Genomic DNA, 57,355 nt, shown 5'->3' with positions numbered 1-57,355 from the left:
GCGCGTGCCGCGCCGCCGTCAGCGACGCAGCAGGACGACCACCAGCGCGACCACACCGAGCAGGGTGAACAGCATGGCGGTGAGGCCCGCTGTGGAGATGGCGGGGGCGTCGCCGTACTCGGCGCGCATGGCGGCCAGACTCTGCCGGTGCTGGACGGCGGCCATCACCAGCGTCATCAGTCCGATGGCAATCATCAGCAGGGCGAATGTCCGTGGGCTGAAGGCGCCGCGGACCGGCTGCATCGTGCCGCCGGTCCGCTCGAACTCGAAGAACTTGTAGATCGTGAATCCGAAGGTGATGAGCGAGGCCGAGGTCCGCACCCAGGCCATGAGCGTCCGCTCGTAGGCCAGACGCGTCCGCTCGACGGCCAGCCGGGTCGCGGCATCCGGAGAGCGTTGCCCCTGTGCCGCCTGCGTTCGCCCCATGCCCCGCATGGTACTGCCCCTGCCTCGCTCACACGCCCTCAGCCGCGGGTTGCGCGGCTACCTGATGCCGAACCCGAAGGAAATCGACGAGCCATCCGCCAGCTGAATCAGGAAACGGTAGCGCGTCCGTCGTTCGAGCTTCTGCGTGTCGATGCCGAAGGTCCACGCCTGCGTCAGATTGTCCCAGTGGAACATCGGCGGCGACTGCAGCGACGGCACCGGTTCACTCACCGTCTGCTGACCCCTGCTGTTGATGCGTTCGACCAGCGTGAACGCCGAGACCACGCCGGGCGTCCGGACAAGTCGGCCGTTGGCGTCGCACACCCGGAAGCGGGCTACCGCCGGCAGGCCCCGCGGCAACACGGTCGAGCCGTCCGGGTGGATCGGGGCCAGAATCTCGTGCCCGTCGTCCAGCCCGCAGCGCCCGGCGTCTGCATACCGCACCGAGTAGGTCCGTGTGATCTGGGCCCGATTGCCGGCCTGGTCCGTCGCGGTCACCGTGAAGGTCTTGGTGCCGACCGTCTTCGTATCGAGGAAAGCGCCGTTCCGCCTCGTGCCGGTACAACTGGCCAGACCCGAGCCGCCGTCGGCGCAGGTGAAGTCGGCGGCGACCTTGCGTCTCAGGACGAAGACCGCGCCATCTGCCGGAGCGGTGACGACGACGGTCGGTGTCAGGCGGTCGATGCGGAACGGCCCGACCGGGCCGGCCTGCGCGCAGTTGCCGGCGAGGTCGCAGACCTGCCGGGACGTGGTCATGGCCGTCGCTGACTCCTCGCCGTCACCCACGCTGGTGCCGAGGGTGAACGTCGCATCGGCCGGTGCCACACCCGACGCCTGGTCGGTCGCGCTGCACGTCACCACGGCGTTGTCACGCCGCCAGGCGACGTCGGGTGCGCTGCAGGAGACGGCAGGCGCTGTGGTGTCGCGCACGGTGACCTGCACCTCGTCGCTCGCCGACAGGCCGCTCGCGTCGGTGACGGTCAGCGTGACGACACTGGTGCCCATCGGGCACTGCAGCATGACCGAGGCGCCGGTGCCGACACCGCAGGCGCCGCTCCAGGCGAACACGAGCGCATCGTCGTTGCCGTTGCCGTCGGTGCCCACGCCGGTCATCCTGACGGCGGCGCCCGTCGCCGAGGTCGCCTCGACGACCTGATCCTCCCCGGCATGTGCCGTCGGCGGCGTGTCGAGCAGGCTCGCGACCACGAACGGCGAGAACGAGGTCGTCTGGGCGCAGATCGTGGTGAACGGCCCAGGGCCCGCAGGCAGTCGCTGCTGGTTCGGCAACTGCACCCACGCGCCGTTCTCGAAGTGCAGCACTGCATCGGCCGGCGTGAAGGTGCCACTGAAGCACACCGTGATCGGCGGCACGACGGTGGCCGTCGTCGTGATCTCGTAGACCGTGCCGCCAGCGGAGAAGTTGGCTGGCAGCGGCGGTGCCTGCAGTGTCGGATCGGCCAGCGTGACGCCTTCGGCGGTGACCGCGGTGAAGGTGACGGCGATCGGCTGCGGGGCGCCTGCCGAGTCGGTCGGCTGCACCGTCACCTGCTGGCCGGTCGGCGTGTAGGCTCGGGCACGGAGGGTGAGCGCGGCCGTGGCGGTGCTGGCGGCCGGGTCCACCGGCGCGTCGAGCATGGCGGTGAGCGAAAGGGTCGCCGACGTCTGGCCGGCGGGTACGACCGCGGCATCGAACTGGAGCGCGACCGCGGAGAACCCAGCGAACCCTGCCGGGATCGTGCCCGAGCAGGTGAGGGTCTGCACGGGCTGACCGGCCAGAGTGCAGCCCGGGGCCGTGCCGATCACCCCGGCGGGCAACGGGATCGTCACGGTGAAGGGGCCTGGAGCATTGCCGGCGTTGCCGAGGCCGAAGCGGAACGTGACGACGTCGCCGACGCGCGCCGCGGTGATGGCGACACCCTGGCCGTTGACGAACGACCCGCTTCCGATGAGCACACGTGGCTGCGGCACCGACCCGGTGCGGACGGTGAGGACGGCGGTGGTCGACGCGAAGGCCGGGTCATCGGCCGGGGCGACGGTGGCCGTCACCGGCAGCGCGGCCGACGTCTGTCCGATGGGGATGACGGGGGCGAGGAGCTGGAGGGTGACGCCGATCACGCCGGTGATGCCAGGAGCGGCCGTTCCCGAGCAGGTGAGGGTCGGCACGGTCTGACCGCCCACGGTGCAACCCAGGGCCGCACCCATCACCCCGGCGGGCAACGGGATCGTCACGGTGTAGGGGCCTGGAGCATCGCCAGCGTTGCCAAGTCCGAAGCGGAACGTCACGACGTCACCGACAAGCGCCTCGGTGATTGCGCCACCCTGGCTGTTGACGAACGAGGCGCCTCCAATCAGGACACGTGGCCGGGGCACCGACGCCGGTCTCACGGTGAGGACGGCGGTGGTCGAGGCGAAGGCCGGGTCACCGGCCGGGGCGACGGTGGCCGTCACCGGTAGCGGGGCCGACGTCTGTCCGATGGGGATGACCGGGGCCAGGAGCTGAAAGGTGACGCCGATCACGCCGGTGATGCCAGGACCGGCCGTTCCCGTGCAGGTGAGGGTCGGCACGGTCTGACCGCCCACGGTGCAACCCAGGGCCGCACCCATCACCCCGGCTGGCAACGGGATCGTCAGGGTGTAGGCGGCGGGAACATCGCCGCCGTTGGCGAGGGTCACGCGATACTCCACGACGTCACCGACACGCGCCTCGGTGATGGCGCTCCCCTGGCTGTCGAAGAACGACGCGCCCCCGATGGCCAGGAATGGCCGTCGCACCACGACCGACGCGCTCACCGACTGGAACGCCGGGTCGGCCGACGGCACGAGAGTCGACGTCAAGGTGACGGTCACGGAGTGCTGACCCTGCGCGAAGAGCGCGGCATCGGCTCTGAGCGGAAGAGGGATCGGCGCCGCCGTTGTGCCACCTGGCAGGGATCCCGAACAGGTCACCGTCTGGCCAGCGGCCGTGCAGATCGGGTGCGGGAGCAGGCTCAGTCCGATGGGCAGCACGGTCGTGACGGTGAACGTCCCCGGAGCACTGCCCTCGTTGGCCAGGGCGAACACATACTGGATCGGGTCGACGGTGCTGACATCGGTGACCGCGGTACTGCCGTTGACGAAGGCTGCGCCAACCAGCCGCAGATCGGCCTGCCCCAGGGTCACGGTGATGCGCGCCTGCGCGGTGTTGTCGCCCGGCTGCGCGTCCACGCTGCCGAAGGACACGTTGGCGGCGACATCGAGCGTGCCCGTGGTCGCTCCCGCCGGGATCAGGATGGCTGGGGCTGTGCCCTGCAGCGTGATCGTCGCGCTGGCGCCTGGCTGGAGGTTCCCCAGCGTGCAGGTGCGCGGCGCTCCCGGTGCGGGCACTGCACACGTCCCCTGCGACGGAGTGACGACGAGCCCCGTCAGCTGCGCCAGGCTCGCGAAGCCGGACACCGTGACGCGCGAGGCCATGCTCGGGCCCCGGTTCGTGACCGTCGCGATCAGCGTGACGGCCTGGCCGGGCGCCACCGTGGTGGCCGCCGGCGCCAGGGCCAGGGAGAGGTCGGGCGGCGTGCCGCCGACATCGACGCTGAGATACCCGTAGTACATGTTGCCTTCGAAGTTGCAGACGCCTGACTGCTGCGCGCCGACGCAGGCGTCGAGCTCGGAGACGGAATACATCACCGTCACCGTGCCCGTCACCGCCGAGCGCGTGCCAATGCCAATCTCTTGCGGCCCGGTGATCGACGCCGGCCCGGTCTGATAGGCACTCATATCGGCGGGCTTGCGACAGTCAGTGTCGGGAAAGGCACTCATGCATCCCCCGCTCGAGATGTAGAGCGGCCGCCCGGAGGCCGAGACACCGCCGTCGTTGGCCAGCACGTCGTACCAGACCAGGGTCTGCACCGGCGTCGCCGTGGTGTCGTCCACCGCGCGCAGCGGGGCCGTGGCCGGGGCGGCGCTGCTGGCCACGATGAGCAGCGAGCGCGTCACGGGCGCCAGTCCGGGCGGCTCGCCGATGATCTGCACCCTGGCGACCGAGACGCGGCCCACCGAGGGGGGCGCCTGGTAGTGCACCCCGACCACCACACCAAAGGGGTACAGCGGGTCGATCGACATCCGGCCGACGCTGCGGAAGGCGTCCGGGTCCGACACCGCCTGTGCCGGGTCGTACGCCGTGTCCTGCAGGGCGGCCGTGATCTCGGCCGCGGTGACCGGCTGGAGCTCGATGCGGACCTCCATCGCGGCGGGGCTGCGCAGGGAGAAGCGACCCGTGGCAATGCGGCGCGGCGCCAGTGGCCCGAGGTCGAGGCGCGCCTTCGAGGCCGTCAGCGTGGGCACCGAGGGGGTGAAGGTGACCACCGCCGAGGCGCGCCCAGCGACAGGCACGCGCCCGTCGCTCACCTCGTACCGGAAGGTGTCGGGCTGGATGAGGGTGGCGGTCGGCGTGTAGGTAATCGTCCCATCGACGTTGATGGTGGCGTCGCCGAAACGTGGGAACTCGAGCAGGCGGGTCACGCGCAGCGCATCCCCATCGGGGTCCGTGTCGTTGTCGAGCACACGAAGGGTCGCCGGGGCCTCGCCGTACACCGGCGCTGTGTCGTCCTGCGGCGTCGGCGGCGTGTTGAACCCGCCGCCCGACAGTGCGCGCGCCGTCGTGACGACACGGGCCGTGCCGCCGCTGTCGGGCTCGACCACCGTGACCGCCACGCACGGCGACGGCCCGGTGCCACAGTCGGCCGTGAAGGGTGCCGTGAGCGTGAAGTGCAGTTCGTGCGGTGCGCTTTCGACCTCAGGCGCGAGGTCGGTGGGCCAGACACACACGATGCCCGCCGTCTGTGTGCAACTCCAGCCATCGACCGACTGGCCCGTGAAGACCAGCCCCGGCGACGGCGTCACCCACACGGTGAGGGGGCCGGCCAGCGTGTGGTTGGTGGTGTTGCGGAGGGTCAACACATAGGTCGCGTCTGCGCCTTCATCGCTCATCACGGGCCCCGTGAATGCCAGCGGGACGCGGTCTGGATCGGGCACCGCGAAGACGACGCCGTGGCCGGTGCCCGGGCCGATCGCCGCGGGGCCGCCGATGCGGGCCGTGCCGTAGAGCGTGCCGTCGGGCCCCTGAACGAGCGCACCCATCGGCACGCCGCCCGCGACTGGGGAGAACGTGAAGAGGCTGAAGGGACGCCCTGACGGGGTCACACGGAACACCGTGCCGCAGTTCTCGGGGAGGCAGCCGAGGCGTTCGCTGGTGGCGGTGCCATACAGCGCGCCGTCGCGACCGAGCAGCAGCGGCGAGCGGGGGGTGTCGCCATCGGCCGGGCTCGCAGTGAAGGCGGCGAGGCGCAGGAAGGCTGCGCCGTCGGGCCGCAGCTGGAAGATGGCGCCATACTCCGTCACCGTGCTCTGCCCCGTGGTCTCCACGCCGAACAGGTGAGGGGTGCCATCCGGCCCGGGCGCCTCGGTGAGGCCCGCCACCGGGTTGCCCTCCAGCTCGACGAGGAAGGTGTAGTCGACGCCGCTCCGGCTGAGGCGGAACACGGTGCCGCCCCCGTTGGCGCCCCCCTGTTCGGTCGTGCCGTAGAGCAGGCCGTCGCTGCCTTCGATCAACGTGCCGGTGGGGCGATAGCCGTTGGGCAGCACGCGCAGGTGCTCGAAGGCGGTGCCGTCGGTGGCCAGGCGATAGACCGTGGCCGAGACCACGTTGTCGCCGAAGGTGCCGTACAGCAGCCCATCACTGGCCAGGATCACGCCGCCGTCTGGGTTGGCATCCGGGGCCGCGAACTCGTGCAACGTCGTCACCGTGGCGCCGAAGGGCCCGGTCTCGAGCCGGTACACGGTGCCGCGGTCAGCGGCCCCGCCCCGCAAGGTGGTGCCGTAGAACACGCCGCCCGTCCCTCGGGCGAGCGCGCCATGGCTGGGCCTCACCCCTGCCGGCAGCGCGAAGGTGTGCAGTACCTGGAAGCCCGTGCCGTTCGGCCGGACGCGAAACACGGCCCCATAGGGCGCTGGTGCCTCGCTCGTGCCATAGAGGAAGCCGTCGGCGCCCAGCGTCAGTCCGGCGGCCGGATTGCCGGCCGTCACCCCGTCGAACGTGTGGACCACCGACGGCGCCTGCGCGAACGCGGCGGGCACGCCGAGTACGCACAGGACCAGGAGCAGAGACAGGACGCGGCGAGTCGTGGACACCATGGCTGCTCCCGTAAGCGGAGAATCGCGGGGAGCGACGTCAGGGGCGCCGCTGGGCGCGGGTCGGCGTCAGGGTGCCCGGCTCGAGTCGATGACGCCAAGGCGTCGGGCCAGGCCGGCCCGGGTGGAGCGGAACCTCTCGACCGTCACGCCCGCGAAGGCGGTCGGCGTCGTGTACTCCTCGACCCACGACGCACGGAATACCTGGCGGGCCTCCGCCAGGAGAGCCTCGCGGGAGGCGGCGCCGGCATCGGCCTCTGCCACCAGCGCCATCACCAGCTCCAGTCGGCCCAGCGCCAGATCCGACCGCGCGCGCGGGTTCGCGCCCTCGCGCGAGGCGGCATCGTCCAGCAGTCGCAGCTTCTCCCGGTTCAAGGCCACCGAGTCGGCAAAGCGGCCGTCGCCGTAGGCTCGCGACGACAGTCGTCCGAGCAGCATGGCGAGACCCTCGACGGCTCGCTGATCCCTCGGGTCGGCGGCAACGATGGCCCTCCGCAACTCGAGGGCCCGCGTCCACGGCGCCAGGCTCTCGTCGCCGCGGCCCAGCCTGGCCAGGACGGCACCGAGATTGGACAGTGTGACGGTCACGCGCCACTGCGCGTCCGGGTCGCCTGGACGGGCCGCCAGGGCCTCTTCGTCGAGGACCAGCGCCTGACGATAACGGGTCTCGGCGTCGCCGTAGCGATCGAGCCACTGCAGGACGGCGCCCAGTCGCTTCAGCACGAACGCCTGACGCTCCCGCACCACGGCGGTGCGCCGCTCGACGGGGAGCTGTTCGTAGAGGGGCAGCGCCACCAGCAGCGCCGCCTCGGCGCCGGCGTAGTCACGGCGGCTCTCGAATGCGGCCGCCCTGTCAGCGTACGCGTCGGCAATCGCCTCGACGACGCGCGGCGATTCCTGGGCGCGCCGCTCCAACGACTGCAGCAGGTCACGGTGCCTGGCCTGGGCCCACGCCGCCCTCGTCATGTCCTTCAGGTCGAGCGACGTCAGCTCCAGGTCTGCCTGCGCCTTCATCGCCGCGATGAGGGCGTCGAGGTCGTCGGGTTGGCTCGCCAGCACCTCGTCGGTCAGCCGCGCGGCCTTCTGGAAGCTGACGGTGGCCGCCGCACGATTGCCGACATTGGCCGCCCCCGTGCCGCCCTGGAGGCTGCCGAGGCGCCGGTACCCTTCCGCAAGTTCGAGCTTCAAGGACGCATCGATGCCCACGTCGGTGGCCAGGCCATCGAGGAACTGCACGGCACGGTCCAGCAGCAGGCGTCGCGGCTCGGTATTGCCGGGCACCTTCGACAGCGCCTCGTTGACGTCGAAGACGAGGGTGCGCGAGAACTCACGGGCTTCGCGGAAGCGATGCTCGGCCCGGTCGCGCTGCACCGCCGCGACACGGGCCTGCCACACCGCCACGCCGCCGCCGCCGAGAATCGCCATGGTCGTCACCGCGGCTGCTGCCACGCTGACCCGGTGCCGGCCCACGAACCTGCGCATCCGGTAACCCAGCGTGGCGGGTCTCGCGATGACCGGACGGCCCCCGAGCCACGCCTCGAGATCGGCCTCGAGATCGAAGACCGACCGATACCGCGCGCCAGGCTCCTTGCGCAGCGCCTTGAGCACCACGGCGTCGAGGTCCCCGCGCAGCAGCTTCTGGTCGGCCGGTGCGGCCACACGGCTCGGTGCCGGAGGGTCGACCTCGCAAATCGCCCGCATCGCCTCGAGCGGCGTCAGGTCGGCCAGCGCGTGCGGCGTCCGCGAGGCCAGCAGCACGTACAGCAGCACACCGAGCGAGTAGACATCGCTCGCCGTCGTCACACGCTCGCCGCGCACCTGCTCCGGACTCGCGTACCCGGGCGTGAAGCTGTGCTGGCCGGTGCGCGTCATGCCCACACTGCGCCCCTGCTCCGAGATGAGCGTCGCGATGCCGAAGTCCAGCAGCTTGGGCTGCCCCTGCGCGGTGACGAGGATGTTGGCCGGCTTCAGGTCGCGATGCACCACCAGCCGCTGATGGGCGTGGCCGACCGCGGCACAGACGGCCAGGGTCAACTCGACACGCTGCTGGACGGTGCACTGTCGGCTCAGGCACCAGGCGTCGATGGGCTCGCCATCGACGTACTCCATCACCAGGTACGGGACGTCGTCGTCGCTGGTGCCGGCATCGAAGAGTCGAGCGATGTTGGGGTGGTCGAGGCCGGCGAGCACCTGGCGCTCGAAGCGGAAGCGCTCGTCGAGCGTGGTCGAGGCCAATGCGGCGGGCAGCACCTTGATGGCGACCCGCCGCTCGAACTCGGCGTCGTCGCGCGTGGCGTCGTAGACCACGCCCATGCCGCCGCGGCCGATCTCGCGCACGAGCCGGTAGGGCCCCAGACGACGGGCCTCGGGCCACTGGCCGTCGTCGTGCTCGATCGACCGGACCGCCGGTGCCGCGGCGATGGGCGCCTCCAGGAAGCCCGGGTCTTCGTCATAGACGCGAAGCAGTTCCCCCACGTCGTCGCGCGTGGCGGCGTCCGGTGTTGCGGTCTCGAGCCAGCGGTCGCGGGTGCCGGCCGGCTGTTTCAGCGCTTCGCTGAACAGCCAGGCGATGCCCGCCGGTCGCTCGCCGTCGGTCACGCGGACCCGCCTGGCCGGGTCATGTGGCGTCGGATCCAGGTCTTGGCCAGCAGCCAGTCACGGTCGACCGCCGACGCCGATACCGCGAGCACCTCGGCCGTCTCGTCGATGGACAGGCCCCCGAAGTACCGCAGCTCGACGATTCGGCTCTGCTGTGGGTCGATCGCCTCGAGCGCGGTGAGCGCGGTGTTGAGATCGATGAGATCGACGGACGGCGCTGGCACCGGGGCGACCGCCTCGGACAGCTCCACGCTGATGGCGCCGCCGCCCCGCTTGGCCGCGAGTCGGGCGCGCGCATGGTCCACCAGCACGGCCCGGACGACGCGCGCGGCCACGGCAAAGAAGTGCGTGCGGTCCTGCCACTGCCTGGCGGCCGGCTGCCTGGCCAGCCGCAGATAGGCTTCGCTCACCAGCGCCGTCGGCTGGAGCGTGTGGCCGCTGCGTTCCCGCGACAGATGCCGGGCGGCGATCCGGTGCAACTCCGGGTAGACCGCCTCCATCAGGCGCGGCAGCGCCTGCGTGTCGCCGTGAGCCCACTCGTGCAGCAGGCGGGTGACGTCAGGGGGAGGAACGAAAGACATGTGTGGCCAACTCAGCCCATCCTATCGCGCGAAAGACGACGAGGGGAGCGAACCGGCAAGGCCCGCGCGCACGAAATCGCACCCGACAAGACACGCAGCGTCTTCGATCGCTATACTGTCTGGGACGTAAACTCGGGCAGCGCTGGAAACTGCGTTCTCAGGGGGCCGTCATGTGGTGAGGTGGCCGAGAGGCTGAAGGCGGCGGTTTGCTAAACCGTTGTAGGGGCTAAAACCTCTACCGAGGGTTCGAATCCCTCCCTCACCGCCAGCCTTCGCTCGTGCGGAGGCTTCGCTGAGCACGAGCTACGGCTGGCTTCACCCCCTGTAACATCTCTCCCCAGTGTCGATTGCTCCGCTACGCGTCCGTTTCGCGCCCTCGCCCACCGGCTACCTGCACGTCGGTGGCGCCCGCACCGCGCTGTTCAACTGGCTGCTCGCGCGTCGGCATGGCGGGACGTTCGTCCTCCGCATCGAGGACACGGACATGGAGCGGTCGTCCGAGGCGATGGTGCAGGGCATCCTCGACGGCATGCGCTGGCTCGGCATGACCTGGGACGAGGGCCCCGACGTCGGCGGCCCGCACGCGCCCTACTTCCAGTCGCAACGGCTCGACCGCTATCGCGCCGCCGCGGCGCAGCTCGTGGCGAGCGGGCACGCGTACTACGACTACCGCACGGCGGCGCCGCGGGTGAAGACCAGCGACGGCGAGGACGTGCCGGAGAGCTTCGGGCCCAAGTCGTACGACGAGACCAGCGTCACGCTGCGTGCCGACGAGGTGGCAACCCGCGAAGCCGCCGGCATGCCCAGGGCCGTGCGCTTCCGCGTGCCGACCGAGGGCCGTACGACCTTCGTCGATGCCGTGCACGGCGAGATCGGCTTCGACAACAGCAGTCTCGAGGACTTCGTCGTCCTTCGGTCGGACGGCTACCCGACCTACCACCTGTCGGTCGTCGTGGACGACATGGACATGCGGATCACGCAGGTCATTCGCGGCGACGATCACATCTCGAACACGCCCAAGCAGGTCCTCCTGTACGAGGCCCTCGGTGTGCCGGTGCCGGGCTTCGCGCACGTGCCGCTCATCCTCGGTGCCGACAAGAAGCGTCTCAGCAAGCGACATGGCGCCACGTCGGTGATGGAGTACTCGACGCAGGGCATCGTGCCCGAAGCGATGGTGAACTTCCTCGCGCTGCTCGGCTGGTCGCCGGGCGACGACCAGGAGTTGTTCAGCGCGGACGACCTGGTGGAGCGCTTCGACCTCGAGGGCATCAGCGGCGGCAACGCCGTGTTCAACCCCGACAAGCTCGAATGGATGAACAACCAGCACATCATGCAGTTGCCCGATGACGTGCTGATTGCCCATGTCAGGCCGTGGCTCGAGCGGGCCGAGTTGTGGCGGACGGGCTTCGAGGGTGAGCAGCGCGTCTGGTTGACCCGCGCACTCGCGCTGCTGCGCCCCCGCGCCAAACGCCTCGGCGACATCCCCGAGGGGCTCGGACCGCTGATGCGTCCGGTGGCGTTCGACGCCGCCGCGGCGGCAAAGCACCTGCCGCCGGAGATGAGCGAGCCTCTCGACGCACTCGCCGCGCGGCTCGCCGATCTGGCTCCCTTCGACCCCACCACGATCGAGCAGGCCGTCCGTGGCACGGCCGAAGCACGCGGGGTGAAGGCGGGCGCGTTCATGCAAGCGGTGCGTGTGTCACTGACGGGCCGCACCGTCAGTCCGGGCCTCTTCGAGACCATCGAACTGCTGGGCCGCGACGAGAGCCTTGCGCGGATTCGCGGCGGGGCCCGACAGGCCCAGTCGTCCTGACCGGAGACCCAGGTCCATGCGAGCCGCAGACCTTCATCGCCAGGCGTTCGATGTCCTCGTGGTGGGTGGCGGCGTCATCGGATGCGGCGTCGCCCGCGACGCCGCCCGCCGCGGCCTCCGCGTCGCCCTCTTCGAACAGGACGACTTCGGCAGCGGCACCTCCTCCGGGTCCACGCGCCTGATTCACGGCGGTCTCCGCTACCTGGAGATGCTCGACTTCGGGCTGGTGCGACTGGACCTTCGCGAGCGCGAGATTCTGCTGCGGATCGCGCCGCATCTCGTCACGCCGCTGCGCTTCCTGCTGCCGTTCTATCGAACCTCGGCCTTCACCCGCCTCAAGATGCGCGCGGGCATGTGGCTCTACGACGGGCTCAGTTACGACCGCAGTCTCGACGGGCATCGCATGCTGTCGCCCGATGCCGCTCATGAGGCCGAGCCGCGGCTGGTGCGTGAGGGGCTGCAGGGCGCCGCCTCGTACTCCGATGCACAGGCGGCGCTCCCCGAACGGCTCTGCATCGAGAACATCGTCGATGCCTCGCAGGCCGGCGCGGCGATCTGCAATCACGCGCGTGTGGTGGCCGCGGTCGTCAGCGACGGCCGCATCCGCGGCGTGCGGGTGCAGGACCTGATCGCGCAACGCGAGGTCGAGGTGTCGGCGCGCGTCGTGGTCAACGCGGCGGGCCCATGGTTCGACCGTGCCGCCGGCGTGCTGCAGAGCGCTGCTCGGCCGCGTGTGCGTACCACGCGGGGGATTCACATCGCCTGCCCGAATCCCCCGAAGCATGCGCTGGCCCTGCCGTCCGCCGTGGATGGCCGCCTGACCTTCGTGATCCCGTGGCTCGGCTACACGTGGGTCGGGACGACGGACATCGACTACGAGGACGACCCGGCCGACGTGGCCGCCACGCCGGACGAAGTCGACTATCTCCGGCGCTCGGTGGAGCCGTTCGTCGGCGGACTCGGGGACGTGCTCTTCACCAATGCGGGGGTTCGTGCGCTGGTGCGCCGCGACGGGCATGCGTCGGCCGTCACCCGATCGCACCAGGTCATCGCCGAGCAGGATCCGGTCGGCCTGGTCTCGATCATCGGCGGCAAGCTGACCGGCTATCGCGCCATCGCCGAGGAAGCCACGCAGCGGGTGTGCCGCCTGCTGGACGTCCACGCGCGCGGCACCACGGCGACCGAGCCGCTCCCGGGTGCTCGGGCCGCCGCCCCCGAGCCGCTGTTGCTCGACGAGGACCAGCGCGCCCACCTGACGTACCTCTACGGCACCCGCCGCGTCGAGGTGCTCGAACTCGTACAGGCGCGCCCCGAGCTGGGCCGGCGGCTGATGCCCAGCGAACCCGACGTACTCGCGCAGGTCGTCCACGCCGTGCGCCACGAGGCGTGTGAACGGGTCGCCGACTTCGTGCTGCGACGGTCGCGGCTGGCCTTCACGCGGCATCGGGGTCGGCCGGCGCTCGGTCGCATCGCCTCGGCGATGCGGGAGGAACTGGGCTGGTCCGATCTTCGGGTGGCCGAGGAACTCGCCCACTGCCGCAAGCTGCTGGCGCGCACCGACGGCGACGTCCCTCCCGGCGAGGAGCAGTTCGCCGAGATCGACTGACGCGCGCTGCGCGCCGATTGCCGCGATGGCCTCTTCGGGGACATGATCCCCGGCATGCCCCTGCCCGTCCGCCTGACCCCGGAGTCCTGCGCGAGCGCGACGCGTGCCCTGGCGCGGCGCGACCCGGCCCTGGCGCGACTGGTGAAGAGACATGGGCCGTGCACGCTCGGCACGCGCCCTCGCCGCGACAGCTTCTCGTCGCTCGTGCGCGCCATCATCTTCCAGCAGCTGTCGACCGGCGCGGCCACGACCATCTTCACGCGCGTGATGGCGACGATGCAGGCGACGCAGTGTCCGCCGGCGGCCACATGGTTGTGCACGCCGGAAGACCAATTGCGCGCCGCCGGTCTCAGCGGCCAGAAGACCCGCTACATCCTCGACCTGTGCCGCCACGTCACCGACGGGTCGCTCGACACGCGGGGCCTGCACCGCATGCCGGACGAGGACGTCATCGCGACGCTCACCCAGGTCAAGGGCATCGGCCGCTGGACGGCCGAGATGTTCCTGATGTTCCACCTGCAGCGGCCCGACGTCCTGCCGCTCGGCGACCTCGGCGTCGTGACCGGATTCGCGCGAACCTACGGCGACGGCACCAGGCCCTCGGCCGACCTGATCACCACCCACGCCGAGGCGTGGCGCCCGTACCGCAGCATCGGCAGCTGGTACATGTGGCGGGCGCTCGAGATGTCGTAGCGATCGAACGATTCAGCATTCACAGTTCCCAATGCAGGGTCGAGGCGGAAGTCTCGGCCGCTTCGAGACACCACCAATCGCATGCGCACACACGTCACCACCATTGCCGCGGCTTCGCTCGTTGCCTTCGGCATCGCTCTCTCGGCGCAGCAGCCGTCGGCGCCGTCCACCACCACGCCCGCCGCTGGCGCCGCTGCCGCGGACGCGACGAAGAAGGAGCCGGCGTGGGACGTCACCGCGCCCCTCGGGCCCACCACGACGCTGGACTTCGAGACGGATCAGGGCACGTGGATGAACGTCGATGTGAGTCCAGACGGGCGCACGATCGTGTTCGACCTGCTCGGCGACATCTACACGATGCCGATCGCGGGCACCGGCGGTGGCCTTGCGACCCGCATCAGCAGTGGCGCGGCGTTCGACATGCAGCCGCGCTTCAGCCCGGATGGCCGGCGCATCGCCTTCAGCAGCGACCGCAACGGCCTCTGGAACATCTGGGTGATGGACGCCGATGGCCGCAGGCCCGCGCAGGTCTCGAAGGAGAACCGCTGGTTCGTCAACAGCCCGACGTGGGCGCCTGACGGCCTGTCCATCTACGCGCGCAAGCACTTCGTGAAGCAGCGATCGCTCGGCTCCGGCGAGATCTGGCAGTTCCACGTGAGCGGTGGGGAGGGCCTGCAGGTCACCGAGAAGAACGGCTGGCAGAAGGACACGGGCGAGCCCGCCGTCTCGCCCGATGGCCAGGTGCTCTACTTCAGCAAGGACGTCACGCCCGGCGACACGTTCGAGTACAACAAGGACCCGTTCGGGAACATCTATTCGATCCTGCGCCGCGACCTGAAGACCGGGCGCGAGCGCGTGGTCACCGGCGGCGCCGGCGGCGCCATCACGCCGCGCGTCTCACCAGACGGCACGTCGCTCGCCTTCATCCGCCGCGTCGACACGGGGAGCCGCCTGTTCGTGCGCGACCTCGCCACGGGGCTCGAGACAAGCGTCTTCGACGGCCTCGACAAGGACCTGCAGGAGGCGTGGGCCGTCCACGGTGTGTACGCGCAGTACGCGTGGCTGCCCGACGGCTCCGGGTTCGTCATCTGGGGCAAGGGGAAGATCTGGCGCGTCGATCTCGCGAAGAAGACCGGCACTCCGATCCCGTTCCGCGCCAGGGTCGAGCAGACGCTCAACGAGGCGCTGCGCTTCCAGCGCGAGGTGCACCCCGATCGATTCGCCGTGCGCATGCTGCGCCACGTGAAGGTGTCGCCCGACGGTCGCAGCGTCGTCTACAGCGCGCTCGGGCACCTCTACCTGCGCGGTCTGCCTGACGGCGAACCGCGCCGCCTGACGCAGGGCGCCGCGCACGAAGCGTGGCCCTCGTTCTCCCCGGACGGGCGTTCCATCGCGTACGTGACGTGGGACGACCAGGCGAAGGGGCGCGTGCGGGTGATCGGCGTCGACGGCCAGGGGGCGCGTGATGTCGTCGCGACGCCCGGGCACTATGCGGCGCCGTCGTTCTCGCCGGACGGCGCCTCGATCGTCTACCGCGCGACCGGTGGCGATCTCGACCGCGAGCTGGCGTACGCCGTCGATCCTGGCGTGTTCGTGGTGCCCACGGCGGGCGGCACGCCCCGCAAGGTGACCGACGGCGGCCAGGAGCCGCTGTTCAATCGCGACGGCACTCGCATCTTCCTGCGGGATCGGCGTGGCGAGCACTCGGTGCTGCGCAGCGTGACGCTCGAGGGCGGCGATGAGATCGTCCACGTGCAGTCGGAGAACGCGATCCAGATCGTCCCGTCGCCCGACAACAGGTGGGTCGCCTTCACCGAGCGCTTCAAGACGTGGGTGATGCCGTTCCCCGCGACAGGGCGTCCAGCGACGATCTCGGCCGGCGGCTCGGCGTACCCGATCGCGCAGGTGTCGCGCGACCACGGCTTCTCGCTGCACTGGTCGGCCGACAGCCGACGCGTGCACTGGACGCTCGGGCCCGAGCTCTTCACGCGCGAGCTGACGAAGACGTACGCCTTCATCGAGGGCGGCGAGGCGACGCCCGCGCCTCCTGAGACGTCTGGCGTCAACATCGCGTTCACCGCCACGGCGGACCTGCCGACGGACGAGGTCGCCTTCACCAACGCCCGCGTGATCACCATGGCCGGCACGAACCGCACCGAGGTGATCGAGCGCGGCACCGTCGTCGTCCGCGGCAACCGCATCGTCGCCGTTGGCGCGGCGGGGAAAGTAGCAATCCCCGCGGGAGCCAAGCGCATCGACGCCAGCGGCAAGACCATCATGCCCGGCATCATCGACGCCCACGCGCACCTCGGCGGGCCCGGCGACGGCCTGATCCCCAGGGCCAACTGGCCGCTGATGGCCAACCTCGCCTTCGGCGTCACCACCTCGCACGACCCGTCCAACGACAGCGAGACGGTGTTCACGATGGCCGAGATGGTGCGTACGGGCGCGATCGTCGGACCGCGCGTGTTCTCGACCGGCACGATCCTCTACGGCGCGGAGACGCCGTTCAAGTCGGTGGTGGCCTCGCTCGAGGACGCGCGATCGCACATGCGCCGCATGAAGGCCGTCGGGGCCTTCTCGGTCAAGAGCTACAACCAGCAGCGACGCGACGCGCGGCAGATGATCATCAAGGCCGCGCGCGAGCAGGAGATGCTCGTCGTGCCCGAGGGCGGCTCGCTGCTCTATTACAACGAGACGATGATGCTCGACGGTCACACGGGCATCGAGCACAACCTGCCGGTGCCGAACCTGTACAAGGACGTCACGACCCTCTTCGCGAAGAGCGGCCTCGGCTACACGCCGACGCTGATCGTCTCGTACGGCTCGCAGAGCGGCGAGAACTACTGGTACCAGAAGGACGATGTGTTCCGGAACGAGCGGCTGCTGACCTTCGTGCCGCGCGAGGTGGTGCTGCCGCGGGCGCGTCGGCGCGGCATGTCGTCGGAGGACGACTACGCGCACGTGCTCGTGTCGAAGGGCGCCAAGGCCGTGCTCGACGCCGGCGGCAAGGTCCAGCTCGGCGCGCACGGCCAGTTGCAGGGCCTCGGCGCGCACTGGGAGCTCTGGATGCTGCAGCAGGGCGGCATGACCAACCACGAGGCGCTGCAGGCCGCGACGATTGCCGGCGCCCAGTACCTCGGCCTCGACAAGGACCTCGGGTCACTCGAGACCGGCAAGCTCGCGGATCTCGTCGTGCTCGACGGCAACCCGCTCGTCGACATCAGGCAGAGCCAGAGCGTGCGGATGGTGATGGTCAACGGCCGCCTGTACGACGCGGCCACGCTGAACCAGCTTGCTCCGGTCGCCCAGGACCGCGCGAAGCTGTATTGGGAGAGGTAGGAACTATTCAGAATTCAAAATTCAGGAATTGAGCGCGGGGCGGGGCATCGCCATCTTCGGGAGCAGCTCAGAACTCGGAAGCCCGGCCCGCGCGCTGTACGGAGCGTGGCGTTGCCCGCCTGTCGTGCTGCGGCAGCGTGGCGTTGCCCGCCCCGCGCGCTGTGCCGAGCATGGCAGTGCCCGCCTGTCGTGCTGCGAGAGCGTGGCGTTGCCCGCCCCGCGCTTCATTCTGAACTCTGAATTCTGAATTGTTACTGATACGTCCACTTCAGCACCCACGGGTCCGACGTGCGCGCCTGGAAGGCCCTCAGTCTCGCCTTGTAGGTGGCCAGCGTCGCCGCGTGCGACGGGTCGCGCGCGAGGTTGCGCGACTCGTGGGGATCCTGCTCGAGGTCGTACAGTTCGAACTCGTCCCGCTGCACGTAGCGGCCGACCGTGCGTCGCCCGTATGCCGCGTCCGTGCCGCCCTTCCACGCGGACTGCCACGTGGCCGACGACCACAGGTCGGTGGAGAAGGGGAAGGGCAGCTGCCAGGCGATGTTCCAGATCAGCTTGTAGCGCCGGTCGCGCACCACGCGCATCGGGTAGTACATCTGGATCTCGTGGAAGGTGTGCGACGCGTACACCTCGTCCCACCCGGCCAGCGCCTCGCCCCGCATGGCCGCCAGGAACGATTCCCCGTGCAGCCCGTGCGTCTCGGGCAGCGTGGCGGCGGCCCGCACCTCACCGCTGGCGATGTGCTGCCTGTACGTCGGCGAGGCCGCGCCGGCGGCCTCGAGGATCGTCGGCGTGATGTCCACCCAACTCACCATCGCGTCGGAGGTCACGCCGCGCCGCTGTGCCCGAGGGTGCCTGACAATCAACGGTGATCGCAGCCCGGGCTCGTACACCGTCGTCTTGGCGCCCGGAAACGCCGCGCCGTGGTCGGACAGGTAGACGAAGAGCGTCTGCTCGTACACGCCCGCGTCCTTGAGCACCTGCACCATGCGCCCCACGCCCTGGTCGAGCCGCGCGATCGACTGGTAGTACTGCGCGAGCTCGGCGCGGGTGGCCGGCGTGTCGGGCAGCCAAACCGGCACGATGACCTCGGCCGGGTCGAACGTCACGGTCTGCACGCCCGGGTAACCGTCCGGGCGATTGCCGAAGCGGTCGGGGCCGGTCCGCGTGCCGTCCGTGGTGCCGCCGCCGCGATGCGGATCGGACGTCGCGATGTACAGGAAGAACGGCCGCGCGTCGCGCGCGCTCACGAAGGTGCGCGTGCGCTCGGCCATGTCCACGGTGTTGCGTCCGTCGGCGCCGAGCACCTGCTCGAACCGGTACGTGTCGGCCGGCGCGACGTGGAACTTGCCGATGCGTGCCGTGCGGTAGCCCGCGTCCTGCAACAGCACGGGCAACGGGCGCAGGGTCGCGTAGCTCTGGAAATGGCTGTAGTCGTGCTCGTGCCCGTACTGCGCCGTGCGGTGGTTGTGCAGCCCGGTCAGCAGCACCGATCGGCTCGCGCTGCAACTCGCCGTCGTCGCGTACGCATGCGGGAAGCGCACGCCCTCGGCCGCGAGGGTGTCGAGATGCGGGGTCTTCACGGCGGTGTTGCCGTACGCGCCCGTGTCCTGCCCGTGGTCGTCGGCGACGAACACCACGATGTTGAGGCGCGGCGCGGCCGGTGGCGTTGCGCGCGTCGAGTCCTGCGCGTTGGCAGTGCCGGTCGATTCGATCACGCCGAGGCAGAGCCAGAGCGTGAGGAGGCGGGCGAGGGTTCGGCGCGCACGCATGAGTGTCCGAAAGTCTAGCCGCACGCCTTGCTGAAGCCAGCGGCGCAGGCCTGGGCCCGCAGGGTGCGCGCCCGCGCGGCATCGCGTGGCACGCCGCGGCCGTCGTTCAACCGGACGGAGAGTTCGTAGCAACTCTCCCCGTCGCCTGCGGTGCATCCGTTGTCGAAGTACACGGCGGCCCGGCCCTCGTCCACGGGCCCGCCGAGGCCCGCTGCGTGCGCCGTGGCCGCGTTGAAGCAGCCGAAGTCGTCGCCACCGTCGCAGGCCTGCTCCGACAGGGCGCGCCCCCGCGCCGCACTCGACGACGGAGCCGTGCCCGCCAGGTGCATGCCGCCGAGGAGCGCGCACGCCTTGACCTGCTGGGAGGCTGCCGGCACCGCATTGTCGAGGCCGTTCTCGCAGACAGCCGTGAACAGCTCGACAGCACGGGCCGGGTCGGCTGGCCCGCCGATGCCATCCCGGTGCGCGCGCGCCAGGTTCACGCAGCCCAGGAGGTTGGCGCCCTGGCATGCCGACCCCGCGCACCCGAGCGCCCACGAGGCCACGGCTCGGGCCGGATCGGGTGCGCCGACCGCGCCGTCCTGCAGGAGCCCGCCGAGGTTCGTGCACGCCATCGGACTGCCGCCCTGGCAGCCGGCATCGTAGGCGGCGACCGCGCGGGCGAGGTCCCTGGCGACGCCACGGCCGCTCTCGTAGTTGAGGCCGACGTTGTAACAGCCCACCGGGTCACCGAGCCTGCACGACTGCTCATACAGGGACGTGGCCTTCGCGTGGTCGCGCGCCACCCCATCACCACCGGCATACAGATAGGCCAGATGGGAGCAGCCCGGTCCGTCGTGCAGGGCGCAGGCGCGCTCGAACGCCGCCCGCTGCTGGTCGGCGCGACCCGGCGTGTCGCCGAGCGCCAGGCCGTAGTACGCGCATCCCTGCGCCGATCCCCCACGGCAACTGCGCTCGTAGAGGGCCAGCGACGTCGCACGATCGGCCTCGGTGGCGCGCGCGCTACGCAACTGCCAGGCCTGGCGGAAGCACGCCTCCGCATCGCCGGCGTCGCAGCGTTCGGCCAGCAGCGGCAGCGGGTTCACCGGCCTGAGCACGACCGTGCGCGACTGGCCCGCTCGCCACACCACGACGAGCGCGTCCTCGCAGTCGCGTCCCCAGGCCATGTCGACGATCGCGCAGTCGGTCGACACCGGCGCCCCGTCCACGGCCACGATCACATCGTCCACCCGAAGGCCTGCGTCCGCAGCCGGGCCGCCCGACAGCACGTGCGTCACGACCGCACCCGTCACGTCCGTCGGGAGGGTCAGCCGCGCCCGGACCACCGGCGTGATCGGGCCGGCGTCGACGCCCAGCATGGCACCACCCGAGCACGACGATTCGCGTGACGCAACGGGCGGCCCGGCCGGTGCCTGAGGTGCCGGACTCGCGGCCAGCACCGTGGAAAGGATGACGACGGTGATCGACATGACGGCGAGTGTACGACCGCTGGGCTGCCGTCTCCAGCGTGCCGCGTCGTATGATGGCGAACTCCCGGCATTCCGGCATCGCGGCATTCCCGGCATTTCTGTATGCAGATCCGTCCCGCTCAGCCCGTGTATCCCGTCATCGTTGTCGGCTCCGGAGCCTCGGGCGGCATGGCGGCGTGGAACCTGACGCGTCAGGGCGTGGACGTCGTGCTGCTGGACGCCGGCGAGAAGTTCGACCGGGCGACGTTCTGGACGCACGTCACCCCCTGGCAGGAGCGTGAGCGGCGAGCGCGAGGAGAGCGGCCGCCCGAGTTCTTCCTCGATACGAAGGAACAGCCGTACCTGACGCCGGCCGCGCGGCCCTTCCAGCTCAATCGCGTCTGGGGCCATGGCGGCAAGACCAACATCTGGGGCCGCGTCAGCCTGCGCTACAGCGAGATGGACTTCCGCGCCGGCGAGCGCGATGGCTGGGACATCCCCTGGCCGATTCACTACAGCGATCTCGCGCCCTACTACGACCAGGTCGATCAGTTGATCGGTGTGTATGGCGGCGACGATGACTCGGAGGTCCTGCCGGGGAGCAAGTACTTCCTGCCGCCGCCCCAGATGCGCTGCGCCGAGGTGGCGATGTGGCGGGCCAGCGCGAAGATCGGCATCCCGTTCGTGCGCGGCCGCCGCGCCAACATGACCCGCCCGGTGCGTGGCTTCCCGGCCTGCCACTACTGCGGGCAGTGCGGGCGCGGGTGCGACACGGCCTCGTTCTTCTGCTCGGCCGATCACCTGCTGCCCGATGCCCTGAAGACCGGCCGGCTCGAGATCCGCTCCAACGCCGTCGTCGCGCGCGTGCTCGTCGATGACGAAGGCCTGGCGAGAGGCGTGCAGTACTTCGACCGCAAGACCGGGGCCGAGCGCGAGGTGCTCGGCAAGGTCGTCGTCATGGGCGCCAGCTGCGTCGACACCACGCGCATCCTGCTCAACTCGTCGTCGCCGCGGCACCCCAACGGCATCGGCAACGGCAGCGACGTCATCGGCCGCTACCTGTGCGAACAGATCCGGCTCAACGCGCGTGGCTTCATGCCCTCGCTGTATGGCAAGGAGACGACCGACGACAAGGGCATCAGCGGCGCGCACGTCTACATGCCCCGCTTCAACCACCGACCCGACCGCACGCGCGACTACCTGCGCGGCTTCGGCATGCAGTTCTGGAACACCGGCACGAGCGACCAGGGCGCGGGCCACTATGCGGGACACATCAGGGGCTTCGGCAGCGCCTTCAAGACCGACGTCCGCAAGCGGTTCCCGGCCTACGTCGAGCTGCACCCGTTCGGTGAGGTGCTGACGTACGCCGACAACCGCATCACCGTGGACCGGACGAAGACCGACCGCTACGGCGTGCCGCTGCTGCACATCGACTACCGGACGCGCGACAACGAACGGAAGATGCTCGAACACATGGCCGACACGATCGAGGAGATCGCCCAGGCCTCAGGCATCGAACTGCTCGACTACCGCCGCCTCGAGGCCGACCGCAACGGCTCGGCCATCCACGAACACGGCACCTGCCGGATGGGCGAGGACCCGAAACGATCGGCGCTGAACCGCTTCAACCAGATGCACGAGGTGAAGAACGTCTTCGTGGTGGACGGGTCGTCGTTCACCGCCGCCTCGGAGAAGAATCCCACCATCACCATCCTCTCGCTCGCCTGGCGGGCGACGGACTATCTCGTCGAGGAACTCAAGCGGGGGAATCTCTAGCGGCTTCGCAGACGGCCTTGGGTCCTGGGCCTTCGGCCTTCGACCCTTGTTCTTTGTCCTTCGACATCCCCGCATTCCGGCATCGCGGCATGTCGGCATTCTCCTGAGCTCTCCTCATGTTTCTGCAACCGCGTGCGAAGGTCCACCCCGTCATCGTCGTCGGCTCCGGTGCCTCTGGCGGCATGGCGGCGTGGAACCTGACGCGGCAGGGCGTCGACGTCCTGCTGCTCGACGCCGGCGAGAAGTTCGATCGGGCGACGTTCTGGACGCACGTGTCGCCCTGGGAAGCACGCGAGCGTCGGGCCCGTGGCGAGCAGCCACCGCCCTTCCAGCTCGACGTCAAGGAGCAGCCCTACCTCACGCCAGAGGGACAGGACTTCGAGCTCATTCGCGTCTGGGGTCATGGCGGCAAGACCAACATCTGGGGCCGCGTCAGCCTGCGGTACAGCGAGATGGACTTCCGGGCCGGCGAGATCGACGGCTGGGACATCCCGTGGCCGATCCACTACCGCGACGTGGCGCCGTACTACGACAAGGTCGATCAGCTGATCGGCGTCTGTGGGGGTGACGACGACTCGGACTCGCTGCCCGGCAGTCGCTACTTCCTGCCGCCGCCGGCGATGCGCTGCGGAGAGGTGGCGCTGGCGCGCGCCGGTGAGCGCCTGCAGATGCCCTTCGTGCGGGTGCGTCGTGCCGTGAAGACCGTGGCGCACAACGGTTTCCCGGCCTGCCACCACTGCGGGCAGTGCGGCCGCGGCTGTGACACGGCGTCGTTCTTCTGTTCGGCCGATCATCTTCTGCCGGACGCCCTGAAGACCGGCCGGCTCGAGATCCGTTCCAACGCGGTCGTTGCGCGCATTCTCGTCGATGACACGGGGCTCGCCCGTGGCGTGCAGTACTTCGACCGGAAGACCGGCGCCGAGCGCGAGGTGCTCGGCAAGGTGGTCGTGATGGGCGCGAGTTGCGTCGACACGACCCGCATCCTGCTCAACTCGACGTCTGCCGCGCATCCCAATGGCATCGGCAACGGCAGCGACGTGATCGGGCGCTACCTGTGCGAGCAGGTCCGCTTCCATGCGCGTGGCCTCATGCCGGCGCTGTATGGGTCGGCGACCCGCGACGATCGCGGCATCGGCGGCGAGCACGCCTACATGCCACGCTTCAACCATCGGCAGGGCCATCGCCGTGACTACCTGCGCGGCTTCGGCATGCAACTGTGGAACACCGGCTGCAGCGCCGAGGGGGCGGCCCACGTCGCCAGGCACGTGCCCGGCTTCGGTGCGGGCCTCAAGGCCGGCGTCCGCCAGAAGTATCCGGCGTGGGTGGAGATGCATCCCTACGGCGAGGTGCTGGGCTATCGCGACAACCGCATCACGGTGGACGCCTCGAAGACCGACCGGTACGGCGTGCCCCTCGCGCGCATCGACTACCGCATCCGTGACAACGAGCGGACGATGGTGCAGCACATGTGCGACACCGTCGAGGCGCTGGCGAAGTCGGCCGGCATCGAGCTGGTGGACTACACGCGCGGGGCCACCGATCACAACGGCTCGGCCATCCACGAGCACGGCACCTGCCGCATGGGTGACGACCCGAAGCGGTCGGCGCTCAATGCCTTCAACCAGATGCACGAGGTGAAGAACGTCTTCGTGGTGGACGGATCGGCGTTCACCACCGCGTCCGAGAAGAATCCGACCATCACGATTCTCTCGCTCGCGTGGCGCGCCACCGACTACCTGGCGGAGGAACTGAAGCGCGGCAATCTGTAAGCGCCGCGTTTGTGTGCCGCCGCCGGCTGGTGTGCAATGGGGTATGTCCCGCTCCCGGCCCGGACCCCTGGTCGCCTCGCTCGTCCTCGCCCTGCTGCTGGGCTCGACCGTCTCCGCCGTCGCCCAGATGGGGGCGACACCGATGCCGTCGGCGCCGGCGACCGCACCGGCACAGGCGCAGCCCACGTCCGCCCCGGTGCACGACCTGGCCAGCGATGGCCCGTTCAGTCTCCTGTGGTGGCAGTTCCTGGCGATGCCCCTGGTGGCGAGTCTGTCCTGAGCCGCCGATCACGCTGACCTTCGCGGCTGGTGTTCGCCTTCGGCTGCACGCAGATGCAGCTCACGAGACCTGGCCTACCAGTGGGTAGGCGCCATGCTGCGGGGTGGGCTGTCGCCGGCGTTCTTCTGGCCCTCGAGTCGTTCCAGTTGCGCGATCGGATGCGCCTGGCCACGACCGTGGGGCTCACCTACGACACGACCCGCGAGCAGATGAAGGCCGTCCTGGCGGGCCTCACCGACGTCCTCGCCTCGCATCCCAAGATCTGGCCCGACAGCATCACCGTGAGGTTCATGGAGTTCAGCCAGAGTTCGCTCGACATCGAGGTCATGGCGTGGTTTCAGGTCCCAACGTGGGGCGAATTCCAGGTCTGCCGCGAAGAGGTGCTGCTCGAGTTCATGCGCGTCGTCGAGGAGGCCGGTTCGAGCTTCGCGTTCCCGACGCAGACCGTCCATCTCGTGAAGCCGCCTGACCACGCGACGCCTGCACCGGAGGCCGCGAGGCCGACGGTCTAATCGTTTCATTCACGCTTCGGAGGGTGTCTGCGCCGGTGCCTCTCGGTATGCTGGAGGACATGCGCCCGTCGTCACCCTCTTGCGTCGCCCAGCGAACGGTCCGTCGTGTGGTCCTGGCTGCCGTGTGCGTCGGCCTGCTGGCGACGACCGGCAGCGCCGCCTTCGCGCAGACGGGCCCGCCCTCGTCCGAACCGGGGGAGTCGCGTGAAGCGCCCGGTCATCTGATCGTCATCGCGCGAGATGCGCAGGGAGGTCGCCTGCCCGGGGCCACCGTCGTGTTCTCGAGCCCCGGTGCCGATGCCAGCAGCGGCAACCCGCGCGTGCTGGTGACCGATGCCTCGGGTGAGGCCACCATCGACATCACGCCTGGCGACTACCGGTTGGTCGTCGAACTGCCAGGCTTCGAGCCCGCCACGGTCGAAGCGCTCGTGCGGCCCGGCGAGACGGCCGAGGCCGTCGCCACGCTGAGCCTCGGAGGCTACGCCGAACAGGTGGCCGTGCGGGCGCAGCCCGAGACCTTCGTGCCGCCGACCTCCGACGGTCAGGTCGAGACGCTCAGCCCGAAGGAGATCGACCAGCTGCCAGACGACCCGGAAGAACTGGCCTTCGCGATCGAGGCGCTGGCCGGTGTTGGCGCCGAGATTCGCATCAACGGCTTCGAGGGCGGCACGCTGCCACCCAAGGAACAGATTCAGGTCGTCCGCATCCGCCGCGACCCGTTCAGCACCGACAGCATGGGCGCGGGGCAGGTCCGCGTCGAGATCATCACGCGCCCGGGTGGCACCGCCTGGCGGCACGAGGTGTCCGCAGGGCTGCGCGATCAGTCCATCGACGCGCGTCCGGCCTTCTCGCCGACGCAGCCCGACGGCCAGACCCGTCGTCTGAGCTGGAGCTTCAGCGGGCCCATCGTGACGGGCCGCTCGTCGATCTCGGGGCGCCTGTCCCTGCGCGACTCGTTCGACGCACAGGCGATCATCGCGACCGGCGCGCCGACGACGTTTCCCGGGCTGGTGAACACCGAGCGGCAGCGCGTCGACGGCGAGGTACGGGTCGAGCACGCGCTCAACGCCACGCAGACGCTGCGCGGCGAGTACCAGCGCTGGGATTCGACCGGCGACAATCTCGGCGTGGGCGAGTTCGAGCTGCCCGAGCGCGCGTTCGCCGACGACACCGCCGGCAACATCGCGCGCCTCTCGGCGATTGGCACCATCGGCAAGCACTTCCTCAACGAACTCCGGCTCGAGTACGTCGACGTCAGCAGCTCGGTCGATTCGATCAGTGACGCCGTGGGCCTGAACGTCCCGAATGCGTTCCGGGCGGGCGGGGCCCAGCGTCAGGGTGGCCGTCGCGACCAGGAGATCGAGATCGCGCAGACGGTCGATCTGATCAGCCATCCGAAGCACAAGATCCGCTTCGGCTTCGAGACCGAGCTCGGCTGGACGCGCACCGATCGCGTCGACAACTACATCGGCACGTTCACCTTTGCGAGTCTGGCCGACTACGAGGCCGGGCGGCCCCGGCAGTTCACGCAGCGTGTCGGCGACCCGCTCGTGTCGTACGACCGCCAGGAGTTCAGCTGGTTCGCGTACGACGAGGTGGAACTCCGCGAGGGCCTCCGCTTCGGCTTCGGCTTCCGTCACGACGTGCAGTCGTTGCTGGACGACTTCAACAACGTCGCGCCGCGGGCGAGCGTGGCGTGGACGCCGAAGGACCGTCCGAAGACCACGCTCACGGCCGGCGTCGGCGTCTTCAACGAGTGGTACCAGCCGTGGGTCTCCGAGCAGACGCTGCAGCTCGATGGCACGAGGCAGCGCGACCTCATCATCCGCGACCCCGGCTATCCCGATCCGTTCGGCGGACAGGGCATCGCGGCACTGCCGCCGCCCAGCATCCTCCGCGAGGCGGACGAGCTCGACATGACCGTCAACACCCGCGCGTCAGTGGGCCTCGAGCATCGCTTCTCGCAGCAACTGCGCGTGCAGCTCAACGTCTATGGACAGACGACGGCGGACCGGCTGCGTGGCTTCAACGCCAACGCGCCGCTCGATGGCGTCTTCCCGGACTCCGACTTCGAGCGCATCACGGAGATCGAGTCCACCGGCAAGGCGCGCACGGCCGGGTTCGACTCGAGCGTCAGACTCTCCCGCGAGGACGGCAAGGCCTCGGGCCTCGTGCGCTATCAGTACCGGCAGGCGTGGAACGACTCGGACGGCCCGACGTCGCTGCCGGCCGACAGTCGCGACCTCGACGCGGAGTGGGGACCGGCGTCGTGGGACGTCAGGCACCGCATGTTCGGCTTCGTGCGCATGGAGTTGCCGATGGGCCTGCGGGCCAACGCCTGGGGAGACATCGCGTCTGGCGCGCCGTACACCATTCGTACCGGGCTCGACGACAACGGCGACACCGTCTTCACCGACCGGCCTGACGGTCTCGGTCGCAACACCGAGCGCGGCACGTGGCAGCGCACGCTCAACCTGCGGCTCGGCTGGCGCCCGGAGTTCGGCGGCGGCGGGTCCACTGCAGGCGCGCAGGGCGCGGGCTCGGCGCCCGGGCCGCGTCCGACCCCTCGCGGCGTCGAGTTCTACGCGCAGGCCTGGAACGTCCTCAACGAGACCAACTTCACGCGCTTCGCCGGCGTGATGACCTCGCCGTTCTTCCTGCAGCCCACGGGATCGGCGCCGGCTCGACGGTTCGACTTCGGCACGCGCGTGTTCTTCTAGGGCTACCGGCCGCCGCTGACGTCGACGATCGCCCCCGTGATGTAGCTGGCCTCGTCCGACAGCAGCCAGAGGATGGTGCGGGCCACTTCCTCCGGGTCGCCCCCGCGCTGCATCGGGATGGCGCCCTTGATGCGGTCGATGCGTCCGGGCTCGCCGCCGCTCGCGTGAATCTCCGTGTGGATGGGACCGGGCCGCACGCCGTTCACCCGCACGCCCTCGGTGGCGATTTCGCGTGCCAGACCGATGGTCATCGAGTCCACCGCGCCCTTGGAGGCGGCGTAGTCGACGTACTCGTTGGCGCCACCGATCGTCGCGGCCATCGATGAGACGTTGACGATGGCCCCACCAGCCCCGCCGTGGCGTGTGGACATCCGTCGCACGGCCTCCCGCGCGCACACGAAGCTGCCGATGACGTTGGTCGCCAGGATGCGCGTCCAGCGCCGCACGTCCATGGCATCGAGGCGCATCTGGCGCTCGAGCACACCGGCGTTGTTCACGAGCGCGGTGATCGGACCCAGTCGTGTGTCGAGTTCGCGGAACACCCGCAACACATCGTCTTCGACGCTGACGTCGGCCTGCAGCGCGAGCGCCGTGGCGCCGGTGGCTTCGAGCTCGGCGACCAGCGCCTCGGCGGTCGCTGTCCGCTCGAGGTACGTGAACGCCACCGCGTAGCCGCGGGCCGCCGCAAGTCGCGCCGTGGCGGCACCGATGCCGCGACTGCCGCCGGTGATGAGGATGAGGGGACGTGACATGCCGTCCGCGATTCTACGATTGCGGGTCACGGCGCGGGGCGGGCGGGCGCGGGGGCTGGGGGCTGGAGACTCGAACACGGGCCCGGGCCCGGCCCCCCCGCGCTTAGGTCCGTGGAGGCGCCCGGAGGACGTCGTACTCGAGCAGCACCGTGCCGCTGCCCTCGTAGGTGCGATGGCCGCGCAGCGCGAGCGTCAGGCTCGAGCCCTTCGGCAGCAGCGGGATGCCCGAGCCGAGCAGCACGGGCACGACGGCGAGCTCGACGCGGTCGACGGCGCCGGCATCGGCCAGCTGACGGAAGAGCAGGCCGCCGCCGAAGAGCCAGATGTCGCCGCCGGGCTCACGCTTCAGTTGCGCGATCACCGCGGCGGGGTCGTCTGCGGTCACGCGCACCCGCGGATGGTCGGCCGGCGACAGCGTGCGCGAGAACACGACCGTCGGCTTGCCGTACACGCCGCCGTCGGTCACGCCGCCCTCGTACGCCAGCATCGTCTCGTAGGTCTTGCGGCCCATCACCAGCGTGTCGAATCGCGCGAACAACGCGGCGAAGTCGATGTCGGGATCCATCGGGATCCAGTCGTAGCTGCCGTCCTCGGCGGCGATGAAGCCGTCGAGGCTCGAGGCCACCTGGTAGCAGAGTCGTCGCGAAGGGGTCGAGCTGGTGCCGGTCGTTGCGCTCACGTCGTCGGTCTCCGCACGTCCTGACGACCCGCCCCGCATCGAAGTTCCACGATGCCGGTGCCCGGCGCCCGGTGCCCGGTGCCCGGCAGATGGCGGTGCCCGCTGCGCGCAACCGGCTCCCCCGGCCGATGGCGATGCCCGCTGCGAGTAACCGGCTCCCCCGGCAGATGGCGGTGCCCGCTGCGCATAGCCGGCTCTCCCGGCAGATGGCGGTGCCCGCTGCGCGCAACCGGCTCCCCCGGCAGATGGCGGTGCCCGCTACGCGCAACCGGCTCTCCCGGCAGATGGCGGTGCCCGCTGCGCGCAACCGGCTCCCCCGGCCGATGGCGATGCCCGCTGCGCGCTTCATTCTGCACTCTGAATTCTGAATTGTGTGTTGTGTACCATCCCTCATGCTCTTCCGTACCCTCCTGCTCGTGCTCGCGATGGCCGGCGTCGCGGTGGCGCAGCCGCCGACGGTCACCGAGGCCGACTTCGTCATCCGCGACTTCCGCTTCAACTCGGGCGAGACGCTGCCGGCCCTGCGCATGCACTACCGCACGCTGGGCACGCCGCGGCGCGACGCGAGCGGGCGAGTGCGCAATGCCGTGATCGTGCTGCACGGCACCAGCGGCACCGGCGCGCAGTTCCTGAGCCCGCAGTTCGCCGGCGAGCTCTTCGGCCCCGGGCAGCCGCTCGACGCCGCGACGTACTTCATCGTGCTGCCCGACAACATCGGGCACGGCCAGTCGAGCAAGCCGAGCGACGGGTTGCGCGCGACGTTTCCGCGCTACGGCTACGAGGACATGGTGCGCGCGCAGTATCGGCTGATGACCGAGGGCCTCGGCGTCACGCGCCTGCGGCTGGTGATGGGCACGTCGATGGGCGGCATGCACACGTGGCTCTGGGGCCAGCGCTACCCGGAGGCGATGGATGCGCTCATGCCGCTCGCCAGCCTGCCGGACCAGATCGCCGGCCGCAACCGCGCCTGGCGCCGCGTCGCCATCGACGCGCTGCGCACCGATCCGACCTGGGCCAACGGCAACTACACCGCGCCGCCGCGCGGCATGCGTACGGTGGCGCAGATGCTCTGGCTGGCCAGCAGCAACCCGGTGATTCGCCTCGCACAGGCGCCGACGCTCGCCGAGGCCGATCGCGTGCTCGACGACTACGTCACCACCTACATCAAGACCGCCGACGCCAACGACCTCCTCTACAACTTCGAGTGCTCGTTCGACTACGACCCGAAGCCCGGCCTCGACCGCATCGTCGCGCCGCTCATGGCCATCAATTCAGCCGACGACATCATCAACCCGCCCGAGCTCGGGGTACTGGAGCGGGAGATCCGCAGGGTCAAGGGCGGCCGGGCCATCGTCCTGCCGTTCAGCGCCGACACCGTCGGCCACGGCAGCCACACGAAGGCGGTGCTGTGGAAGGCCCACCTCGCGACGCTGCTGAAGGCGACCGCGCAGCCGTAGAGGCGTCGATGCCCACGACCGCCTCGCCGGTTCCCGCGTCCACTAATCTTCCGGGCGCTCACCCGCTGGCGCCATCTTGACCACGCGCGGATCGAACCGCGCCAGCACGTCCACCAGATCCTGCTGGGCGGCCATCACCGCGTCGATGTCCTTGTAGGCCATCGGCACCTCGTCGAGTCCCGCCGAGATCAGCGTCACCTGGCGGTCACGCAAGACGGCCTTGGCCTGCTCCCACGTCAGCGTGTTGCGCGCCTGCGTGCGGCTCATCGCCCGGCCCGCGCCGTGCGACGCCGACATCAGCGACGCGGTCGACCCCTTGCCGCGCACCACGTATCCCGGCGTGGCCATGGATCCGGGAATCACGCCGAGCACGCCCTCGCCGGCCGGCGTCGCGCCCTTGCGGTGCACGATCACCTCGCGTTCGGTGCCGTCGGGCAGCACGTGCCGCTCGCGCCACGCGAAGTTGTGGTGATTCTCGATGTCGAGCAACACCTCGACGCCGAGCGCCCGGGCCACCAGGCGGTGAATCACCGCGTGGTTGGCCGCCGCGTACTGACCCATCAGCTCCATCGCCGCCCAGTACTCCTGGCCCGGCTCGGTATCGAGCCCGAGCCACGAGAGCTCGGCGAGCGACGAGGGCAGCTCGGGGTGCAGCGAGCGCGCCAGCTTGCTGTAGTGCCCCGCCACCTCGGCGCCGGTGCCGCGACTGCCCGAGTGACTGAGCAGCGCGAGGTACCGCCCGGTCGGCAGTCCCGCCGAGGCGTCACCGACCGTGAGCACACCGAACTCGACGAAGTGGTTGCCGCTGCCGCTCGTGCCCAGCTGCGACCAGGCCTTGTCCTTCAGCCGCTGCGTGACCGGCGACACGGTCCAGTCCGCGTCGAGCACCGGGTGCAGCTGCTTGTCCGTGTGCGTTGCCCCGACGCCGAATCGCGTCTCGCGCTGCAGCACCGCGGTCAGCCGATCCTTCATCGTATCGAGCGTCTCGGCCGGCAGGTCGAGCACCGTCAGCTTCATGCGGCACGCGATGTCCACACCGACCGCGTACGGGATGACGGCGTTGTCGGTGGCGAGCACCCCGCCAATCGGCAAACCGTAGCCGACGTGTGCATCGGGCATCAGGGCCCCGGCGACCGACACCGGCAGGCTGCACGCAGCCGCCATCTGGGCCACCGCCCGTTCCTCCATGTCGTGGTCGCCACTCCAGATCCGGTACGGCGCCAGCTCGGCGCGTGGCGTGAACGCGTAGGCCTCGCGCGCGGTTTCGATGCGAGCCGCAAGCGTTCCCCACCGCAGGTCGTGGATGTACTCGCCAGGCGCGTTCGCGATCTGCCGCAGGGCGTCGGCCACTTGCGCATCGGTCTGACCGTCGGCCAGCGCCGCGCCGACCAGTCGCTGCGCGTCCTCGACGCACGCCCCGGGGATGCCCAACGCCAGCAACTTCTTCGTCTTCATGTCCTGCTCCGCTTCGTGGGTGGTGGAGATCAATCAACCGCGCCTTACCGTGTCGATCACGCGCGCGTCACGCCGTCGCTCGAGACCGTCACCGTGCACGTCCCATCGTCATGTGCGTTCATCGCGACCGAAGCCCCGGTGAACTCGCCAATCACCGCGGCGTTGGTCGTCGTATGGCGCGTCGGCGCCAGCGTGCGGAACGATCCGCCACCCGCCAGTACGAGCGGCACCAGCAGCTGGTCGGCCAGATGCTGGCCGACGGGCACGCCCGCGTCCAGATAGGCTCGCGCCTCACCGCACGCCCGCGCCGCCACCGCTGCCGCCGACACGTGCTTCTCACCGAACCCGGTGATCACCTCGCACACCGCGTCGGAGGCGATCGTGATGAGCAGCACGTTGCCCGGGCCCGGCGACGTCGAGACCTCCACCGGTTCCAGGGACGCCCAGGGCACATCGAGCTGCGTGTGTACCGCCGCGAGTTCGCGGTTGGCCACACCGACCGGCACGCCCGACACCAGCGCGCGTGCCGAGACCTGCACCGGCCCCCGATCGAGCAGCACGAGCGGCGTGAGCCGATCGACCGGCGCGACGTCCACGACCAACCGACCACCGCCCGCCGGGTAGAACCCGTGACGCTCGAGGCGAGCCTCGACCCGCGCCCTCATGCACCGCAGCAGCGGCAGCAGCGTCGCGTCGAGGAACTCGAACGGGGGCGCGTACGGGTTGTGCGTGCCGCCCTCGAGCACGACGCGCGACGGCTCGCGCGCCAGCAGCAGCGCCGGCAGGATGGCCTGCAGCACCAGCGTCGCGCTGCCGGCGGTGCCGATCGAGCACTGCAGGTCGCCGCCGCGCACCGCGCCGGGCGTGAACGTGATCGCCTCCGACCCGAGCTCGGCCCCGGAGGCGACGGCGCCGCACACCCGCGCCGCCGCCTCCACCGCCGTCAGGTGCTGCCGGAGCAGCCCTGGCTTGGGCCGGCCCGCGCGAATCCGCTCCAGGCGGAAGGGCTGGCCGGTGACGAGCGACAGCGCCAGGGCCGTGCGGAGGATCTGCCCACCGCCTTCGCCCTGGCTGCCGTCGATGCGTAGAAGGTCATTCATGGTCGTGTCACTCGGACGGTGTCTTGAGATTGCAGGTGAGGTGCCAGCCTCTTCCCTGCGCGGCGACTCTCGAGGCAAATGTCTGACAGCACGGTACTTCGGCCCAGTCGCCAAGCGCCTGCCGCCTCCGATGGCTGGCGCGCCTTCTTATCTCTTGAGATAGGATGTATCTGAATGGAGCACGCCAAGCCTCTCGTCGTGATCGGGTTGCTCGGCACCTCGCTCGACCGCGGGACCGGCGTGCAGCGGTGGGAGCGGTGGCGCCCGAGCGTCGCGCTCTGCCAGCACGACGACCTCGTGGTGTCGCGCTTCGAGTTGGTGTATCCGACGGCGTTTCGGGCGCTCGCGGCCCACGTGCAGGACGACATCGGCCACGTCTCGCCGGAGACCGTGGTGCGGCTGCACGCCGACTCGACGCCGGATGCCTGGGACTTCGAGTCGGTGTATGCGAGCCTGCACGACTTCGCGCGGGCGTATCCGTTCGATCCCGATCGCGAGGACTACCTCGTGCACATCACCACCGGGTCGCACGTCGCGCAGATCTGCCTGTTCCTGCTCACCGAGTCGCGCCATATCCCGGGGCGGCTCGTCCAGACCAGCCCGCCGCGTCGCAGCCGCGGCATCGCGCCGGGCGCGTACCAGGTGATCGATCTCGACCTGTCGCGGTACGACCGCATCGCCTCGCGGTTCGCCACCGACGCGCTCGACGAGCGGGCGATTCTCACGTCCGGCATCGAGACGCGCAACGCGGCGTTCCAGGCGATGGTGGCGCAGCTCGATCGCGTGGCGACGCGCTCCGATGCGCCGGTGCTGCTGCTCGGTCCGACCGGTGCGGGCAAGTCGCGCATGGCCCGCCGCATCTATGACCTCAAGAAGGCGCGCCGCCGCGTGCGTGGGCCGCTGGTGGAGGTCAATTGCGCGACGATCCGCGGCGATGCGGCGATGTCGGCGCTGTTCGGGCACATCCGCGGCGCGTTCACGGGGGCGGCGCACGACCGGCCCGGGTTGCTGCGCACGGCCGATCAGGGGGTGCTCTTCCTCGACGAGATCGGCGAGCTCGGGCGCGACGAGCAGGCGATGCTGCTGCGGGCGCTCGAGGAGAAGCGCTTCCTGCCTCTCGGCGGCGACCGCGAGGTGAGCAGCGACTTCCAGCTGATTGCCGGCACCAATCGCGACCTCGCGCAGGCCGTGCGCGACGGACGCTTCCGCGACGACCTGCTCGCGCGCATCAACCTGTGGACGTTCCGCCTGCCGGGGCTGGCCGAGCGCCCCGAGGACATCGCGCCGAACCTCGCGTACGAACTGGAGCAGTTCCGGCAGCGCACCGGCGACGCCGTGACGATCAGCGCCGAAGCGCGTGCGCTGTTCCTCGAGTTTGCGGAGGGCCCGGAGGGCCGGTGGCCCGGCAACTTCCGCGACCTCGCGGCGGTGACGACGAGGCTGGCCACCCTGGCACCGGGCGGGCGGATCACCGTCGGTCAGGTGCAGGCCGAGATGGCCGCGCTGCGTGCGCTGTGGGGCACCGCGCCGGCGGGTGGCCGCGGCGGGCCCTCGCTGGTCGACGTGGTGCTGCCCGATGGGCAGGGGGCGGACCTGGACCGGTTCGACCGTGTGCAGCTCGAGGACGTGCTGTCGGTGTGCCGCACCGCTCCCACCCTGTCCGCCGCCGGCCGCGCGCTCTTCGAGCGCTCGCGGGCGCGCAAGCAGAGCGTCAACGACGCCGATCGGCTGAGGAAATACCTGCTGCGGTTCGGCCTCGAGTGGGCAGGCGTGAGGGCCGCGTTGTCGGCGCCGCAAGCCTGACGCGCACCGTCACCGTGAGGGAAGGGGTTGCCCTGCCCTGCCGGGATTGCTAGACTACTGGTTCCTCTCGGGCGCCCGCGCCCTGTGCTGGGAGGTCGTTCAACGGTAGGACACCACGCTCTGGACGTGGTTATCGGGGTTCGAATCCCTGCCTCCCAGCCAAACTTCCTCGCAAGCTCGTCGTTTGGCTGGTAGGCCCGTATTCAGGCGTGTTTCGGCTCGTTTTACACTCGCCGCACCACGCTCGAACCCCTGCCGTGAGGCGCTTCCCGGCGACCTCGCCAGCTCTTCCGCAGCCCCGATCTTGAAAGAATCTTGAAACTTCCGCCGTCGAGGCGTGCCTGACAACGCCCCGGACAGGGTGGGGTAGGGCCCGCTCTCCGAGCGGGCCGTCACCGCTGTCTCGGGCTGGGAGGGCCGGCTCGCCGAGCCGGCCGACTGCCTCGCCCCCGCGCCAAATCCCAACCCACGCTCCAGCTTCGCCGCCGCGACCTGCAGGTTCGCCAGCGTCTGGTTGTCGTACCGCTCCGTCGTCGTGGTCGACGCATGCCCCAGCAGGTCGCGCACTTGCGCCAGCGGCACCCCGCGCTCGACCAGGCGAGACGCCTACTCGTGCCGCAGGTCGTGCCACCGCAGGTTGATGCGCCGGAACGTCTCCTGCGACTCGTCGGACAGGCCCTGGTAGTTCAGCCGTGGATTCCACGTCGGCGTGTGGCCATGCGCCTTCAGCACGATGGACTGCCACATCCGGTGGAAGAGGCGATAGGGCTCGCCGACCTCGTTGCTGAACACGCGCGTCTCGAGCGGCTTCGGGTTGCCCTCCACATCCCGCCGCAACCACGCGAACACCTCGCGTAGCCGCGTCGTCGCGATCGGCACCAGCCGCGTCTTGCGGCTCTTCGTCGTCTCACCACGCAGCGTGATCAACCCACGTTCGAGGTCGATGTCGGCGAAGCGCAGCGCCAGCATCTCGCCGGAGCGCATGCCCGTGTCGATGGCGGCGACGATCAGGGCCTGGATGTGCGTCGGCGCCTGCGCCAGCAGCGCGGCCTCTTCCGGCTCGTCGATGCGGCGCCGGCGTACGTTGTCTTCCTGGAACTTCTTGATCAGCGTCTCGGAGCCACGCTTGAACGGCGTCGTCGTGATGTACTCACGCCCGATGGCCCAGTTCAGCATGTGGCGCAGCAGGTCGACGATGCGGTTCACCGCGCTGGGGGAGAGCACGCGCACGCCACGTCGGTGGACGGCGCGCGGCTTCCGCAGGTCGGCGATGAAGTCCTGCACGTCGGCGGTGCGGATGTCGCCCAGGGCGCGGTCGCCGAATCGATCCACGAACGGCTTCACCGACCAGGTGTAGTTCTTGCCCATCGCCAGGCGCTTGGGGATCACGTGCTGCTCCCGGTAGATCTCCGCGAGCTCGCGGAACGTCATGGGTCCGGCCTTCGGCGCCGCGAGGCCGCGCGTGTCAAACGTGCCGGCGCGCATCGCCATGCGCATCTCGTCCAGCACCGCACCGGCCTCGGCCTTCGACCGGATCTCGCGATTGGCCCACTTGGTCAGGCTCACGCGCACGCCGCGGAAGCTGCCCCACCACGGGTGCTCGCAGCGGTCGCGGTTGCGGCCCTTGTGCTCGCACAGCTTGTACAGACCCATGACGTTCCCCTTGGCCTACCGACCCACCGACGCGCCCATCGTCGACGCAGTCGCGCTGCTCCCGCCGCCAGGCAGGTGCCGCGTGTTGCGCTCGTACCACTCGTCGAGCCACACCGGGCGCACGCGGATGCAGCGCCGCCCGCCGATGCGGACGTGCCGCAGCTCGTTGCGCTCGCACGCGGTGTAGATCGTGTCCTTGCAAACTCCAGCGTACTCCGCCGCCTCTCCGACGTTCATCCATGCGCGCATGTGACAGCTCCTTGAACGGATACGGTTGAGGTGTCGACGCGCGGACGCGCATCGACCGATGCCGTACCGACGCAGCCCGAAGGGTGCACCGGTGGAGGCGGCTCGACTCGCGCGGAGGGCTGCCTGAGGCGCTCGCGCGTGGAGCGATGGGCCGGGGCGCCGAGCGGCTGCTGCGACTCGGCGGTTCCGGCGGCCGGGAGAGATCCGGCTCGTATGTTCTATAGAACTCGCTGCCGCGTCGATTTCTTTCCGGGTGCCCGCTGGCGTACGAGGCCGAGCGCGGGTCGTGTCAGTTCGCGTCGGTCGCTGGGTTGGACTCAATTCGCGATCGGACGAACTGCCGTTAAGGTGATTGACCGGCTGTGCTACATCGGTGGCCCCGAAGGTACTCTTCTCGGACTCGCCCAAGAACTCGGTCAGTCGCACGACGGAGCGTCGTAGCCCAGTAGCCTTTCCTTCAACGAGGGCACGCCATGCAGCTCGTCCCTGGCCTCATTGCTGCGGCCCTGACGGTTGTCGCAGTTGTCCCCGCGCAAGTCGGCGCGCAGCGGCAGTCGTCCGTCGATTCCCTCCTGGCGGAGTTTCATCGCCCCCAGTACTTCTGGCAGCAGCTCGAGGTTGCCAAACGTCTGGTCTCCGCGGGAGACCGACGCGCAATCGAGCTGGTGGAGCCCCTTGTGACCCATGAGGATCGACATCTGCGAGGCAATGCCGCGTACGTCCTCGCGGGATCGGGCGAAGCCCGAGGCTTTGACGTCCTGGCCGCGATCCTGAGCGATCGCTCTGAACGCCCGATCGGTCAAGGCATTCCAGGCGGCAGTATGACCGTGGGTCGCCAGATCACAGCCGACCGGTACTACGCGGTACACCTGCTTGGCGAACTGGGGAGCGGCCGGGCGGTGGACGTCCTGGTGCCGTTGCTGGCGGACGCGGAGGTCAACTACAAGGTGGCATGGGCGCTCGGGAAGATCGGTGACCCCCGAGCAATTCGCCCCCTGATCTCGGCCCTGGACGACTCAGATGCGCTTGTTCGCGTTGGGGCCATCCAAGCGCTCGCGGAACTCCGGGCAGCCGAGGCGTTGCCAAAGCTGCAAGAACTGCTCAACGACAACGAGATGCCGAGGGCGGGTGCCCGCGTTCCCGTCGCACATACCGCACGGGCGTCGATCGCGAGGCTACAGGCCGCGCGTTGAGGTGCGCGGACTGACACGCAGCAAAGTCGGGTCCGTGTTCGGTCCGTCTGAAGCCGGCGATGAGTCCCTGCGATTGGTGGGAGGAGTACCACCAACTGCGCTCGTGGGCCGACCGAGGACACCGCCGAGACAACGCCAACTGACCACTCATCAGGAGCACGATGCGCGGTCTCGCAGGCTGGCACTCGCCATCGCTCTCAAGCTCAAGACTGATCCGGGGCTTGTCGCCGTTGCTGCAGACCGTGTCGCGAGGCGCGCCAAGGAGGCGAGTGCCGGCGAGCGTCAGGAGCTGGCGGAGTGGGCGAGACTCCTCGCCACGCTGTCGCCCGCGCAGCTCCGGAAGTTTCTGGTCGAAGACAGCCAGCGGGCCACTCGCCTTCGGCAATCACTCCCGGCGCTCCAACTCCTGTCTGCGACGGAGCGCGAGGCCGTGCTGCACAGTGAGAGCGACGCAGATGTGCTCGCGGCGATCGGTCGCCGCCCATGACGCGGGAGCGGTAGCACGATAACCGTGCTACAGTGCTACGCGGTGATTCGGACGCTGGCCGACGACGCGACACGGGACATCTGGAACGGCGTCAACTCGAAGGCCGCCCGCCGTATCCCGAAGGATCTGTGGCCGATCGTTCGCCGCAAGCTGGATCAGATCGACGCGGTGACGAGGGTCGATGACTTGCGGGTGCCGCCCGGAAACCGATTGCACGCGCTCACCGGCGACCTGGCAGGCCAGCACGCCGTGCGCGTCAACGACCAGTATCGACTCGTGTTCCGGTTCGAAGGCTCCGACGCGTTCGACGTGCGCTGCACCGATTACCACTGAGGACATCGACATGCTCCCGACCCATCGTCCGCCGACGCACCCCGGTGAGATGCTCCTGAAGGAATTCCTTGAGCCGCTGGGCGTTTCGCAGGTCGAGGCCGCCCGGCGGATGAGCATTCCGTTCCAGCGCCTCAACGCCATCGTCCGGGGACGTCGAGGCGTCAGCGCGGACACGGCGCTGCTGTTCGAGGCGCTGACGCAGTGGGACGCCGAGATCTGGTTGACGCTCCAGGCCAAGTGGGACCTCTGGCACGCGTTGAAGGCCCGCGGGGCTCGGCCCAGAGTGCGCCCACTGGCACAGAGCGCGTGACCGTGAGACATCGATGGCCCAGCGCCTGACGCGACGCGACGGCGGGTGGCGCCCATGCCGAAGGGTTGGGCTCACGCTGCATGCCTTTTGAAGCCTTGGGCAAGGACGCGCTCGGCCGCGATCTCTTCTTCTGTGGCATCGCGTCACCGGCAGACGTCGGCGTTGCGAAGTGGCCGCCGCCGCACTTCGTCGTTCTGCTGGTGTGGCATGCCGATGGCGTGTCCACCGAAGTGGTGTCAGGGCTCGTGGAGGAACTCTTCAACCGTGGCGCTTCGTACCTCTGCACCTGGGGCAGGGACTGCGAACGCGTGCATGACGTGGCTGAAGAGACCGACGCGTTCCCGTCCGAGTTGGCCTCCCCTGAGGACGCCGTTCGGCTGACGACGTGGCACACAGACGATTCTTTGGAGGAGGTCGTCGACTTCCTGCTGCGGTCGACGGTGCCGAACGCGTACTACGCGCCGACGACGACAACGTCGCTAGTTCTCTGCATCGGCGACGATGCGCTGGCGCACGCGACGCGGCAGGCGCTCATCGGCTCGCGGGACCGGCTTGATGTGTCAGGGACGACATGATGCGCGACTTCGTCGAGCACCTCGGAGAATGGACGACGGCACTGCCTCGAAGATGTCGAGGTCGGACGTCGTTCGGTGCAGGCCGTACCCCATCGCGACCGAAAACCCGCCAACGCAGTGCAGCTCAATCGGCTCCGTCTGAGGGCTCACCGCCAGCGCGTCGTCCACGTCTCTCAGGAACTCACCCCAGGGCGACGGGATGCTAGGCGCCATAGACCAGACTCTCCGGACGAAGGTCGCTCAGGATGTTCCAGTGCGCGGCGTCGGGTGGGCGATTGGCGCGCAGCCAGCGGCGCTCCGCGTCGGTGAGGGAGCTCCTCCCGAAGACGTCCTCCCGGACCAGGCGACTCCGCTCGAGCAGGGCCTCTCTCGCCTCGAGGACCAGCGCCACGTCGAGCCCCTGCAGGTGGGCGACGTTCCGGGCGAGGCTCACGACGTACCCGAGACGATTCTGCAAGTCCCGCTGCTTGACCTGAGGCAAGAGCCAGTCCCAGTCGAGGTCCGGGAACGTCAGCAACAGCCAGGGCAGGGCCTCGGCCGTGCGCGGGTCCAGTGCCTCGGCTGCGAGTGCGTCGAGCAGCAGGGTGCCCGGATTCCTCCGGGGCCGACCCTTTCGGAGGTGAGAGAACCCCGGGTAGCCAAGGTCCGCAAGTTCGGCAGCGAGCGCGTCGGCGTCGACGGTCGATCTTCCTGCGGTGGTGGGCAAGCTCGTGGCCGGAAGCTGCAGGACGCGCGCGAGGCGGCGGCGCAACGCGTCCGCCGGCTTCCGCCGGCCGCTCTCGAGCAGTGCGACGTAGCCTTGAGACACGCCAAGGCGCGCCGCCAGCGTCGCTTGGGTCCAACCGCGCTCGTCGCGCGCCTCCTTGAGCATCTCGTGGTCCACGGCAGGTCGCTCCGCTGGCTATTACAGCACAGGTAATAATCTCAATAGCCTGCAGCCTATTCTCCGGTGCGCGTTCTATAGCCTGTGGCCTATGAGAAGCCTGTGCACCTGGCCACAGCGCGTGGTAGGTTTCCGAGCCAGTGGCCCAGCCGTCTACTGCCCAGATCGTGGCCGAGAAGGCTCTCGGGTTGGAGTGCGGTCAGGCCTGCGTGGACTGGGCGATGGGCTTGCTCGAGGCGGGTTGCGAGAGTTGTGAGGTAGCGATCCTTGCGGGCATGGCTCCTCCTTACAACCACTTCGAGGTGGCAGCCAGGCGCGACCACGCGCTTGTCGACCTTGGGCTCGCTGCAGTCCCGAAGGACGAAGCGGTCCGGCTCTTTGTTGCCGAGATGTTCCGTCGGGCTGGCGATGACGAGGCGGAGCAGCGGCGGGTGCTACGGGCGGTGAGTGAGATGTGCGTCGCGGACGGCTATCGAGCGGACCTCTACGACTTCCACTTGATTGATTGCGCGTTCGACGATCTCGCCGAGGGGAGCTACCCGGGTCACTGGCCCGGCGCGACGCCACACACCATCTCAGGCATCCTCGGGGTCCACATCGCCCGGTTTCTCGATGGCATCTGAGGCGCCGGTCAGCCGACCGGGTGCGAGCGTGCCGTCTGGATCCCTTCGGAGAGCCACCGGTTCATCGCTGACCGTCGCGAGCATCGTCGCAGCCACGGTGGCGACCGCCATGATGGCCGTCACGGTCGCCTGCGCCCCGGAATCGGCACCGGCCGACCGCCTGCTGGACGAGTTCGAGAAAACCTCCGTGTCGTGGCGGCAACTCGATATCGCGAGGCAGATCGTGCGCACTGGCGACCAGCGCGCCGTGCAACGGCTGGAGTCCTGGCTCGACCACGAGGACCGACACCTTCGCGGCAACGCCGCATTCGTGCTCGCCGCGCTCGGCGATGACCGCGGCTTCCAGACCATCGTCGCGATGGTGACCGACCGCTCGGCACGACCAGAGGGTCAGGGCATCCCGAACGCGGGGTTCAGCGTCGCTCGCCAGATCAGGACCGACCGCTACTACGCCGTCCATCTGCTCGGCGAACTCAAGGACCCGAGAGCTGTCGACCTGCTGCTTCCCCTGCTGAACGACACCGACGTCAACGACAAGGTCGCGTGGACGCTGGCCGAGATCGGTGACGAGCGCGCGCGCGCCCCGCTCATTGCGGCGCTCGACGATCGCGATGCGCATGCCCGGGTCTCGGCCATCCAGGCGCTGGTCAAGCTGAACGCCGTCGAAGCACTGCCGAAGCTGCATGAGCTCTTGAGCGACGACGAGCTGCCGAGCGCCGGAGACAGGGTGCCGGTCGCCGAGACGGCGCGTGCGGCAATTGCGGAGATTGAGAAGAGCCGACGAGCACGGAACTAGCGCGCGGGCTTGGGCCTGTGGCAGTGTGAGGCCGAACTTTCCTGCCGTCGCCGTCTCAGTGCCTGGAGCAATCATGGGGCCACTGCAACTACTGAGCTCGGGCGTTGTCGTCGTGGCGCTACTCGTCGGGCAGCCGCCAGTGTTAGACGACGCCGACATACAGATCTATCGCGCGACGTTCGAGGCGGTCGTCAGGCCAGAGGCCGAGCGTCTCGCCCCCAAAGCACCTTCCCAACGACCACCGCTGGTCGTGTACGAGCGAACCATCCCGTTCTGCGCCAGGTCGCGTCCGGGACCACCATCGCTCGACTGCGTCAGCTCGGAACTCGAGGCGTTCGAGGCGAAGCAACGCGGCCAGACTTCCTTGCCATTTGAGAGGGTCATCAGGGAGACAACCCGAGCCGCACTCGCGACGGCCTTCCGCCAGCGGAATCAACGCGCCCTGTCCCTTCCTGACGGGGTGCTGCACGAGGCCCAGACCGTGCCCGAGCCCAGACCCGAAGTGGTGCGGGAAGCGCGGAACGTCCCGTTCATCAGGTTCAGCCTGCCAGCGCGTTCCGAAGACGGCTTTGCTCTCGTCTTCGCGTCCTACACCTGCGGCAACCTGTGCGCGTATGGATGTCTCATCCTGCTCACCGAGGCTGACGGCGTGTGGCGCGTCGTGGACAAGCACCTCGCGTGGATCAGCTGAAGCACGGCAGAACTTCAGTGCCGTGCCGACCATGTGGCGGCGGGAACACTGTCGAGCCGTCCCGCTGAAGACGTCTGCCGCGGCGCACAGTCGCGACTGTAGACGGCGCCAGCCGCCGGTCACTCGACCGGTAGCGTCACGTCGACAGCAGCGCCGGTCACCGCGACGTTCTTCAGCACCGCAGTCCGCCACCGTCCCGGCACGCCCACCTCGAGGATCTCCAGTGGGCCCGCGTCGAATACCGGGAGCCGCACGCGTCCGTCATCGTCGCGCGTCCACGGCACCCGCACCTGACGGCCACCGCGCGCCTGCAGGCGGGCCCAGCCCGTCTTGGGCGCGGCCTGGCCATTCGCTGAGCTGAGGCGGAGTGACAGCCGTTGCGGTGGGATGGTCACCGTGCGCCGCCCCAGCATCCGCTCCGGAGTGACGATGCGGATAGCCGGCCGGTACGGCGCGATGCTGACGGCGTGTAGCTGCAAGCGCCGGCCCCCCTTCGCCGGAATGTCCCAGAGCGCACGCGCGACCAGGTCGAAGGACACGGAACCGGCTTCAGTCAGGCTCACCGACCGCACCTCGTGCGCCCGATCGTCGGTCAGGATCAGCAGGGCTTGCAGCTCCGAGCTGTGTGGGTCGTACACGGCGAGCTGCTGGTCGTTGATGAGGAACCCGACTTTCCGGCTGTTGGGCGACCACACGATGGCCCGGCACCAGTCCTGGTCAGGCGCGAGCGCCATCACCTCCCGTGCAGGTTCGCCAGGCCGCGCGATGTACAGGTGATCGTCAGGGGGATCGCTATTCAGGTGCTGGCGTACGAACGCGCGGGTCTGCCCGTCGGGTGCGACCGCGGTGGTGTGCGTGCGCGGCAGGAGATCCCTGGCCAGGCGACAGCCCGACGAGAGCACCACGGCAACGCAGACGAGCCACACCGACAGGGGCGCGCGCATGAGGCAGGGGAGTGTGCGCCCATGATGCGCCGCCGACCAGCACGCGCAGTCTCGGCCGCGACGGTAACGGCGGACCCCACGGGAGCGGGACCGCCGGGTCAAGGCCGCATACGCGGCGAGCGGAGCGAGCGACGCCTTGACGCCGCGTCACGCTTCCGCACAATCGCGTCCCGTCGCGGGCCAGGGTGGTGGCCACGGTGCTTGCCCGCTGTTGCAGGACATCCGGCACGGGCAGGCAGGGCGTGAACGACCCCCACGCGCGCAGCGCGGGGCGACGATTGCGTCGGCAGGCGGGGTCGTTCACGCCCTGCTTACGCATCTGTTGCGGAGTTCAGGGCAGGGCAGACGGCATACTGCGCCGTCTGAGCGTCGCCGTCGTGATGGCGGCATCCGCTTGACGGCGGGGGAGTTCCTGCAGGCGCACTCGTGCGGCCGCTCCCATGCTTCGACGTGGCGCGACCGCGGGCGACTGCAATGGCTGAGGACAACCTGTGGTCACGGAGGTTGTCTGCCGGGTCGTCCTCAGCAGTATCGCCCGATGTAGGACGCGACGACTAGGCGGCAGCGTCGACCAGAGGAGAGAGAAGGCGTTGCTGCGTCCTACGGGTATCGCGCGCGCAGCTGCTCGATCGATGCGGCGACGAGACGTCTCAGCACCGCCACGTCGATGTCTGCCAGCCGCTTGATGTGGATGCATCCCTTGCCCGCGCGGTACTTGCCCAGCGTCGCCAGCAGCGCATCGTGCCCCTCGAATCCGGGTTCGATATACAGCGTGAGACGGTCCGCCCTCGGAGCCATGGCCACCAGCATCCACTCCTGTGACGGGCCGCTGGCGTAGGTGCGCTGGTAGGTGCCGCACCCCACGATCCCGGCGCCCCACATCCGCGCCTTCGCCCCTGTCTCGGCCTCCAGAATGCCGACGATGTCGCGGGCGTCCTGTCGTCGCTGGGCATCGGCGACCGTGTCGAGGAAGGCGTCGACACTCACCGAGGTCTGTCGTGTCTTCGGGCTGGCCATGTCATTCGGCTCCAGGACTGTGTCGTGATCAGCGCGCGCGCCTGTAATGCATCGCCACCGCGCCGTTGCGCATCGGCCGGGCCGAGACCAGTTCGAGCGCCCGGGTGGCGGGCAGGCCCGTCTGGTAGAGGGTCGGCCCGTGGCCTGCGATTCGCGGGTGCACGAGGAATGTGTACGTGGCCTCCTTGAGCGCCTGCACGCTCGTACGCAGGTCGCCGGTCACATGGTGACTGTTGTTCCAGGGGAAGTCCTTGCGTGTCGAGGACACCACGTACTTGGGTTTGGCTTCGAGTGTGACCGCCCACTCGCGCAAGGAAGGCGGGGCCTCTTCGTCGCCTCGGGCGACGACCGGCCAGTAGGCCTCCATCAGCTCGTAGGTGACGCGGCCCCACAGCATCGCCTCTGCCTCGTCCATGAGACCGGTGAAGAAGGCGTTCGTCTCGTCGTCGGCGATCCCCACGCGGTGGTCGACGCAGCCGTCCAGGGTGACGTTGAGACTGAAGGTGAGCAGGCCCATGGCGGCGAGTCTATCCGGCGTGAACCGCAGCCGACCAGCAGGCCGCGCGGGCGGGCGTGTGTCGTCATGGAAAGCGGTCCGCGCACGCCGATGTACACTCCCGTCCCATGCGGCGACGACCCACGCTCCGTCTCTTGCTCGTGTGCCTCCTGGCGCTGGTGATGAGTCCTCGTAGCGTGCTCGCACAGGACACGACGGCCGCCGAGACCGCCGCCACGGCGTGGCTGGCGCAGGTCGACGCCGGCAAGTACGCCGACTCATGGACCAGCGCGGCCTCCGCGTTCAAGCAGGCCGTGACCCAGGAGAAGTGGCAGGACGCGGTGAAGCGCGTGCGCGACCAGGTCGGTGCGCTCAAGTCGCGCACGAAGTCGAGCGCGGCGCCCATGACGAACCCGCCAGGCGCACCGGCTGGCGAGTACGTGATCATCCAGTACAGCGCCACGTTCGAACAGCGCGCGACGGCCACTGAGACGGTGACGGCCGTCCGCGACGCCGACGGCACCTGGCGCATCGTCGGCTACTTCGTGCAGTAGGGCCGCGTGGCGCACTTCTCACGCAAACGGTTCGGATGGGGACCCCCGAAGACCTGGCAGGGCTGGGTCTTCCTGGGCATCTGGAGCCTGGCGTTCACGGCGGTGGCGAGCCAGCCCCCGTCTGTGCTGGGCGGCTTGCTGTCGATCGGCTTGCTGGCGTTCTTCCTTTATGTCGTGTCGCGCGACAACGACTGAGTAGGAGGCCGACGTGTCTTTGAGTCGGAGCCTCCTCACTCGGGGAGATCGAGACCGAGCCTGTACCACCTGAAGCACTCGAAGATTTCCGCTCGTTCCTGTTCATCGACGTCGTACCTGCCGCGTTCGCGGGCGACGGTACCCACGGCACCGGCATCCGCGTCTGCAAACCGACCGAGCACCCGACTCACCACGCGAGCAAGCGGAACACTCACGAACCGCCGCCCATCGCCGCCCAGCCAGTAGGCACCGGCGTACTCGAACGGGACACCCGCGCCGGCGTGCTCCGCCAGATATCGCCGCTCATCATCGTGCAGGTAGTAGCGCAGGCAGTGAAAGACGCTCGCGAGGTCCTTTGCCGCTTTTCGGTCGTCGAACGACACGAGCTTGAGCAACACGTACAGTGGAAGTGGCACCACGGGCAGCACCGGTCCGTCATCAACGGCAACCTGCACGGCGTTGGGCACGGCCTGCTCGAAGCCGGCCATGTTGAGTACGAGATCGCGTTGCAGCTCCAGTTGACCACCCGGTGCAATCGACTCGCTGAAGGGCAGAAGGTCTACCAAGCCGCCTGACTGATGTCGAAGCCGGTGCGCGCCGCTTTCCGCAAAGCCGAAGGTCGCAAGCTGCGCCTTGAGCGTCGCGAATTCCGCGAGGTTGGCAACAGCGACGGTCACGTCGGCGTCGTTGGTCATCGCTGCCGGTGGCGCCTCGAGGAGCAGTTCCGGGACCAGGGCGCCGACGATCGCGAAGGGCACGTCGAGTGAGCGGAGCCCGCGTGCGAGATCCGCGACAGCGGGCAGGAGCGCGGGATCAAGCCGCGCCATCGCCCATCACCAAGGGGAGCAGCAACTCCGCGGCCTCGAGGGCCTGACTCGTGCCTCGATACCGCAGCTCGGCGTAGGCCAGCAGATCCGGCGCGACGGGCAGCGCAGCCGTGTCAGTCTCCGGGATCGCCAGGGGGCCTGGTGGTTCGATCACCAGCAGGTTGCCGCCCCGCGCGGAGGGCTGCGCCACGAGCGCCTTCTGTAGGTCGCGGTCGTCGAAGGCGAGGACAGGCGCGTAGATTTCGGTGTCCTCGGCGCGGAAGAACGCCTGGCGCTGATTGGCGGCGTCGGCCCCCGTGAGCGCCCACGGCAGGCCGCGCTCTCGAAGCACGTGGTCCAGCCGCGCCCACAGCTCCGCCTTGTCGGTGGCACGCACCTGAAGCCGTCGCTCCGCGAGCTTCGGACGGAGCACCTCTCCATACGCCTGCACCCAGAGCGCCACGAGTGCGGCACGGTCGGGCATGCGGCGGCCTTCCGCGTCCTCGAGCAGGATTCCCCGCATCGCGAGATCGCGAAGGCACGCCGCGACAGTCCCCAGCGACACCCCTGCCCGTTCGGCGACAGCTCTGTACGGTTGACTGACGAGCGTGGGTTGCACGAGCAGCGCGAGAACAGTCTTCACCCAGCCCTTCTGCGGACGGCCCGGCGCCAATACCGGCGCCTTCGGCGGACGCCGGCCCTCCACGTGCACGAAGAGTCCGGGCGCGCTCAGGTGCACGTTGCCGGCGAGATCGACGTAGTCGATGCCGGCCCTCTCGAGCACCACCGCCTGCTGCGCGCGGACATGCGGCGCCAGCAGGAGTATGAGGTCGCGGGCGTGCGCCCGGCCGAGTTCGGCGCGCCGACGCGTCAGCTGATCCGCAATAACCGCCGCATCCTGGTGTCGGAAGTGGCGCTTCTCGACGAGCAGGTAGCGCTGCGCCCTGCCGCCGACCCGCGCGACCAGTTGCGCCACGAATGGGGTCGGCTGAGCCTCCATCGCAAGCTCGGCCCCTGGGACCCACCGCTTGAAGTGCTCCTCATACGCTCGCAATTGCGCCGCGTGTCCGGTGGACATGTACGGTATTCTAAATCGTTCATTAATAATGAACAAGTCAGATAGTCGAACATTCCGTCTGCCAGTCCGCCTCAGCCACGGAGGCGCTCCCTGACGAGCGCGAGCAACTCACGCTCGGCGAGCGCCCGCTCGCGGGCGCGGCCGTCCCTCAGGGCATCGAGCAACGCAAGGACCTTGTACACGGTCGGATCCTTCTCCGCGACGGCGGTCGCGGTCCGGTGGACGGGGTCGAGGGTGACGCCGCGGACCTTCCCGTTCGGGTGGGGCCAGACCGGCGGCAGGTCGGCGCCAGCCGCGATGTGCGCATTCAAGGGAGGAGCGGCATAGCCCGTCGGCATACCTCGCGTGACCTCGCCCCGCGACGCTGGGAAGACGTACTTCACGGCGTGGACCAGAAACTCCTCCACCGCGTGCAGAAGTGGCCGGCCGGTGTGAGCGTCCAGCAGGCGTGCCCGTTCCAGGCGCTTCAAGGAGAGGTGCGCCTGCGAAGGGCTCAGCGCCACCTCAGAGGCCAGCTCCGCCACCGGAGGTCGCTCCCCTGAGAGACTGATCAGCTTGGCGAGCACGACAACATCTTGCGGAAGAAGTGCCTGAGCCATTCCATATTCTAGAATCCAGAATCTTCGACGCACGCACGCTTTCAATCGCGATGATTTACTCCGCGCACGCGTCGACACGGCGCCGTCCACCGGCGGTAGAGTATTCGCGCATGGCCCGGCTCACCCTCGTCAAGCCGTCTTCGAAACCCGCGGCCCGTCGGCCGCCGTCGTGGGCGCATCAGTTCCTGGCCGTCGTGTCGGAGAGCGCGCCGCTGATCTGGCGCCGCATCCAGGTCTCACACAAGGCGACGTGGTGGGACCTTCACGTGGCCTTGCAGGACGCGTTCGCGTGGGAGGACCGTCACCTGCACGAGTTCGACCTCGGCGCCAGCAAGAGCGGCGAACGTCAGCGGGTAGGTCTGCCGTTCGAAGCTGAGGACACCATCCCCGGGTGGGAACGCGCGCTGACGCCCGACCTCGAGGCCGGCCTGCAGACGTGCATGTACCTCTACGACTTCGGCGACGACTGGCACGTGGCGCTGGTGTACGAGGGTCGCGTGTTTCCCGAGGCGCCGCTCAAATGGTCGCGGTGCGTGGCCGGCGCGTGCGCGGCACCGCTCGAGGACTCTGGCGGCATTCACGGGTACTACGACACGCTCGCTGCCAGGACCGACCGCCGCCACCCGATGCACCAGGACGCCAGGGACTGGGTCCCCAAGGGGTTCGACCCGGCTCACTTCGACCCGCGCGAGGTCGTCGTGAGCGATCCCCGGCGGCGGCTGAAGACGCTGCTCGCGGACGTCGACCACTGACGTCGCGCGCTCGATCGTGCCCGCTGCAGACCTGACGCAGAATGCGACCATATTCTTCATGCGCATCACCGTCGACATTGACGATCCGATCCTCGGGGAGGTCAGGGCACTGCAGGCGAAGGACGGCCGTCCCCTGGGCGCCGTCATGTCGGCGTTGCTGGCCGACGCACTCGCCAGGCGGTGCGCAGTAGGGGAGCGCTCCGACTTCCACTGGATCTCCCGTCCGATGCAGGCGCTGGTCGATCTCGATGACAAGGACGCCCTTCACGCGGCACTCGCCGCCGCGCGGCCGTGATCTGCCGCTGGCAACTCAGTCCAGAATGCCCAGGCTCGCCAACACGCGACGCGTGGTCGGCACCCGCTCGGCGAAGGCACGTCCGTAGTCGTCCGCGCCGATCTGCAGCGCGAAGTAGTAGGTCGCGGCGCCCTTCTCGACGAACCCGACGTACCAGTTCGACGTCTGCTCACCCCGCGGACGGCACGCGCCGGTCTTGGCATACAGGCGCCATCGCGGCGTCTCCTCGACCAGCATGATCTCGCGCGTCAGCGCGGTCGTGCGTTGAGACAGACCCAGGCGGCCGTCGTGCAGGCGCTGCAGGAACTGCACCTGCTCGTCGGCCGAGATGCGCAGCGACCCGTCCACCCAGAACGGCCCGTTCGGGCCGTCGAGTCCGCCGCTCGTGTCCATGTTGCCGTACCCGAGACGACGGACGTCGCGGGCTTCGGCGTCCATGCCGAGCCGCCGGGCCTGCGCGCGGTAGTACCAGAGGGCCGATGCTTTGAAGGCGCCGGTGAGGTCGAAGTCGCGGGCCCACTGCGCCGGTTGGTGCAGCGCCGGATCGTAGGGCAGTGCGCCACCCGTCGCGCTCGGCACGATCCCGGGCTCCAGCAGCATGGCCGTGTGCGGCACCTTGAAGGTCGAGCACGGCGGGAAGCGGCGCGCCGCGCGTGCCGGGTCGTGACGCGTGTACGCGCCGGTCGCGTCGTCCAGCAGCACGAACGTCGCGTCGAGGCCGGTGAAGTGGCCGGACAGGTCCGGCGTCGCCGCACCTTGTGACGGACCGACGAGCACGGACAGCGAAGCGAGCAGGAGGGCAGCGAGCATGCCCCCGCATTATCGACTGCGCCATCGTCGTCATCACGCCACGAAAGAGCCGTCAACGACTCGGGCCGACGAGCGTGTCGACGACGAACCAGAAGAGCACGGTCGCCACGGTCAGCACGACGGTCAAGAAGAACGACTGGACGCGCGTCAGCCGTCCCACGTCCACCAGCTCCGTCGTCCCGAGGTGAAGCACAGCGACGGTCAGCCCAAACAGGGGAAGTGCCAGCATCCGAAGAATCAACATCGGCGCCGCGACGATCGCGACGTACGTGAGGAACCCGAATACGGCTGAACCCAGCATTACGAGCCGGAACGCACGCGTCATGTACGGCTGCACAGGCGTTCTCCCTGAACAGTGGCCCGGTGGCTTGGCTAGCAGTTGCTACTTATGCTCTACTGCCCGCGACCCTCCGGCGACATTCTGATTCAGCGGCGAGCGCTCTGCTTGCCGTGTGGAGAGGCACGGAAGCTGATGCTGCTGACCTACCTGTTCATGTGGGGGCCGTTTCTGCTGTTCTATCTCGCCTTCGCGGTCCCTTGCCTTCTGGCGCTACGGACACGGGCGCTCGACGAGGCCTCGACGGCGCTGTGGGCACTGGTGATCGTCAGCGCTCCAGTGATGGGGCCGCTCGCATTCGTCCTGCTCAGGCCAGGCACGCGACACTGAAACGAGCGGGCATGATCGAATCACCGCTGCTGATGAGGATCGTCGACCAGCTGATCCTTGACCACCCGCTGCGCTATGCATTCCTCGCGCTTGGCTTCCTCCAGGCGTATGTCGTGCCGCAACTGCTGAAGGGGCCGGCATGGCGCCCACCGCACTCGGTTGCGGTAGCCGCCTTCGCCTTCGCCGTCCTGTCCCTCGTCGATCTTGCGCTCGGTCCCCAACCGCCTGCTGCGAAACGCGACCTGATCGCGGGACTGTTCGTGGCTGCGATGCTCATCGGCGGCTGGGCGTGTGTCGGCTTGTTGCGGCAGCTGCGTCGTCTGGGCGCAGCCGTACGCGAGGAGCGGGCGCTGGCGGCGCAACGCGAGGCCTGATGCTGACTCACCATCGCGCGTCGTCGCTCGTGTTCGTCACACTGACGCCGACCCCGCCGACGCTAGCGGCGACGCTGGCGCACGCGATCGACGTGCTCGCCGCGCGTGACGAGCGGCTCGACGTCGTCTGGCACGCCGACGGCAGTTCGGTCGAGCTCGGCCACGCGGACCTCGACCTCCTCGACCAGGTGCTGGATGTCCTGAAGCGCGAATTCAGCGTGACGGCAGCCACAACCCGTCCCCGAGTCGACCTCAGACGTGCACTCATCGATCGCCCCACCGGTCTGGCGTGGGCCGACGTCGAGCCGTGGATGGACGTCGAGATTCAGACCCGTGCCTTCTACGCGCCGCGCCTGCGAGAGGCATGGCCCCGCCTGGAGGAACCTGAGCACGGTGGTCCCGAGGCGCCACAGGTGCTTCTGCGCTGCCGCGCACCGTTGGCCGAGGTGCTCGGACTGCGCCGCGCGGTGCACGACATGACGCACGGAGAAGCGTCGGCGACAGTCTTCCTCTCCGGCTACGCCCCGCGCGATCAAGACGAAGAGCCTGGCGTGCCGGTGAGGTCCAGCCGTCGATAGGGCAGGCCGGAGACTCATCCAGCGACGACTGCGCGCCTTGGGAATCGAGATCGCCAAGCCGTTGACAAGTCGTCGTCGGGCCCGGGCCCAATGGCGGTCCGATGGCTGTGGCGGCTACCCCTCCAGAAGCGAGTGCTTGAAGACGTTGATGCGGTGGTAGTCCAGATAGGCGCTCTGCTCGCGCGAGAAGTCGCCAATCCTGACACCAGCGTCGATGCCCCAGGCATCGAGCAGTTTGTCGCGGACTTCGGGAACGATCACCAGCTCCTGGCTACTTGAGAACGTGATGTAGCCCTGATCGAACAGATGGTCGATATGCGGAGCGAGCAGCAGCCCGTTTGCACCATCGAGTCGCTCGCCATCAGTGGCGTCTCGCCACGGCTTGATGTGGCTGGCCTTCAGGTGCCTCGGCTCGTTCACGCGAGTCACCCGGCACGATTCTTCGCGCAGAAGCACGTTCGAACGAAATACCCCCTGCCCACGCCGCGCTCTGACGAGCTGCTCCCTGAATGTCGGGCCGACGACGCCGGCGACGAGGGTTGCTTCCTCCTCCGGCACCTCGCCGACTTCCCTCAGCACCGCGGTGGTCGAGTACGCATCCCAATAGGACTGCCCGATCAATCCGATCAGCGCGTCTGCCAGCGGACGCGGGAGCTCGGCCAAGTACACGGACTGGAGGCCGTCTCCGTTCTGCTGCAGAGGCGAATACTTCGCGGGCAGGAAGGGCCGGAGCATGGCGGCGTGGTCCTTCGGCCGAATCTGGTTGCCCAGGACGCAGTACTCGACCGGCACAAACCAGCCTTCACGAGCCCAGTACGCGCCCGCGGAGCCGAACTCTGGCTTGGGGCCCGTCTGCGCGGCTCCGGTGACGACACCGATGGCCTTGATGCGTGTGTCGCAGAACGAGAACACGACGTCGCCCGGCGACACCTCTCGCATGTTCTCGTAGAACTGGTTGCGGGCACCGTTCGCGTTCTGCTTCGGTGACCACATGAAGCTCCCGCGAACTTCCGCACGATACGTCTGATTCTGGTTGACCCACCAGTAACGCATGATGTCGTCGACGCGACTATATGCCTTTTCGCACTATCGACATAGATGACGCGAGGGTGGGGCGACGAGGACAGTTCGGCTCTTCACGCACATCCCTTAAGCGTCGTGGAGTAGCCACACGGCGAGGACGCGTGGCTACCGGCCGGCGCCTCAGCGCCCGAGGATCAGGCGCGCCAGCGGATAGCCCACTCCCGCGAGCAGCAGCGTGTGTACCACAAAGAGGAGCGAGCCGTGGCGCACCATCGTGCGCACGCGAAGATATCCGCTACCGGCGACGATGGCATTGGTGGTCGTGCCAGATGGCAAGAGGTAGTCGAGCGATGGACCGATCCCGAGGACCACACCGAGTGCGACCGGATCGGCCACGCCGAGGCTCTGGGACAGCGTGATGCCGAGCGGCAGGAAGATGGCGAGGGTGACCATGTTCGAGATCACGCTCGTCACGAGGATGACGCCCGCGCACATGGCCAGGACGAACCAGGGCTCAGACAGTCCAGTCAGCGACGGTTGAAGGACCGTGCGCACATAGTCCGGAAGGCCCGTGACGTCTGCTCCGACCGCGGTGCCGAGCCCCATTACGCCGCCGATGAAGATCACCAGGCTCCAGTCGACGGCGCCCATCCACTCCGGCCACGTCAGCACGTGTCGCCGCTGCGGGTCGGGCGTCGGCACCAGGCACATCAGCACGGGGATCAACAGCGCCGGCACCGCCATGTGGAGCGACCCCTTGAGTGCCGCAGCCTGACTCGGTTGCAGGACGAACCCGGCGAGATCCGGCAGGAACCAGAGCACGATGGCCAGCAGGAACCAGCCGATGGCCCACCGTTCGGCGGTCGGCATCGCGCCCAGTCGCTGACGCTCGGCCGCAATGAACGCGCGACTCTCGGGGCGGGTGAGGATGTCGGAGGTCGCCGGCACGCTGAAGCCGAACACCAGCAGCGCGCTCGCGAGGAAGAGCACCGTGAGAATGGTGCCGATGACCGTCCACTGAAGGAACGTCACTGTGACGCCCGTGCCAGACGCGATGAGAGCGATCGCCGCGGCGTTGGTGCCGTTGCCGACGGGGGTCGCGACGCCGCCGAAATTCGCCGCCCAGGCCACGCCGAGCGTGTTGGCCTCAACGACCGGATCCGTGTGCTCGACGTGCAGGACGTCGTAGATCTTCACGGCGAGCGACAGCCAGATCACCGCCACGACCGTGTTGGCCATCAACGCGCTCATCACCGTCGCCGACGTCATGAACATCAGCAGGAAGCGGCGGGAGCTGCCGCGCGCCAGCCGCGAGTCGATGAACGCGAGCGCGAACCGGCGGATGACACCGGTGGCCTCGAGCGCCGCCGCCAGACCAAACGACCCGATGACGAACCAGAGGATCCAGCTGCTCGAGTGCGCGAAGGCGTCGGCGACCGACAACGCGCCGATGACCAGGCCGATGCCGAGCATCGCGAGGGTGGTCATCGCCAGGGGCAGCGACGTGCCGACCCACCAGATGACGGCGAGCGCCAGCAGCCCGAGACGGGCCATCCCGGCGTCGGTCACCGGGTGGGGCGCCGGCAATGCCAGCATCACCCCGAGAGCTGACAGCCCGGCAACCACGCCGATCAGGTCGGACCGCGTGGGTGCCTCCCCGTCGCTCACGGACGCCCGGCGGCCCAGCGGAAGGCCAGGAGGTCGAGGGGGGCGCGCAGGGCGCGAACCTCCGCGATGTCGACGGCGTCGAGCGTGCGCGTCGGGTGGCGCGTGCGCGGCGAGGCGATGATGCCGGCATCGAAGAGATTGCGCTTCATCACGGCGACGCCCAGGCCCGGTTGCAGCTCGTAACGAATCAGGGGCAGCAGGCGGCCGAACTCCTCGCGTGCTGCCGCCTCGTCGCCCCGCCCGGCCGCCTCCCACACGCGCACGAATGCGTCGGTCATGTCGCAGCCGGGCATGCAGCCAACGGCACCACGGGCCCGCTCTTCGAGCAGGAAGTTGCCGTTCAGTCCGCCGAACAGAGCCAGACGCCCGTCGGCCACGGCGGCAAGCTTGGAGACCTTGGGCGAGGTGGGCGGCGCCTCCACTTTCACCATCCGTACCTGGGCCAGCTCCCGTCCCATGCGTGCCAGCAGGTCGACGCCGAGCACCACCTGCGTCATCAGCGGTGCGTCCTGCACCATGATCGGGATACCGACGGCGGCGGAGATCGCGGCGAAGTAGATGTAGATGCCGTCGGCGTCAGGCTTCACGTAGAAGGGCGGGTTGATCATCAGGGCCGCCGCACCGCCGCGCTCGGCCTCGACGCTGGCGGCCACGGCCGCGTCGGTGCCGGTGTGGCCGCTGCTGACTACGAGGGGCACGGCCCCGGCCACTTCCTCGGCGATGGCCTCGAGCAGAACGCGTCGCTCATCATCGCGCAGCGTGTAGCCCTCGCTGGCGTTGCCGAACAGGCCGAGGCCGGCGGCACCGCTCTCCAGCAGGAACCGCACGAGGCGACGCTGGCTCTTCAGATCGAGACGGCCATCGTCGTCGAAGGTCGTGTTGACGATGGGGTAGATGCCGCTGAAGTCGGTCATGCGCCGGTCACCTGTCTGAGCTGTCGAGGGCCGGCGCATCCTGGTGCCGGCGCAGGTCGGCCACCAGTGACGTGGCGGCGCGTGTGATGTGCTGCCGCAGCGCGGCCACCAGGGCGTCGGCGTCACCACGCGCGAAGGCGTCGACGATGGCGAGGTGCTCGGTGAGTTCCGAGGCGATGCGCGCCTTCCATTCGTCGTGCGTGGTGTGAATGCGGGCGATCTGGATGTGCGCGTCGAGGCTCTCGTACATCTGTACGAGGCGACGGCTGCCTGAAAGCTGGACGAGCCGCTTATGGAACGCGACATTGGCCGCGGCATGGTGCTCGCGGTCGTCGCCTGCCGCCGGTGGGGTCGAGACCGCGGTGGCCAGGGCTCGCAGCGCCTTCACGTCGTCCGCAGTGATGCGGTCGAGCGCGCGCTCGGCGGCGAGGCACTCGAGTGCCCGGCGGATCTCGAACGCCTCTGCGAGGTCGTCGGGATCGACGGCGGCGACGAAGGTACCGCTGCGGGGCTTGATCTCGATGAGCGCTTCGGCTTCGAGCCGGGTGAGGGCGTCCTTGACCGGGGTCGGACTGACGCCCAGCTCGGCGGCCAGCGCCGGGACGTGCAGGCGCTGGCCTGGGGCGAACGCTCGCGACAGGATCGCGCTGCGTAGGGCGACGTAGACGGCATCGCTCGCACGCTCACGCGATACCGCAGGGAGACGGGTAATGCTCACGCGGCACATTCTATGCTGAAACAGAAATCTTAAATCTGAAATTTTTTACTTTACATCTCAGATCTGCGGTCGCTATGCTCCGCCCCATCGAGATACACGGCGGCAGGCCCTCTTCCGGCTTGTCTTCCCGTGGTCTGGAGGACGGTCCATGTTCTGGCGACAACAACGCTGGCTGCTGGCACTCGCCGCAGGCGCGCTCCTGATGGCTCACCCAGCCCACGGCCAGGGATTGCAGACCGGTGTGACCGGCCTGGTGCGCGACGCCTCCGGGGGAGTCGTGCCGGGGGTGACGATCACCGTAGCCAACCGCGCCACCGGCGTGGTCCGCACCACCGTCACGGGCGACAGCGGCAACTACTCGGTGACCTCGCTTGTCACGGGCAGCTACGACGTCACGGCCGAGCTGAGCGGCTTCAAGACGGCCGTCAGCCAGAACGTGCCGGTGCAGTCCGACGTCACGGTTCGCGTCGACTTCACGCTCGCGCTCGGCGACCTCGGCGAAACGGTGCAGGTCCAGGCCCCCGCCGACACCCGTCTCCTCCGCACCGAGGATGTCTCCCTCGGCGCCGTGCTCACCGAGAACCAGATCCAGGGCCTGCCGGTGAAGAACCGGAACTTCATGGCCCTCGCTCAGCTGGTTCCCGGGGCCACCGAGTCGCTCGACGGCAACCAGAACAGCCTGGGTCGCACCCAGCCGCTCAACCTCTCCGTCCATGGACAGCGGCACTTCGACAACAACATCCGCCTCGATGGCGTCAGCATCATCGCCGGCTTCGCCAACGGTTCCACCTTCATACCGTCGCTGGAGTCGCTCAAGGAAGTGAGCGTGCAAACCGGACAGTACAGCGCCGCCTACGGCATGTACTCCGGCGCGCAGGTCGACATGATCGTCAAGTCGGGCCAGAACACGCCGCACGGCAGCGCGTTCATCTACCACCGCAACGACCAGCTCAACGCTCGCCGCTTCTTCGATCAGGGCCAGCCGCCACCGTTCGGCTTCAACCAGTTCGGCGGCACCATCGGCGGACCGATTCTCCGCAACCGCACGTTCTTCTTCTTCGGCTACGAGGGATCGCGCAGCAATCGCGAGACCACCGGCACCACGACGTCGGCCACCGAGGCCTTCCGTCGCGGCGACTTCTCGGCCCTTGCCACACCCATTCGCGACCCGTACACCGGCCAGCCCTTCCCCGGCAACGTGATCCCGGCCAACCGGCTGTCGCCCCAGGCCCAGGCGCTGCTGGCCTACATCCCGCTGCCGACGCAGGGTGGGCTCGCCAACAACTACATCAGCACGGCGACCACCGACGAGCGCGAGAATCAGTACTTC

51 protein-coding genes and 2 tRNA genes are annotated in these 57,355 nt (G+C 69.2%); 28 read left to right on the top strand and 25 right to left on the bottom strand.

Translation table 11 applies throughout. The annotated features are described in order from the left end of the window. Nucleotides 1-18: 18 nt before the first annotated feature. From Q0C41_RS00265 to Q0C41_RS00250, 4 genes are all read right to left on the bottom strand, one after another. Nucleotides 19-426 (bottom strand): DUF202 domain-containing protein, encoded by a 408-nt coding sequence (locus tag Q0C41_RS00265; RefSeq protein ID WP_291980425.1) that lies wholly within the window; start codon nt 424-426, stop codon nt 19-21. 57 nt (nt 427-483) lie between these two features. After that, nucleotides 484-6,594, bottom strand: a complete 6,111-nt coding sequence (locus tag Q0C41_RS00260; RefSeq protein ID WP_291980424.1) for a choice-of-anchor tandem repeat GloVer-containing protein — start codon at nt 6,592-6,594, stop codon at nt 484-486. A 66-nt stretch (nt 6,595-6,660) separates the two neighbouring features. Next, nucleotides 6,661-9,189, bottom strand: a complete 2,529-nt coding sequence (locus tag Q0C41_RS00255) for a serine/threonine-protein kinase (protein ID WP_291980423.1) — start codon at nt 9,187-9,189, stop codon at nt 6,661-6,663. Continuing rightward, complete coding sequence (locus Q0C41_RS00250) at nt 9,186-9,770, bottom strand: ECF-type sigma factor (protein ID WP_291980422.1); 585 nt, start codon at nt 9,768-9,770, stop codon at nt 9,186-9,188. Before Q0C41_RS00250 ends, Q0C41_RS00255 begins: the two co-directional genes overlap by 4 nt. Nucleotides 9,771-9,944: 174 nt before the next feature. Between Q0C41_RS00250 and Q0C41_RS00245 the strand changes: the two genes are divergently transcribed. The 5 genes from Q0C41_RS00245 (at nt 9,945) to Q0C41_RS00225 (ending at nt 17,224) form a co-directional block, all read left to right on the top strand. Further along, nucleotides 9,945-10,038 (top strand) — tRNA-Ser (locus Q0C41_RS00245). Nucleotides 10,039-10,116: 78 nt separating this feature from the next. Continuing rightward, nucleotides 10,117-11,583: a glutamate--tRNA ligase gene (gene gltX / locus Q0C41_RS00240; protein ID WP_367079064.1), complete on the top strand. Its 1,467-nt coding sequence runs from the start codon at nt 10,117-10,119 to the stop codon at nt 11,581-11,583. A gap of 16 nt (nt 11,584-11,599) precedes the next feature. Then, a complete protein-coding gene (locus Q0C41_RS00235; RefSeq protein WP_291980420.1) occupies nt 11,600-13,189 on the top strand; it encodes a glycerol-3-phosphate dehydrogenase/oxidase in 1,590 nt (529 codons plus the stop codon). Between the two features lie 54 nt (nt 13,190-13,243). Further along, nucleotides 13,244-13,882 carry a DNA-3-methyladenine glycosylase gene (locus tag Q0C41_RS00230; RefSeq protein WP_291980419.1) on the top strand — a complete coding sequence of 213 codons (639 nt, stop codon included), beginning with the start codon at nt 13,244-13,246 and terminating at the stop codon, nt 13,880-13,882. 81 nt (nt 13,883-13,963) lie between these two features. Then, nucleotides 13,964-17,224: an amidohydrolase family protein gene (locus tag Q0C41_RS00225; protein WP_291980418.1), complete on the top strand. Its 3,261-nt coding sequence runs from the start codon at nt 13,964-13,966 to the stop codon at nt 17,222-17,224. Nucleotides 17,225-17,475: 251 nt separating this feature from the next. Here Q0C41_RS00225 and Q0C41_RS00220 read toward each other — a convergent pair whose 3' ends face one another. Together Q0C41_RS00220 and Q0C41_RS00215 are read right to left on the bottom strand one after the other, a co-directional pair. After that, a complete protein-coding gene (locus tag Q0C41_RS00220; protein WP_291980417.1) occupies nt 17,476-18,993 on the bottom strand; it encodes a sulfatase in 1,518 nt (505 codons plus the stop codon). A 14-nt stretch (nt 18,994-19,007) separates the two neighbouring features. Continuing rightward, complete coding sequence (locus tag Q0C41_RS00215; protein WP_291980416.1) at nt 19,008-20,462, bottom strand: PDZ domain-containing protein; 1,455 nt, start codon at nt 20,460-20,462, stop codon at nt 19,008-19,010. A 102-nt stretch (nt 20,463-20,564) separates the two neighbouring features. On the opposite strand from Q0C41_RS00215, the gene Q0C41_RS00210 reads away from it, so the two are divergent. The 5 genes from Q0C41_RS00210 (at nt 20,565) to Q0C41_RS00190 (ending at nt 27,498) form a co-directional block, all read left to right on the top strand. Further along, nucleotides 20,565-22,217, top strand: a complete 1,653-nt coding sequence (locus Q0C41_RS00210; RefSeq protein ID WP_291980415.1) for a GMC family oxidoreductase — start codon at nt 20,565-20,567, stop codon at nt 22,215-22,217. 116 nt (nt 22,218-22,333) lie between these two features. Continuing rightward, complete coding sequence (locus tag Q0C41_RS00205; protein WP_291980414.1) at nt 22,334-23,986, top strand: GMC family oxidoreductase; 1,653 nt, start codon at nt 22,334-22,336, stop codon at nt 23,984-23,986. Between the two features lie 43 nt (nt 23,987-24,029). Continuing rightward, nucleotides 24,030-24,266, top strand: a complete 237-nt coding sequence (locus tag Q0C41_RS00200) for a hypothetical protein (protein ID WP_291980413.1) — start codon at nt 24,030-24,032, stop codon at nt 24,264-24,266. A gap of 80 nt (nt 24,267-24,346) precedes the next feature. After that, a complete protein-coding gene (locus tag Q0C41_RS00195) occupies nt 24,347-24,778 on the top strand; it encodes a mechanosensitive ion channel domain-containing protein (protein ID WP_291980412.1) in 432 nt (143 codons plus the stop codon). Between the two features lie 59 nt (nt 24,779-24,837). Beyond that, entirely contained in the window at nt 24,838-27,498 is a 2,661-nt protein-coding gene (locus Q0C41_RS00190) for a TonB-dependent receptor (protein WP_291980411.1), read from the top strand. A 2-nt stretch (nt 27,499-27,500) separates the two neighbouring features. On the opposite strand, the gene Q0C41_RS00185 is transcribed toward Q0C41_RS00190, so the two are convergent. Together Q0C41_RS00185 and Q0C41_RS00180 are read right to left on the bottom strand one after the other, a co-directional pair. Further along, entirely contained in the window at nt 27,501-28,250 is a 750-nt protein-coding gene (locus Q0C41_RS00185; protein WP_291980410.1) for an SDR family oxidoreductase, read from the bottom strand. A gap of 103 nt (nt 28,251-28,353) precedes the next feature. Next, complete coding sequence (locus Q0C41_RS00180; protein WP_291980409.1) at nt 28,354-28,929, bottom strand: dihydrofolate reductase family protein; 576 nt, start codon at nt 28,927-28,929, stop codon at nt 28,354-28,356. A 392-nt stretch (nt 28,930-29,321) separates the two neighbouring features. Here Q0C41_RS00180 and Q0C41_RS00175 point away from each other — a divergent pair, with 392 nt between their 5' ends. Further along, nucleotides 29,322-30,386 carry an alpha/beta fold hydrolase gene (locus tag Q0C41_RS00175; protein WP_291980408.1) on the top strand — a complete coding sequence of 355 codons (1,065 nt, stop codon included), beginning with the start codon at nt 29,322-29,324 and terminating at the stop codon, nt 30,384-30,386. Between the two features lie 42 nt (nt 30,387-30,428). Here Q0C41_RS00175 and Q0C41_RS00170 read toward each other — a convergent pair whose 3' ends face one another. Both Q0C41_RS00170 and rtcA read right to left on the bottom strand, forming a co-directional pair. After that, nucleotides 30,429-31,841, bottom strand: a complete 1,413-nt coding sequence (locus Q0C41_RS00170; RefSeq protein ID WP_291980407.1) for an RtcB family protein — start codon at nt 31,839-31,841, stop codon at nt 30,429-30,431. A gap of 56 nt (nt 31,842-31,897) precedes the next feature. Beyond that, entirely contained in the window at nt 31,898-32,941 is a 1,044-nt protein-coding gene (rtcA, locus tag Q0C41_RS00165; protein WP_291980406.1) for an RNA 3'-terminal phosphate cyclase, read from the bottom strand. Nucleotides 32,942-33,115: 174 nt separating this feature from the next. On the opposite strand from rtcA, the gene rtcR reads away from it, so the two are divergent. Both rtcR and Q0C41_RS00155 read left to right on the top strand, forming a co-directional pair. Then, nucleotides 33,116-34,744, top strand: coding sequence for an RNA repair transcriptional activator RtcR (gene rtcR, locus Q0C41_RS00160; protein ID WP_291980405.1), 1,629 nt, complete (start codon nt 33,116-33,118; stop codon nt 34,742-34,744). An 88-nt stretch (nt 34,745-34,832) separates the two neighbouring features. Further along, a tRNA-Gln gene (locus Q0C41_RS00155) sits at nt 34,833-34,906 on the top strand. Nucleotides 34,907-35,350: 444 nt separating this feature from the next. Here the strand turns inward: Q0C41_RS00155 and Q0C41_RS00150 are convergent. Next, complete coding sequence (locus tag Q0C41_RS00150; RefSeq protein ID WP_291980404.1) at nt 35,351-36,397, bottom strand: tyrosine-type recombinase/integrase; 1,047 nt, start codon at nt 36,395-36,397, stop codon at nt 35,351-35,353. A 15-nt stretch (nt 36,398-36,412) separates the two neighbouring features. Continuing rightward, a complete protein-coding gene (locus tag Q0C41_RS00145; RefSeq protein ID WP_291980403.1) occupies nt 36,413-36,646 on the bottom strand; it encodes a helix-turn-helix domain-containing protein in 234 nt (77 codons plus the stop codon). Nucleotides 36,647-37,119: 473 nt separating this feature from the next. Here Q0C41_RS00145 and Q0C41_RS00140 point away from each other — a divergent pair, with 473 nt between their 5' ends. The 4 genes from Q0C41_RS00140 (at nt 37,120) to Q0C41_RS00125 (ending at nt 39,544) form a co-directional block, all read left to right on the top strand. Beyond that, entirely contained in the window at nt 37,120-37,839 is a 720-nt protein-coding gene (locus Q0C41_RS00140) for a HEAT repeat domain-containing protein (protein WP_291980402.1), read from the top strand. Between the two features lie 529 nt (nt 37,840-38,368). Beyond that, nucleotides 38,369-38,659: a type II toxin-antitoxin system RelE/ParE family toxin gene (locus Q0C41_RS00135; RefSeq protein ID WP_291980401.1), complete on the top strand. Its 291-nt coding sequence runs from the start codon at nt 38,369-38,371 to the stop codon at nt 38,657-38,659. 10 nt (nt 38,660-38,669) lie between these two features. After that, the gene (locus Q0C41_RS00130) at nt 38,670-38,969 is read left to right on the top strand and encodes a HigA family addiction module antitoxin (RefSeq protein ID WP_291980400.1); all 300 of its coding nucleotides are present in this window, start codon (nt 38,670-38,672) and stop codon (nt 38,967-38,969) included. Between the two features lie 80 nt (nt 38,970-39,049). Continuing rightward, a complete protein-coding gene (locus Q0C41_RS00125) occupies nt 39,050-39,544 on the top strand; it encodes a hypothetical protein (RefSeq protein ID WP_291980399.1) in 495 nt (164 codons plus the stop codon). Nucleotides 39,545-39,746: 202 nt separating this feature from the next. On the opposite strand, the gene Q0C41_RS00120 is transcribed toward Q0C41_RS00125, so the two are convergent. Continuing rightward, nucleotides 39,747-40,427: a helix-turn-helix transcriptional regulator gene (locus Q0C41_RS00120; RefSeq protein ID WP_291980398.1), complete on the bottom strand. Its 681-nt coding sequence runs from the start codon at nt 40,425-40,427 to the stop codon at nt 39,747-39,749. A 167-nt stretch (nt 40,428-40,594) separates the two neighbouring features. Here Q0C41_RS00120 and Q0C41_RS00115 point away from each other — a divergent pair, with 167 nt between their 5' ends. From Q0C41_RS00115 to Q0C41_RS00105, 3 genes are all read left to right on the top strand, one after another. Then, complete coding sequence (locus Q0C41_RS00115) at nt 40,595-41,050, top strand: hypothetical protein (protein ID WP_291980397.1); 456 nt, start codon at nt 40,595-40,597, stop codon at nt 41,048-41,050. Nucleotides 41,051-41,147: 97 nt separating this feature from the next. Continuing rightward, nucleotides 41,148-41,846, top strand: a complete 699-nt coding sequence (locus Q0C41_RS00110) for a HEAT repeat domain-containing protein (protein WP_291980396.1) — start codon at nt 41,148-41,150, stop codon at nt 41,844-41,846. A 460-nt stretch (nt 41,847-42,306) separates the two neighbouring features. Beyond that, entirely contained in the window at nt 42,307-42,537 is a 231-nt protein-coding gene (locus Q0C41_RS00105; protein ID WP_291980395.1) for a hypothetical protein, read from the top strand. A 119-nt stretch (nt 42,538-42,656) separates the two neighbouring features. Here the strand turns inward: Q0C41_RS00105 and Q0C41_RS00100 are convergent, their stop codons facing one another. The 3 genes from Q0C41_RS00100 to Q0C41_RS00090 form a co-directional block, all read right to left on the bottom strand. Next, nucleotides 42,657-43,481, bottom strand: a complete 825-nt coding sequence (locus Q0C41_RS00100; protein ID WP_291980394.1) for a hypothetical protein — start codon at nt 43,479-43,481, stop codon at nt 42,657-42,659. 600 nt (nt 43,482-44,081) lie between these two features. Next, nucleotides 44,082-44,498, bottom strand: a complete 417-nt coding sequence (locus Q0C41_RS00095) for a DUF1801 domain-containing protein (protein WP_291980393.1) — start codon at nt 44,496-44,498, stop codon at nt 44,082-44,084. A gap of 28 nt (nt 44,499-44,526) precedes the next feature. Beyond that, nucleotides 44,527-45,015, bottom strand: coding sequence for a dihydrofolate reductase family protein (locus tag Q0C41_RS00090; protein ID WP_291980392.1), 489 nt, complete (start codon nt 45,013-45,015; stop codon nt 44,527-44,529). 107 nt (nt 45,016-45,122) lie between these two features. Between Q0C41_RS00090 and Q0C41_RS00085 the strand changes: the two genes are divergently transcribed. Together Q0C41_RS00085 and Q0C41_RS00080 are read left to right on the top strand one after the other, a co-directional pair. Then, the gene (locus Q0C41_RS00085; protein ID WP_291980391.1) at nt 45,123-45,548 is read left to right on the top strand and encodes a DUF4019 domain-containing protein; all 426 of its coding nucleotides are present in this window, start codon (nt 45,123-45,125) and stop codon (nt 45,546-45,548) included. Nucleotides 45,549-45,554: 6 nt separating this feature from the next. Next, nucleotides 45,555-45,743: a hypothetical protein gene (locus tag Q0C41_RS00080; RefSeq protein WP_291980390.1), complete on the top strand. Its 189-nt coding sequence runs from the start codon at nt 45,555-45,557 to the stop codon at nt 45,741-45,743. 35 nt (nt 45,744-45,778) lie between these two features. Here Q0C41_RS00080 and Q0C41_RS00075 read toward each other — a convergent pair whose 3' ends face one another. From Q0C41_RS00075 to Q0C41_RS00065, 3 genes are read right to left on the bottom strand one after another with little or no spacing between them, the layout of a single operon-like run. Then, nucleotides 45,779-46,570 carry a hypothetical protein gene (locus Q0C41_RS00075; protein WP_291980388.1) on the bottom strand — a complete coding sequence of 264 codons (792 nt, stop codon included), beginning with the start codon at nt 46,568-46,570 and terminating at the stop codon, nt 45,779-45,781. Continuing rightward, nucleotides 46,557-47,663: a hypothetical protein gene (locus tag Q0C41_RS00070; RefSeq protein ID WP_291980386.1), complete on the bottom strand. Its 1,107-nt coding sequence runs from the start codon at nt 47,661-47,663 to the stop codon at nt 46,557-46,559. The genes Q0C41_RS00075 and Q0C41_RS00070 overlap by 14 nt, the downstream gene beginning before the upstream one ends. 35 nt (nt 47,664-47,698) lie before the next feature. Further along, nucleotides 47,699-48,193, bottom strand: coding sequence for a hypothetical protein (locus Q0C41_RS00065; protein WP_291980385.1), 495 nt, complete (start codon nt 48,191-48,193; stop codon nt 47,699-47,701). Nucleotides 48,194-48,336: 143 nt separating this feature from the next. On the opposite strand from Q0C41_RS00065, the gene Q0C41_RS00060 reads away from it, so the two are divergent. Both Q0C41_RS00060 and Q0C41_RS00055 read left to right on the top strand, forming a co-directional pair. After that, the gene (locus Q0C41_RS00060; RefSeq protein WP_291980383.1) at nt 48,337-48,978 is read left to right on the top strand and encodes a plasmid pRiA4b ORF-3 family protein; all 642 of its coding nucleotides are present in this window, start codon (nt 48,337-48,339) and stop codon (nt 48,976-48,978) included. 58 nt (nt 48,979-49,036) lie between these two features. Next, the gene (locus tag Q0C41_RS00055; protein ID WP_291980382.1) at nt 49,037-49,273 is read left to right on the top strand and encodes a hypothetical protein; all 237 of its coding nucleotides are present in this window, start codon (nt 49,037-49,039) and stop codon (nt 49,271-49,273) included. 15 nt (nt 49,274-49,288) lie between these two features. Here the strand turns inward: Q0C41_RS00055 and Q0C41_RS00050 are convergent, their stop codons facing one another. Both Q0C41_RS00050 and Q0C41_RS00045 read right to left on the bottom strand, forming a co-directional pair. Further along, entirely contained in the window at nt 49,289-50,083 is a 795-nt protein-coding gene (locus Q0C41_RS00050; protein ID WP_291980379.1) for a penicillin-binding transpeptidase domain-containing protein, read from the bottom strand. A 52-nt stretch (nt 50,084-50,135) separates the two neighbouring features. After that, on the bottom strand, nt 50,136-50,420 hold the full coding sequence (locus tag Q0C41_RS00045; RefSeq protein ID WP_291980377.1) for a hypothetical protein: 285 nt from the start codon (nt 50,418-50,420) through the stop codon (nt 50,136-50,138). Nucleotides 50,421-50,555: 135 nt separating this feature from the next. Here Q0C41_RS00045 and Q0C41_RS00040 point away from each other — a divergent pair, with 135 nt between their 5' ends. Genes Q0C41_RS00040 through Q0C41_RS00030 form a run of 3 tightly spaced genes read left to right on the top strand, consistent with a single transcriptional unit; the run spans nt 50,556 to nt 51,702 of the window. Continuing rightward, nucleotides 50,556-50,750: a hypothetical protein gene (locus Q0C41_RS00040; protein ID WP_291980375.1), complete on the top strand. Its 195-nt coding sequence runs from the start codon at nt 50,556-50,558 to the stop codon at nt 50,748-50,750. Between the two features lie 11 nt (nt 50,751-50,761). Continuing rightward, nucleotides 50,762-51,124: a hypothetical protein gene (locus Q0C41_RS00035; RefSeq protein WP_291980374.1), complete on the top strand. Its 363-nt coding sequence runs from the start codon at nt 50,762-50,764 to the stop codon at nt 51,122-51,124. After that, on the top strand, nt 51,124-51,702 hold the full coding sequence (locus Q0C41_RS00030) for a hypothetical protein (RefSeq protein WP_291980372.1): 579 nt from the start codon (nt 51,124-51,126) through the stop codon (nt 51,700-51,702). The genes Q0C41_RS00035 and Q0C41_RS00030 overlap by 1 nt, the downstream gene beginning before the upstream one ends. Nucleotides 51,703-51,816: 114 nt before the next feature. Here the strand turns inward: Q0C41_RS00030 and Q0C41_RS00025 are convergent, their stop codons facing one another. From Q0C41_RS00025 to Q0C41_RS00010, 4 genes are all read right to left on the bottom strand, one after another. Beyond that, the gene (locus tag Q0C41_RS00025) at nt 51,817-52,755 is read right to left on the bottom strand and encodes an HNH endonuclease (protein WP_291980370.1); all 939 of its coding nucleotides are present in this window, start codon (nt 52,753-52,755) and stop codon (nt 51,817-51,819) included. 150 nt (nt 52,756-52,905) lie between these two features. Then, nucleotides 52,906-54,393 carry an SLC13 family permease gene (locus Q0C41_RS00020; RefSeq protein ID WP_291980368.1) on the bottom strand — a complete coding sequence of 496 codons (1,488 nt, stop codon included), beginning with the start codon at nt 54,391-54,393 and terminating at the stop codon, nt 52,906-52,908. Further along, nucleotides 54,390-55,307: a dihydrodipicolinate synthase family protein gene (locus Q0C41_RS00015; protein WP_291980367.1), complete on the bottom strand. Its 918-nt coding sequence runs from the start codon at nt 55,305-55,307 to the stop codon at nt 54,390-54,392. Before Q0C41_RS00015 ends, Q0C41_RS00020 begins: the two co-directional genes overlap by 4 nt. A gap of 7 nt (nt 55,308-55,314) precedes the next feature. Further along, nucleotides 55,315-56,025: a GntR family transcriptional regulator gene (locus tag Q0C41_RS00010; RefSeq protein WP_291980365.1), complete on the bottom strand. Its 711-nt coding sequence runs from the start codon at nt 56,023-56,025 to the stop codon at nt 55,315-55,317. A gap of 148 nt (nt 56,026-56,173) precedes the next feature. Between Q0C41_RS00010 and Q0C41_RS00005 the strand changes: the two genes are divergently transcribed. Next, nucleotides 56,174-57,355, top strand: a 1,182-nt coding sequence (locus tag Q0C41_RS00005) for a carboxypeptidase-like regulatory domain-containing protein (protein WP_291980364.1), incomplete at its 3' end; no start/stop codon positions are given.

Origin of the sequence: Luteitalea sp. (assembly GCF_022842525.1) — a bacterium.
Taxonomy (GTDB): Bacteria; Acidobacteriota; Vicinamibacteria; order Vicinamibacterales; family Vicinamibacteraceae; genus Luteitalea.
The sequence above is the reverse complement of the archived record's forward strand: the minus strand, read 5'-3'. Positions and strand labels throughout refer to the sequence as shown.

Coding starts and splice junctions, on each gene's coding strand:
- Q0C41_RS00205 (WP_291980414.1), top strand. CDS start 22,334: ATGTTTCTGCAACCGCGTGCGAAGGTCCACCCCGTCATCGTCGTCGGC.
- Q0C41_RS00260 (WP_291980424.1), bottom strand. CDS start 6,594: ATGGTGTCCACGACTCGCCGCGTCCTGTCTCTGCTCCTGGTCCTGTGC.
- Q0C41_RS00085 (WP_291980391.1), top strand. CDS start 45,123: ATGCGGCGACGACCCACGCTCCGTCTCTTGCTCGTGTGCCTCCTGGCG.
- Q0C41_RS00235 (WP_291980420.1), top strand. CDS start 11,600: ATGCGAGCCGCAGACCTTCATCGCCAGGCGTTCGATGTCCTCGTGGTG.
- Q0C41_RS00265 (WP_291980425.1), bottom strand. CDS start 426: ATGGGGCGAACGCAGGCGGCACAGGGGCAACGCTCTCCGGATGCCGCG.
- Q0C41_RS00125 (WP_291980399.1), top strand. CDS start 39,050: ATGCCTTTTGAAGCCTTGGGCAAGGACGCGCTCGGCCGCGATCTCTTC.
- Q0C41_RS00215 (WP_291980416.1), bottom strand. CDS start 20,462: ATGTCGATCACCGTCGTCATCCTTTCCACGGTGCTGGCCGCGAGTCCG.
- Q0C41_RS00035 (WP_291980374.1), top strand. CDS start 50,762: ATGATCGAATCACCGCTGCTGATGAGGATCGTCGACCAGCTGATCCTT.
- Q0C41_RS00050 (WP_291980379.1), bottom strand. CDS start 50,083: ATGCTCGCTGCCCTCCTGCTCGCTTCGCTGTCCGTGCTCGTCGGTCCG.
- Q0C41_RS00055 (WP_291980382.1), top strand. CDS start 49,037: ATGCGCATCACCGTCGACATTGACGATCCGATCCTCGGGGAGGTCAGG.
- Q0C41_RS00170 (WP_291980407.1), bottom strand. CDS start 31,841: ATGAAGACGAAGAAGTTGCTGGCGTTGGGCATCCCCGGGGCGTGCGTC.
- Q0C41_RS00145 (WP_291980403.1), bottom strand. CDS start 36,646: ATGCGCGCATGGATGAACGTCGGAGAGGCGGCGGAGTACGCTGGAGTT.
- Q0C41_RS00220 (WP_291980417.1), bottom strand. CDS start 18,993: ATGCGTGCGCGCCGAACCCTCGCCCGCCTCCTCACGCTCTGGCTCTGC.
- Q0C41_RS00140 (WP_291980402.1), top strand. CDS start 37,120: ATGCAGCTCGTCCCTGGCCTCATTGCTGCGGCCCTGACGGTTGTCGCA.
- Q0C41_RS00075 (WP_291980388.1), bottom strand. CDS start 46,570: ATGGCGCGGCTTGATCCCGCGCTCCTGCCCGCTGTCGCGGATCTCGCA.
- Q0C41_RS00025 (WP_291980370.1), bottom strand. CDS start 52,755: ATGCGTTACTGGTGGGTCAACCAGAATCAGACGTATCGTGCGGAAGTT.
- Q0C41_RS00090 (WP_291980392.1), bottom strand. CDS start 45,015: ATGGGCCTGCTCACCTTCAGTCTCAACGTCACCCTGGACGGCTGCGTC.
- Q0C41_RS00225 (WP_291980418.1), top strand. CDS start 13,964: ATGCGCACACACGTCACCACCATTGCCGCGGCTTCGCTCGTTGCCTTC.
- Q0C41_RS00185 (WP_291980410.1), bottom strand. CDS start 28,250: ATGTCACGTCCCCTCATCCTCATCACCGGCGGCAGTCGCGGCATCGGT.
- Q0C41_RS00210 (WP_291980415.1), top strand. CDS start 20,565: ATGCAGATCCGTCCCGCTCAGCCCGTGTATCCCGTCATCGTTGTCGGC.
- Q0C41_RS00040 (WP_291980375.1), top strand. CDS start 50,556: ATGCTGCTGACCTACCTGTTCATGTGGGGGCCGTTTCTGCTGTTCTAT.
- Q0C41_RS00200 (WP_291980413.1), top strand. CDS start 24,030: ATGTCCCGCTCCCGGCCCGGACCCCTGGTCGCCTCGCTCGTCCTCGCC.
- Q0C41_RS00230 (WP_291980419.1), top strand. CDS start 13,244: ATGCCCCTGCCCGTCCGCCTGACCCCGGAGTCCTGCGCGAGCGCGACG.
- Q0C41_RS00060 (WP_291980383.1), top strand. CDS start 48,337: ATGGCCCGGCTCACCCTCGTCAAGCCGTCTTCGAAACCCGCGGCCCGT.
- Q0C41_RS00095 (WP_291980393.1), bottom strand. CDS start 44,498: ATGGCCAGCCCGAAGACACGACAGACCTCGGTGAGTGTCGACGCCTTC.
- Q0C41_RS00030 (WP_291980372.1), top strand. CDS start 51,124: ATGCTGACTCACCATCGCGCGTCGTCGCTCGTGTTCGTCACACTGACG.
- rtcA (WP_291980406.1), bottom strand. CDS start 32,941: ATGAATGACCTTCTACGCATCGACGGCAGCCAGGGCGAAGGCGGTGGG.
- rtcR (WP_291980405.1), top strand. CDS start 33,116: ATGGAGCACGCCAAGCCTCTCGTCGTGATCGGGTTGCTCGGCACCTCG.
- Q0C41_RS00130 (WP_291980400.1), top strand. CDS start 38,670: ATGCTCCCGACCCATCGTCCGCCGACGCACCCCGGTGAGATGCTCCTG.
- Q0C41_RS00250 (WP_291980422.1), bottom strand. CDS start 9,770: ATGTCTTTCGTTCCTCCCCCTGACGTCACCCGCCTGCTGCACGAGTGG.
- Q0C41_RS00150 (WP_291980404.1), bottom strand. CDS start 36,397: ATGGGTCTGTACAAGCTGTGCGAGCACAAGGGCCGCAACCGCGACCGC.
- Q0C41_RS00100 (WP_291980394.1), bottom strand. CDS start 43,481: ATGCGCGCGCCCCTGTCGGTGTGGCTCGTCTGCGTTGCCGTGGTGCTC.
- Q0C41_RS00190 (WP_291980411.1), top strand. CDS start 24,838: ATGCGCCCGTCGTCACCCTCTTGCGTCGCCCAGCGAACGGTCCGTCGT.
- Q0C41_RS00175 (WP_291980408.1), top strand. CDS start 29,322: ATGCTCTTCCGTACCCTCCTGCTCGTGCTCGCGATGGCCGGCGTCGCG.
- Q0C41_RS00015 (WP_291980367.1), bottom strand. CDS start 55,307: ATGACCGACTTCAGCGGCATCTACCCCATCGTCAACACGACCTTCGAC.